This is a genomic window from Microvirga arabica, assembly GCF_016811235.1.
In the GTDB taxonomy this organism is placed as follows: domain Bacteria; phylum Pseudomonadota; class Alphaproteobacteria; order Rhizobiales; family Beijerinckiaceae; genus Microvirga; species Microvirga arabica.
This window is the reverse complement of record NZ_JAFBID010000042.1, coordinates 1-50,355: the sequence shown is the minus strand read 5'-3', so window position 1 is coordinate 50,355 and position 50,355 is coordinate 1. Positions and strand designations below refer to the sequence as shown.

39 protein-coding genes and 2 pseudogenes are annotated in these 50,355 nt (G+C 63.6%); 20 read left to right on the top strand and 21 right to left on the bottom strand.

What is annotated here, in order from left to right; genetic code table 11:
* Window positions 1–287 (bottom strand): annotated as a pseudogene (locus JQC81_RS19405) (outer membrane protein); the annotation flags it as partial.
* Window positions 288–597: 310 nt separating this feature from the next.
* Entirely contained in the window at window positions 598–1,296 is a 699-nt protein-coding gene (locus JQC81_RS19400; protein WP_203273424.1) for an alpha/beta fold hydrolase, read from the bottom strand.
* Between the two features lie 184 nt (window positions 1,297–1,480).
* Between JQC81_RS19400 and JQC81_RS19395 the strand changes: the two genes are divergently transcribed.
* On the top strand, window positions 1,481–2,977 hold the full coding sequence (locus JQC81_RS19395) for a DEAD/DEAH box helicase (RefSeq protein ID WP_203273423.1): 1,497 nt from the start codon (window positions 1,481–1,483) through the stop codon (window positions 2,975–2,977).
* On the opposite strand, the gene JQC81_RS19390 is transcribed toward JQC81_RS19395, so the two are convergent.
* Together JQC81_RS19390 and JQC81_RS19385 are read right to left on the bottom strand one after the other, a co-directional pair.
* Window positions 2,970–3,365 carry a TfoX/Sxy family protein gene (locus JQC81_RS19390; protein WP_203273422.1) on the bottom strand — a complete coding sequence of 132 codons (396 nt, stop codon included), beginning with the start codon at window positions 3,363–3,365 and terminating at the stop codon, window positions 2,970–2,972. The genes JQC81_RS19395 and JQC81_RS19390 overlap by 8 nt on opposite strands.
* A 3-nt stretch (window positions 3,366–3,368) precedes the next feature.
* A complete protein-coding gene (locus JQC81_RS19385) occupies window positions 3,369–3,749 on the bottom strand; it encodes a HesB/IscA family protein (RefSeq protein WP_203273421.1) in 381 nt (126 codons plus the stop codon).
* A 169-nt stretch (window positions 3,750–3,918) separates the two neighbouring features.
* On the opposite strand from JQC81_RS19385, the gene ybaL reads away from it, so the two are divergent.
* Window positions 3,919–5,814: a YbaL family putative K(+) efflux transporter gene (ybaL, locus tag JQC81_RS19380; protein WP_203273420.1), complete on the top strand. Its 1,896-nt coding sequence runs from the start codon at window positions 3,919–3,921 to the stop codon at window positions 5,812–5,814.
* On the opposite strand, the pseudogene JQC81_RS19375 reads toward ybaL, so the two are convergent.
* Window positions 5,713–6,931, bottom strand: a pseudogene (locus JQC81_RS19375) (FAD-dependent oxidoreductase). The gene ybaL and the pseudogene JQC81_RS19375 sit on opposite strands and share 102 nt — an antisense overlap.
* Before the next feature lie 201 nt (window positions 6,932–7,132).
* On the opposite strand from JQC81_RS19375, the gene JQC81_RS19370 reads away from it, so the two are divergent.
* Window positions 7,133–7,897, top strand: a complete 765-nt coding sequence (locus JQC81_RS19370; RefSeq protein ID WP_203273419.1) for an SDR family oxidoreductase — start codon at window positions 7,133–7,135, stop codon at window positions 7,895–7,897.
* Between the two features lie 143 nt (window positions 7,898–8,040).
* Here JQC81_RS19370 and JQC81_RS19365 read toward each other — a convergent pair whose 3' ends face one another.
* The 6 genes from JQC81_RS19365 to JQC81_RS19340 form a co-directional block, all read right to left on the bottom strand.
* Entirely contained in the window at window positions 8,041–8,337 is a 297-nt protein-coding gene (locus JQC81_RS19365) for an SUF system Fe-S cluster assembly protein (RefSeq protein ID WP_246718876.1), read from the bottom strand.
* Between the two features lie 85 nt (window positions 8,338–8,422).
* Window positions 8,423–9,658, bottom strand: coding sequence for a cysteine desulfurase (locus tag JQC81_RS19360; protein ID WP_203273418.1), 1,236 nt, complete (start codon window positions 9,656–9,658; stop codon window positions 8,423–8,425).
* A gap of 121 nt (window positions 9,659–9,779) precedes the next feature.
* Complete coding sequence (sufD, locus tag JQC81_RS19355; RefSeq protein ID WP_203273417.1) at window positions 9,780–11,093, bottom strand: Fe-S cluster assembly protein SufD; 1,314 nt, start codon at window positions 11,091–11,093, stop codon at window positions 9,780–9,782.
* 1 nt (window position 11,094) lies between these two features.
* Window positions 11,095–11,847, bottom strand: a complete 753-nt coding sequence (gene sufC, locus JQC81_RS19350) for a Fe-S cluster assembly ATPase SufC (protein ID WP_203273416.1) — start codon at window positions 11,845–11,847, stop codon at window positions 11,095–11,097.
* Window positions 11,848–11,961: 114 nt separating this feature from the next.
* Entirely contained in the window at window positions 11,962–13,434 is a 1,473-nt protein-coding gene (gene sufB, locus JQC81_RS19345; RefSeq protein ID WP_203273415.1) for a Fe-S cluster assembly protein SufB, read from the bottom strand.
* 72 nt (window positions 13,435–13,506) lie between these two features.
* Window positions 13,507–14,679 carry a cysteine desulfurase family protein gene (locus JQC81_RS19340; protein ID WP_203273427.1) on the bottom strand — a complete coding sequence of 391 codons (1,173 nt, stop codon included), beginning with the start codon at window positions 14,677–14,679 and terminating at the stop codon, window positions 13,507–13,509.
* A gap of 234 nt (window positions 14,680–14,913) precedes the next feature.
* Here JQC81_RS19340 and JQC81_RS19335 point away from each other — a divergent pair, with 234 nt between their 5' ends.
* Window positions 14,914–15,570 carry an alpha/beta hydrolase gene (locus JQC81_RS19335; protein ID WP_203273414.1) on the top strand — a complete coding sequence of 219 codons (657 nt, stop codon included), beginning with the start codon at window positions 14,914–14,916 and terminating at the stop codon, window positions 15,568–15,570.
* Window positions 15,571–15,667: 97 nt separating this feature from the next.
* Here JQC81_RS19335 and JQC81_RS33920 read toward each other — a convergent pair whose 3' ends face one another.
* Window positions 15,668–18,328 (bottom strand): M10 family metallopeptidase C-terminal domain-containing protein, encoded by a 2,661-nt coding sequence (locus JQC81_RS33920; RefSeq protein ID WP_203273413.1) that lies wholly within the window; start codon window positions 18,326–18,328, stop codon window positions 15,668–15,670.
* A 233-nt stretch (window positions 18,329–18,561) separates the two neighbouring features.
* On the opposite strand from JQC81_RS33920, the gene tyrS reads away from it, so the two are divergent.
* Entirely contained in the window at window positions 18,562–19,824 is a 1,263-nt protein-coding gene (gene tyrS / locus JQC81_RS19325) for a tyrosine--tRNA ligase (protein ID WP_203273412.1), read from the top strand.
* 3 nt (window positions 19,825–19,827) lie between these two features.
* On the opposite strand, the gene JQC81_RS19320 is transcribed toward tyrS, so the two are convergent.
* Window positions 19,828–23,223, bottom strand: a complete 3,396-nt coding sequence (locus JQC81_RS19320) for a YhdP family protein (RefSeq protein ID WP_203273411.1) — start codon at window positions 23,221–23,223, stop codon at window positions 19,828–19,830.
* Window positions 23,224–23,450: 227 nt separating this feature from the next.
* Here JQC81_RS19320 and JQC81_RS19315 point away from each other — a divergent pair, with 227 nt between their 5' ends.
* On the top strand, window positions 23,451–23,918 hold the full coding sequence (locus JQC81_RS19315; RefSeq protein WP_203273410.1) for a peroxiredoxin: 468 nt from the start codon (window positions 23,451–23,453) through the stop codon (window positions 23,916–23,918).
* A gap of 83 nt (window positions 23,919–24,001) precedes the next feature.
* The gene (locus JQC81_RS19310; protein ID WP_203273409.1) at window positions 24,002–25,510 is read left to right on the top strand and encodes a matrixin family metalloprotease; all 1,509 of its coding nucleotides are present in this window, start codon (window positions 24,002–24,004) and stop codon (window positions 25,508–25,510) included.
* Between the two features lie 51 nt (window positions 25,511–25,561).
* On the opposite strand, the gene prfB is transcribed toward JQC81_RS19310, so the two are convergent.
* The 3 genes from prfB to JQC81_RS19295 form a co-directional block, all read right to left on the bottom strand.
* A protein-coding gene (gene prfB, locus JQC81_RS19305; protein WP_203273408.1) for a peptide chain release factor 2 occupies window positions 25,562–26,690 on the bottom strand; the annotation gives its coding sequence in 2 pieces (ribosomal slippage) (window positions 25,562–26,620 and window positions 26,622–26,690; 1,128 coding nt in all).
* Between the two features lie 165 nt (window positions 26,691–26,855).
* Window positions 26,856–29,303 (bottom strand): penicillin-binding protein 1A, encoded by a 2,448-nt coding sequence (locus JQC81_RS19300; protein WP_203273426.1) that lies wholly within the window; start codon window positions 29,301–29,303, stop codon window positions 26,856–26,858.
* A gap of 110 nt (window positions 29,304–29,413) precedes the next feature.
* Window positions 29,414–30,616, bottom strand: coding sequence for an N-acetylmuramoyl-L-alanine amidase (locus JQC81_RS19295; protein WP_312887557.1), 1,203 nt, complete (start codon window positions 30,614–30,616; stop codon window positions 29,414–29,416).
* Between the two features lie 649 nt (window positions 30,617–31,265).
* Here JQC81_RS19295 and JQC81_RS19290 point away from each other — a divergent pair.
* Entirely contained in the window at window positions 31,266–33,944 is a 2,679-nt protein-coding gene (locus JQC81_RS19290; protein ID WP_203273406.1) for an Rne/Rng family ribonuclease, read from the top strand.
* A 158-nt stretch (window positions 33,945–34,102) separates the two neighbouring features.
* Here the strand turns inward: JQC81_RS19290 and JQC81_RS19285 are convergent, their stop codons facing one another.
* Window positions 34,103–35,284 (bottom strand): pyridoxal phosphate-dependent aminotransferase, encoded by a 1,182-nt coding sequence (locus JQC81_RS19285; RefSeq protein ID WP_203273405.1) that lies wholly within the window; start codon window positions 35,282–35,284, stop codon window positions 34,103–34,105.
* Window positions 35,285–35,617: 333 nt separating this feature from the next.
* Here JQC81_RS19285 and JQC81_RS19280 point away from each other — a divergent pair, with 333 nt between their 5' ends.
* From JQC81_RS19280 to aat, 6 genes are all read left to right on the top strand, one after another.
* On the top strand, window positions 35,618–36,397 hold the full coding sequence (locus JQC81_RS19280) for a DsbA family protein (RefSeq protein ID WP_203273404.1): 780 nt from the start codon (window positions 35,618–35,620) through the stop codon (window positions 36,395–36,397).
* 310 nt (window positions 36,398–36,707) lie between these two features.
* Window positions 36,708–37,175, top strand: a complete 468-nt coding sequence (gene aroQ, locus JQC81_RS19275; RefSeq protein ID WP_203273403.1) for a type II 3-dehydroquinate dehydratase — start codon at window positions 36,708–36,710, stop codon at window positions 37,173–37,175.
* 27 nt (window positions 37,176–37,202) lie between these two features.
* Complete coding sequence (accB, locus tag JQC81_RS19270; RefSeq protein ID WP_203273402.1) at window positions 37,203–37,685, top strand: acetyl-CoA carboxylase biotin carboxyl carrier protein; 483 nt, start codon at window positions 37,203–37,205, stop codon at window positions 37,683–37,685.
* A gap of 8 nt (window positions 37,686–37,693) precedes the next feature.
* Complete coding sequence (gene accC / locus JQC81_RS19265; protein WP_203273401.1) at window positions 37,694–39,055, top strand: acetyl-CoA carboxylase biotin carboxylase subunit; 1,362 nt, start codon at window positions 37,694–37,696, stop codon at window positions 39,053–39,055.
* 75 nt (window positions 39,056–39,130) lie between these two features.
* Window positions 39,131–39,877: a CatB-related O-acetyltransferase gene (locus JQC81_RS33915; protein WP_203273400.1), complete on the top strand. Its 747-nt coding sequence runs from the start codon at window positions 39,131–39,133 to the stop codon at window positions 39,875–39,877.
* A gap of 79 nt (window positions 39,878–39,956) precedes the next feature.
* Window positions 39,957–40,631, top strand: coding sequence for a leucyl/phenylalanyl-tRNA--protein transferase (aat, locus tag JQC81_RS19255; protein ID WP_203273399.1), 675 nt, complete (start codon window positions 39,957–39,959; stop codon window positions 40,629–40,631).
* Here the strand turns inward: aat and JQC81_RS19250 are convergent.
* Together JQC81_RS19250 and JQC81_RS19245 are read right to left on the bottom strand one after the other, a co-directional pair.
* On the bottom strand, window positions 40,628–41,239 hold the full coding sequence (locus JQC81_RS19250) for a DUF2155 domain-containing protein (RefSeq protein WP_203273398.1): 612 nt from the start codon (window positions 41,237–41,239) through the stop codon (window positions 40,628–40,630). The two genes, aat and JQC81_RS19250, sit on opposite strands and share 4 nt — an antisense overlap.
* Before the next feature lie 151 nt (window positions 41,240–41,390).
* Window positions 41,391–41,846 carry a MarR family winged helix-turn-helix transcriptional regulator gene (locus JQC81_RS19245; protein WP_203273397.1) on the bottom strand — a complete coding sequence of 152 codons (456 nt, stop codon included), beginning with the start codon at window positions 41,844–41,846 and terminating at the stop codon, window positions 41,391–41,393.
* Between the two features lie 108 nt (window positions 41,847–41,954).
* Here JQC81_RS19245 and JQC81_RS19240 point away from each other — a divergent pair, with 108 nt between their 5' ends.
* The 5 genes from JQC81_RS19240 to JQC81_RS19220 all read left to right on the top strand — a co-directional run bounded on the left by JQC81_RS19240 (window position 41,955) and on the right by JQC81_RS19220 (window position 45,108).
* Window positions 41,955–42,308, top strand: a complete 354-nt coding sequence (locus JQC81_RS19240) for a DUF1428 domain-containing protein (protein ID WP_203273396.1) — start codon at window positions 41,955–41,957, stop codon at window positions 42,306–42,308.
* A gap of 8 nt (window positions 42,309–42,316) precedes the next feature.
* The gene (locus JQC81_RS19235; RefSeq protein ID WP_203273395.1) at window positions 42,317–43,087 is read left to right on the top strand and encodes a VOC family protein; all 771 of its coding nucleotides are present in this window, start codon (window positions 42,317–42,319) and stop codon (window positions 43,085–43,087) included.
* A 23-nt stretch (window positions 43,088–43,110) separates the two neighbouring features.
* On the top strand, window positions 43,111–43,815 hold the full coding sequence (locus tag JQC81_RS19230; RefSeq protein WP_203273394.1) for a DUF899 family protein: 705 nt from the start codon (window positions 43,111–43,113) through the stop codon (window positions 43,813–43,815).
* 109 nt (window positions 43,816–43,924) lie between these two features.
* A complete protein-coding gene (locus tag JQC81_RS19225; RefSeq protein WP_203273393.1) occupies window positions 43,925–44,542 on the top strand; it encodes a hypothetical protein in 618 nt (205 codons plus the stop codon).
* 5 nt (window positions 44,543–44,547) lie between these two features.
* Complete coding sequence (locus JQC81_RS19220) at window positions 44,548–45,108, top strand: dienelactone hydrolase family protein (RefSeq protein WP_203273392.1); 561 nt, start codon at window positions 44,548–44,550, stop codon at window positions 45,106–45,108.
* 22 nt (window positions 45,109–45,130) lie between these two features.
* Here JQC81_RS19220 and JQC81_RS19215 read toward each other — a convergent pair whose 3' ends face one another.
* Both JQC81_RS19215 and JQC81_RS19210 read right to left on the bottom strand, forming a co-directional pair.
* A complete protein-coding gene (locus JQC81_RS19215) occupies window positions 45,131–45,358 on the bottom strand; it encodes a hypothetical protein (protein WP_203273391.1) in 228 nt (75 codons plus the stop codon).
* Between the two features lie 26 nt (window positions 45,359–45,384).
* Window positions 45,385–45,798 carry an NADH:ubiquinone oxidoreductase subunit NDUFA12 gene (locus tag JQC81_RS19210; RefSeq protein ID WP_203273390.1) on the bottom strand — a complete coding sequence of 138 codons (414 nt, stop codon included), beginning with the start codon at window positions 45,796–45,798 and terminating at the stop codon, window positions 45,385–45,387.
* 678 nt (window positions 45,799–46,476) lie between these two features.
* On the opposite strand from JQC81_RS19210, the gene JQC81_RS19205 reads away from it, so the two are divergent.
* Window positions 46,477–50,181 carry a vitamin B12-dependent ribonucleotide reductase gene (locus JQC81_RS19205; RefSeq protein WP_203273389.1) on the top strand — a complete coding sequence of 1,235 codons (3,705 nt, stop codon included), beginning with the start codon at window positions 46,477–46,479 and terminating at the stop codon, window positions 50,179–50,181.
* Window positions 50,182–50,355 lie beyond the last annotated feature (174 nt).

Below are 50,355 nucleotides of genomic sequence, written 5' to 3'. Positions count from 1 at the left end.
TCGCCTTCGAGACCGACCACGAACGAGCCGATCTGGTAGTTGTAGCCAACCTGGGCGCCGCCGACGAAGCCGCCGTCGTCATCCTCATCAGCGAGGTCAACCGAGTCGAAGTCGTCGTTCGACCAGCCGTAGCCGGCGTTCACACCGACGTAGAAGCCGGTCCAGGTGAAGACCGGAACGGCAGCGATCATCGGAGCCGGAGCAGCGCGGCGGGAGGGAAGGTCAGCAGCGACAGCGCCGGTGGCGAGGCCGAGCAGAGCGACCGAAGAGAGGAGGATCTTTTTCATTGGTTTGGTCCGTCTGTTAGAAGGATGTGGCCCAGCTTGTAGCCCAGGCCTGACGTTTCGTCTGTCACTTTCCTGCCACAGTCGATACCCGAACAGCGCGTTCACCCAATTCACAGGTGTTCCGCCTGTGCATTTCGCCCGATCCGGGCGGATCCAGACGCGTTGCCCCATTACGCGGGAAGCACAGATAACTCTTTTAAATCAATAACTTGACCTGGAGTGGAGCTTCGCTCCTGTCAGCTCAAGCAGGCAGTAACCAATCATTGACCATGATTGCGAAGAGCCCCGCAAGCGATCTGCGAAATTGTGGTTAATCCTTGTTCAGCCACAAACCGAGAGCCTGTGTCACGCGCTCGGGCTGCTCCAGAGTCGACAGGTGACCCGAGTCGGGCACGACGACGAGAGATGCCCACTCGATCATCTCGGCCATCTCCCGCGCGATCTCCGGCGGGGTGATGGCGTCTCCCTCCCCGACAAGGACAAGTGTGGGAACCTCGATACCAGGCAGATTTGGCCGTGAGTCGGCGCGGGCCATGATCGCCCGCTGCTGACGGATATAGGCCTCGGCTCCTGTTTCCCGCATCATGCCGAGCACGACTTCCTGAAGGTCGCGATCCCCCTGACGGTCGGGATGCACGAGACGCGGCCAGAGCTTGGAATGGATGTCTTCGAAGCGTCCGGCCTCTGCCAGGGCAATCAACCGCTCGCGATCCTGGCTTGCCTCCACCGAATCCGGACGGGCGCTCGTGTCGAGGAGGGCCAGCCGCGCCACCCGGTCCGGCGCCTGCCGCATCACCTCCAGGGCGATGTACCCACCCATCGAGAGCCCGGCGAGGGCAAAGCGCTTAGGCGCTTCCTGTAGGAGGCGGGCCGCCATGGCCGGGATCGAATCATTGCGGGTGTGATCCGCGACCAGGATTGCGCGCTCGGATCCGAGCGCGGCCATCTGCGGCTCGAAGAGACGGGAGGTGCAGGCCAGACCGGGAATCAAAAGGAGCGTTTCGGCCATCAAATCTTCCTCAAGTGTTCCCCGGCAAGTTCGCCTGATTGACAAGCGCATAGCTTCTCTTATGGTCCGGCCACTCCTCGACTTGAGCAAGAGCCTCAGGTGAAACCAGTTTCGCGCCTGTTTGTTGCCGTAGAGCGCGGCCGGCACTTCAAGAGCGCGCCCAGCCCAACGGTAATGAGAATTCATGTCCTTCGCCGAACTCGGACTTAGCGAGAAAGTTCAACAGGCCGTATCCAGCGCAGGCTATACGGAGCCGACGCCGATCCAGGCTCAGGCCATTCCCCATGTGCTCGCCCGTAAGGACGTGCTGGGCATCGCCCAGACCGGCACGGGCAAGACGGCAGCCTTCACCCTGCCGATGCTGACGCTCCTGGAGACCGGCCGCGCCCGGGCGCGCATGCCGCGCACGCTCATTCTCGAGCCGACCCGCGAGCTCGCTGCCCAGGTCGAGGACAACTTCGACAAGTACGGCATCAATCACAAGCTTTCCGTTGCCCTGCTGATCGGCGGCGTGTCCTTCGGCGACCAGGACGCCAAGATCACCCGCGGCGTCGATGTGCTGATCGCAACCCCCGGCCGCCTGCTCGATCATTTCGAGCGCGGCAAGCTTCTGCTCACCGGCGTCGAGCTCCTCGTCATCGACGAGGCCGACCGCATGCTCGACATGGGCTTCATCCCGGATATCGAGCGCATCGTGAAGCTGGTGCCCTTCACCCGGCAGACCCTGTTCTTCTCCGCCACCATGCCGCCGGAGATCCAGCGCCTGGCCGACGCCTTCCTGCACAACCCGGTGAAGGTGGAGGTGGCCCGCGCCGCCTCGACCGCCTCGACGATCACCCAGCGCCTCGTGGCGACGGGCCGCGAGGATTTCGAGAAGCGCGAGACCCTGCGCGAGCTGATCCGCAACGCCACGGACCTGCAGAACGCCATCGTCTTCTGCAACCGCAAACGCGACGTGGCCGTGCTCCACCGCTCCCTGCAGAAGCACGGCTTCGCCGCAGCGGCGCTCCATGGCGATATGGACCAGCACGCCCGCATGGCGGCTCTCGACAGCTTCCGCACCGGCGAGATGCCGATCCTGGTCGCCAGCGACGTTGCGGCCCGCGGCCTGGACATTCCGGCCGTGAGTCATGTGTTCAACTACGACATCCCTCACCATGCCGAGGATTACGTGCACCGCATCGGCCGCACGGGCCGGGCCGGACGTGCCGGCCAGTCCTTTACGCTGGTGGGTCCAGGCGATGAGAAATCCCTCGCGGCGATCGAGAAGCTGATCGGCCAGCCGGTCGAATGGCAGGGCCCGACACTCGCGGAGCGTCCGCAATCGGAAGGCTCCTCACGCCGCCGCGGTGGGCGTGGCGAGCGTGGCGAGCGTGGTGAACGCGGCGAAGAGCGCTCACGCGGCCGCAAGGTCAAGGTCCGGTCTTCAGGACGTTCCCAGGAGCCTGCCGAAGCGGCACGGGCGGAAGACCCGGCGCCACGTCCTGCTGCTGCTCCCCGTGAGGAGCAGCCGAGTCGCGCGCCCCGCCGCGAACGGGATCGGCCTGAGCGCGGCAGGAGCCCGGATCAGGGCTATCAGGGCCGCTCCCGGCGCGAGGATGACGACGAGCGCGTCATCGGCCTCGGCGATCACGTCCCAGCCTTCCTTATGCGGCCGGTGACCGTCAAGAAAGCTAAGTAGCGGGCTCGGAGGTTTTCTTCCGGGACCTCCCAGGAGCCTTCTTGGTTGAAGGCGCCTTGTTGCCTTTGCGGACCTTGGCACGCCGGGCGGCGCCGAGGGCCATGGCGGCAAAATCCCGCGCTTCATCGGGGTCGTCCAGGGCCGATTCCGGCATGAGCCAATAGCTCGTGAGCGTCGCTTGGCCATTCTTCATCTCAACGGTGAATGGCCGGGAGCCCAGTTCCTGGAATGCTCTGACGCTCTCCTCATCCACCTTGAGGTACAGCTCGCCACCGGCTTCTAGGGCAAACATCAGCTCGCCCTGGTAGATCCCCTTCCCGCCGAACATCCGGCGGATATGGACAGGTCCGAAGCTGCGAAAGACGTCGCGAATAGCCTCGGCGTCCATGAATCACTCCGCTGATTGGAGAGCGTTGGGCGTTGCCGGCGTGATGGCGACGGATTCGCCGCAGCCGCAGGCCGAGGTCTGGTTCGGGTTGTTGAAGACGAACTGGGACGACATCTTGCTCGTCTGGAAGTCCATCTCGGTGCCGAGCAGGAACAGCACCGCCTTTGGATCGATGAGCACGGTCACGCCCTTGTCCTCGACCACCTCGTCGAGCGGGTTGACGCTTTCCGCATATTCCATGGTGTAGGACATGCCAGCGCAGCCGCCGTTCTTCACGCCGACTCGCACGCCGACGATGGGACGGTCAGCCCTTGAGATGATATCTTTGACGCGGTTTGCCGCCGCGTCGGTCAAAGTGACGACCTTGAAGCCGGGTAGAGCCATAAGCCTTCTCTCCTGACAGCCGGGTTCAAGGCCCGGGCAGAACGAGTTCGTTGGCCTATAGATAAGGGGTCCGCGGGCAAACGTCGAGACCGTTCAGGGTTGCCTCAATGGCCGAGGTCGACCATATCGGGAGGATCCCCGGAAAACCGCCGCCGTTGAAGGAGAGCAGATGCCGCATCACACGCCGCTGATTTCAACCATCGTTGTCGGCCTGGTTCTGGCATTTGCTTTTGGCGCCCTCGCGCATCGCTTCCGTCTGTCTCCTTTGATCGGCTACCTGCTCGCAGGCGTCCTGGTCGGCCCCTTCACACCCGGCTACGTGGCCGATCAGGGCTTGGCCAACCAGCTCGCCGAAATCGGCGTCATTCTGCTGATGTTCGGCGTCGGCCTTCATTTTTCGTTGAAGGACCTCCTGTCCGTGCGCGCCATCGCCATTCCCGGCGCCGTCGTGCAGATCACCAGCGCAACCGTCCTAGGCATGGGTCTCGCCTGGCTCCTGGGCTGGACCGTGGGCGGCGGCATCGTGTTCGGCCTGGCGCTCTCGGTTGCCAGTACGGTCGTTCTGCTACGGGCCCTGCAGGAGCGCCGCCTCGTCGAGACTGAGCGGGGGCACATCGCCGTCGGCTGGCTGATTGTCGAAGATCTGGCCATGGTTCTCACCCTGGTGCTGCTGCCGGCCTTCGCCAATGCCACCTCCGATGGGTCGGCGGATCTTGAATCCATCGTGATTTCCCTCGGCCTGACTCTCGGCAAAGTCATCGCCTTCGTGGCCGTCATGCTGATCGTCGGCCGCCGCGTGATCCCGTGGATCCTCCACTATGTGGCCCATACCGGCTCACGGGAACTCTTCCGCCTGGCCGTCCTCGCCATTGCACTGGGCGCCGCCTTTGGCGCCGCGGAGCTGTTCGGTGTCTCCTTCGCCCTAGGCGCCTTCTTTGCCGGTATGGTCTTGAGCGAGTCGGAGCTCAGCCATCAGGCCGCGTCCGAGACCCTGCCCCTGCGGGACGCCTTCGCGGTTCTGTTCTTCGTCTCGGTCGGCATGCTGTTCGACCCGATGATCCTCATCAGCGATTTCGGCCCGGTCGTCGCAACGTTCCTGATCATCGTCGTGGGCAAGTCGCTGGCGGCCTTCGCCATCGTGCGGCTCTTCGGCCACCCGAACTCGACTGCGTTCACCATTGCCGCAAGCCTGGCACAGATCGGCGAGTTTTCCTTCATTCTCGCGGGCTTGGGCGTTGGTCTTCAGATTCTGCCTGAGAAGGGACGCGATCTGATCCTGGCCGGGGCCATCCTGTCGATCCTGATGAACCCGTTCCTCTTCACCCTGCTGGACCGGTGGTTCGCAAAGCGCGACACGGCTCGAGCCCAGGCCAAGGCAGAGGCTGTCGCGGCTGAGAAGGAAGCACGTGCAGCCGAGAAAGCCGCCGCGGATGCCGCGCGCGAACCGCTCCCCGTCACGACTCTCACCGATCACGTGGTGCTCGTCGGCCATGGCCGGGTCGGCAAGTACATCAGCCGCAAGATGGCGTCGATCGGTGCTCCGTTGCTCGTCATCGAGACCAACAAGGAGCAGGTTGCCGATCTGCAGAAGGACGGCCGTGAGGTCATTGTCGGCAATGCGGCCGATCCCGAAGTGGCTGCGGCCGCCAATATCGGGCAGGCCCGCTGTCTCCTGGTGGCAATCCCCGATGCGTTCGAGAGCGGTCAGGTCGTCGAGCAGGCCCGCATGATCAATCCCGACCTGCCGATCATCGTGCGCACTCACTCCTTCGCCCAGGAGGAGCACGTCATGAAATACGGCGCGACAAGAATCGTCATGGGGGAGCAGGAGATCGCCCGCGCCATGTTCGCCGCCGTGCCCGACGCTCCCCGCGCGCCGGTGCTGTCCTCGGTCGAGGAAGCAGACGACATTCTGGACGAGGATCAGAACGAGACCGGGCCGGACCGCGATACGGCGAACCCGTCAGCGCACGTGCTCCGGCCGGAAGCCGATGCCGACAAGACGGGCGGGGATGCGCCGGAACAGGGGCTGCTGCGCCAGCCACCGGAGGAGCCGGGGCGGTGAAACGGGCTGCGTGCTGTTGAGGACCGGCGTGATGAGCCGATTCTGGAGCAGCACCTGAAGCCTCTGGGTCATCCTGGTCGGCCACTCGCGCCGCTTCTGCACGAGGGCGAGTTGCTCAGGCCCCACAGGCCCGCGCTTGAGCCCCGGCCCCAGGATGTTGGCTGTCGCAATTGCATCCTGGATCGCGAGATTGATGCCGACTCCGCCGGCCGGCGACATGGCATGCGCCGCATCACCGATGCAGAGCAGCCCCGGCCTGTACCATTGCTTGAGCCGATCGACGGCGACCGTCAGAAGCTTGATGTCATCCCAGGACTGCAGCTCCTCAAGGCGATCTCCCAGAAAGGGAGCAACCCGCGCGAGCTTTGCGCGGAAAGCCTGCAACCCCTCTTGCTTGAGCCGTTCCAGCGACCCTTTGGGGATGAGGTAGGCGCATTGCCAGTAATCACCCCGGTCTATCATCACCAGCATCTGCCCGGCTTCAATGCGCCCGAGCAGCTGGCTCGGATCGCTAGGGTGCTTTGACACCCGCATCCAGAGCACATCCATCGGCGCGCCGATATCCAGCACTTCAAGGCCGGCTTTTTCGCGGATCACGGAGCGGCGGCCATCGGCAGCCACCAGGAGATCGGCCCTTACCTCGAGCCCCCTCCGGGGTCGAGACTCGCACCCCAGCCATCCTGCCCTGCTCCTCGATCAGATCCGTTACCTCCGCCTGCATCCGAAGCTTGAAGTGCGGGTACTCGCGAGCGTGATCGGCCAGGAAGTCGAGGAACTCCCATTGCGGCATGAAGGCGATGAACTTGCAGCGGGTCGGCAGATGCGAGAAGTCGCCGAGCGTCAGCGGCACGCCGCCGACCACGAGGCTGACCGTCTGCGTCCGCTGATGCGGACGGGCGAGAAACTCATCCAGCAGCCCGAGTTCGTGCATAACCTCCAGGGTCGACGGGTGGATGGTGTCGCCGCGAAAATCCCGCAGAAAATCCGCATGCTTTTCGAGGACCAGTACCTCCACGCCCTGCCGGGCCAGCAGAAGCCCCAACATCATCCCGGCCGGCCCGCCGCCGACAATGCAGCAGCGGGTGTGGAGGATTTCGGAGACATGAGGCGTGTTCATCGGCTCCCTCGGGAAGGCCCGCAACTGCTCGGATGCAAGCTGAGCCTACCGTCATTTCGCACCAAGCCAAAGTCGGCCAAGCGATTGACGTGAAATCATGCCCGATCACAGGAATCGGGCGCAGAAAGCGGGTCGGAAGCCAAGGGGGAATTTGAGATCTCCAGTCCCGAGCCATGAGCTCGATGAGGAAAGATCTCAGTTATGACAATACTTAGGAACAAGACTGCCATTGTAACAGGAGCCAGCTCAGGCATTGGCTATGCGACGGCTCGGCTCTTTGCGCGCGAAGGTGCCAACGTCATCGTGACCGCACGGCGTCTGGATGCCTTGAACAGCCTGGTCTCGGAGATCGAGGCAGCGGGCGGGCGCGCCATTGCCCTGGCAGGCGACATCAAGAGCGAGGAGTTGGCTCATGCATTGGTCGACACGGCCATCAACCACTTTGGAGGCCTCGACATCGCCTTCAATAATGCGGGCATGAGTGGCGAGATGGGGCCAACGCCTGGCGTATCGCTTGCGGGCTGGAACGAGGCTCTCGCGGTCAATCTCACAGCAGCCTTTCTGGGCGCCAAGTACCAGATTCCTGCCATGCTCGACCGCGGAGGCGGCTCCGTGATCTTTACCTCGACCTTCGTCGGCTACACGGCAGGAATGCCCGGTGTGGCCTCTTACGCTGCCAGCAAGTCAGGCCTCATTGGGCTCACCCAGTCTCTCGCCAGTGAATTCGGCCCGAGAGGCATCCGGGTTAACGCCTTGCTGCCGGGCGGCACGGATACACCTCTAGCCGAAGCCTGGGTCAGTACACCGGAAGCTCTCGCTTTCGTCGAAGGCCTTCATGCTCTGAAGCGGCGTGCCCGACCCGAGGAGATCGCCCGGTCGGCACTCTATCTCGCCTCGGATGCATCGAGCTTCACGACGGGCACCGCGCTACTCGTCGACGGCGGTGTATCCATCAACCGGACGTGACCCATCACTATTGTGCAAACCCAAGATCACCGTCATCCCCGGATTTGTTCCGGGGATCCACGCCTTGAACCGCTTAAGACGTCATGGCCGGGACAGGCCCGGCCATGACGTCTCAGAATTCGTAAGCTATTGAGCCGAAGGTCTCACCACATATCCAGTGCAACCCGCGCCTCGTCGGACATGCGGCTTTGATCCCACGGCGGGTCGAAGACCATGTTGACTTTGACGCTCTGGACACCCTGCACCGTCGAGACGGCGTTCTCGACCCAGCCCGGCATCTCGCCGGCCACGGGACAGCCCGGGGCCGTCAAAGTCATGTCGATGGCGACGTTCCGGTCGTCGTCGATGTCGACGCGGTAGATCAGGCCGAGTTCGTAGATGTCGGACGGGATCTCCGGGTCGTAGACGGTCTTCAGGGCCGCGATGATGTCGTCCGTCATGCGGTCTAGTTCTTCCGGCGGGATCGCGGAGCCAGGGGACACCTGCGGCGCGTTGGATGGGGATTGGTCGTTCACAGGTTCATCCTCAAGCAAACAGGGCTTCCGCCTTCTGCAGGGCGTCCGCCAGCTTATCGACTTCTTGCATGGTGTTGTAGAGGCCAAACGAGGCCCGGCAGGTGGAGGTCGCGCCGAAGCGGTTCAGCAGCGGCATGGCGCAGTGGGTGCCTGCCCGGACGGCCACGCCCTGCCGGTCGATGACCGTTGCCACGTCATGGGCATGAGCGCCCTTCATCTCGAAGGCGATGATGGCGCCCTTGCCCTTGGCCTGCCCGATGATCCGCACAGAGTTCATGGCCCGCAGGCGCTCGTGCGCGTATTGCGACAGGGCTTCCTCATGAGCCTGGATGTTCTCGCGCCCGAGGCTCATCATGAACCGGAGCGCCGCGTCGAGGCCGATGGCCTCGATGATGGCAGGTGTTCCGGCCTCAAACCGATGCGGCGGGTCATTGTAGGTGATCCCCTCGCACAGCACCTCCCGGATCATCTCGCCGCCACCCTGGTAAGGCGGCATCTTCTCCAGCCACTCACGCTTGCCGTAGAGAAGGCCGATGCCGGTTGGCCCGTAGACCTTGTGGCCGGTGAAGACATAGAAATCGGCGTCGAGGTCGCGCACATCGACCTGGAGATGGACTGCGCCCTGGGCCCCGTCCACCAGCACCGGGACGCCATGAGCGTGGGCGATGCGGATGATCTCCTTGATCGGCGTCACGGTGCCCAGCACGTTCGACATGTGGGTGATGGCGACGATCCTGGTGCGCGGCGAGAACAGCTTCTCGAACTCCTCGACAAGGAAGTTGCCTTCGTCGTCCACCGGCGCCCACTTGATCACCGCACCGTTGCGCTCGCGCAGCAAGTGCCAAGGCACGATGTTGGAATGGTGCTCCATGATGGAGAGGATGATCTCGTCCCCCTCCCCGATATTCATGCGGCCAAACGAGTCCGCAACCAGGTTGTAGGCTTCCGTAGCGGACTTCGTGAAGACGATCTCGTCGATGGACCCGGCATTGAGGAATTCCCGCACGGTCTCGCGGGCGCGCTCGAAGCCTTCCGTCGCCACGTTGGCCATGTGATGCAGTCCACGATGCACGTTGGCGTAGCCCGTCTGCATGGTGTTCACCATGGCGTCGATCACCGCCCGCGGTTTCTGGGCCGAGGCGGCGCTGTCGAGATAGACGAGGGGCTTGCCATAGACCTGCTGGCTCAGGATCGGAAACTCCGCCCGAACGGCTTCGATGTCGTATGGCTTCACAGGAGCGTTCATTGCCTTACCTGTCTTCCTCTTTGGTCATCACCGGCCTTGTACCGGTGATCCCGATGAGGAAAAGCGCCGTGCCCTTCCAGTCGAGATGGCCGGGACAAGCCCGGCCATGACGTGTTGAGTATTACGAGCGAGCCTTCAGCCAGGCTTCGACCGTGCCGATGAGCGCCTCGCGGGCGGCCTCATTCTCCACGAACTCAAGCGCCTCGCCCAGGAATGCCTGGACCAGGAGGCTTTCGGCCTCCTTCTTCGGCAGGCCGCGGGCCATGAGATAGAACAGGAGGTCCTCGTCGAGCTGGCCGCAGGTGGCGCCGTGGGCGCACTGCACGTCGTCGGCGAAGATCTCAAGTTCCGGCTTGTTGTTCATCGAGCCGCCCTCCTCTAGGAGGAGCGCTGCCGACATCATGCGCCCGTCGGTCTTCTGGGCGTGATGTGGAACAATGATCTTGCCCTGGAAAACGCCGGTCGCCTCATTGTCGATCACCGTCTTGAACAGCTCCCGGCTCTCGCAATGGGGCGCCGCATGCTCGACCACAAGCGTCGAGTCGGCATGCTGCGTACCCTTCAGCATCGTGGCGCCGTTGACGCGCAGGTTTGTATTCTCGCCGTCGAGAACGGCGAAGACCTGGTGCCGTGAGGTGGCGGAACCGGCCACCACGTTGATGCTGTTGAACACCGCCTCACCACCGATCTTGGCGGCGAGGGTGGAGAGGGCCAGCGCCCTGTCGCCCTCGGCATTGACGCGGACGTGCTGCACGTTGGTGCGGTCGCCTGCGATCAGCTCCACCACGTCGTTCGGCTGGTGGTTGGCGCCGTTCGTGCTCTCGTGTGTCTCAAGCAGGGTCACCGAGGCGCCCTCCTCCACGACCACGAGGATGCGCGTCGCCGTGGCAACAGCCGAAGCCGCAGAGGTGACGAAGCGCAGGTGAATCGGCGTCTCGACAGGTCCAGCGATCCGGATCATGACGCCGTCGGCCATGAAGGACGTGTTGAGCTGATAGACCGGGTTCTCGCTCGCCCATTTCACGGGGCTCAGCTTGGCGAGCCAATCATGATTGTCGGCGAGTGCCTCGGTCAGAGGCACGATCTCGACGTTCTCAGGGAGATTATGGAAATCCACCGCCTCGCGCACGAGATGCCCGTTCACGAACGGCACCTGCAGCGCCTCGATGCCGGCAAGCGCCTTTGCGTCCGCCAGAGCGGCCTTGGCCTCGTCAACTGAGGGAGCCGAGGCGAACGGCGCGATCTCGCGCAAGAAAGCGCGCAGATCGGTGTACTTGAACTCCTCCACCCGGCGGTGCGGCAAGCCCCGCTGGGTGAAAAGCTCGAAGGCCTGAGCGCGCGATTCCACGTTGCCCGGCAACAGGGTCTTGGCGCTCTCGAACGCCTGCGCCAGCGCGGTTTCCGCCGGCGTCTTCATGAGCGTGACGTCAGCCATATCAAGCAGCCTCAGTTTCCCGGTAATCGGCGTAGCCGTTGGCCTCGAGTTCCAGCGCCAGTTCCTTGCCGCCCGTCTTCACGATGCGGCCCGCATGCATCACGTGCACGGTATCGGGCACGATGTGGTTGAGCAGGCGCTGGTAGTGGGTGATGACCAGGAAGGCGCGGTCGGCCGAGCGCAGCGCATTCACGCCCTCGGACACGATGCGCAGCGCATCGATGTCGAGGCCGGAATCCGTCTCGTCCAGGATGCAGAAAGAGGGCTGGAGCAGCGCCATCTGCAGGATCTCCATGCGCTTCTTCTCACCGCCGGAGAAGCCGACGTTCAGGGCGCGCTTGAGCATGTCCTTGGGGATCTCGAGCTGGGTGGCAGCGGCGTTCACGCGCTTGATGAAGTCCGGCGTGGTAAGCTCGTCCTCGCCGCGCGCCTTGCGCTGGGCGTTGAGGGTGGCCTTCAGGAAGGTCATTGAGGCGACACCAGGGATCTCCAGCGGATACTGGAAGGCCAGGAATACGCCGGCGGCGGCGCGCTGATCCGGCTCCATCTCCAGCACGTTCTCGCCGTTGAGCAGGATCTCGCCATCGAGGACCTCGTAGTCCTCCTTGCCGGCGATCACGTAGGACAGGGTCGACTTGCCGGATCCGTTCGGGCCCATGATGGCGGCGACCTCCCCCTTGTTCACGGTGAGGTTGAGGCCATTGAGAATGCGCTTGTCCTCGATCTGGACAACCAGGTTCTTGATTTCGAGCATCTGAGTATTCCGTTGTTTTAGTCGTGGATGGCCGGATCAAGTCCGGCCATGACGGCCTTGAGGGTCTCGCGTCATGCCCGGGCTTGTCCCGGGCATCCACGTCTTTGCCTTTGATTAACCGACCGAGCCTTCGAGCGAGATCGAGATCAGCTTCTGCGCTTCCACGGCGAACTCCATGGGGAGCTGCTGCAGCACGTCCTTCACGAAGCCGTTGACGATGAGCGCCGTCGCCTCCTCTTCCGAGAGGCCGCGCTGCTGGCAGTAGAACATCTGATCTTCGGAGATCTTCGATGTGGTCGCCTCGTGCTCGAACACGGCGGTGGCGTTTTTCGACTCGATGTAGGGCACCGTGTGCGCGCCGCACTGGTTGCCGATGAGCAGCGAGTCGCAGTTCGTGAAGTTGCGCGCGCCGGTGGCCTTGCGGTGGGCCGAAACCAGGCCGCGATAGGTGTTCTCGGAGCGGCCTGCCGCGATGCCCTTCGAGATGATCCGGCTCGTGGTGTTCTTGCCGAGATGGATCATCTTGGTGCCGGAATCGACCTGCTGCATGCCGTTCGACACCGCGATCGAGTAGAACTCGCCGCGGGAATTGTCGCCGCGCAGGATGCAGGACGGGTACTTCCACGTGATGGCGGAGCCCGTCTCCACCTGGGTCCAGGTGATGACCGAGTTCTTGCCCCGGCAATCGCCGCGCTTGGTCACGAAGTTGTAGATGCCACCCCGGCCCTCGGCATCGCCCGGGTACCAGTTCTGGACCGTGGAATACTTGATCTCGGCATCATCGAGGGCCACGAGCTCGACCACGGCGGCATGAAGCTGGTTCTCGTCGCGCTTCGGGGCGGTGCAGCCCTCGAGATACGACACATAGGAGCCCTTGTCGGCGATGATCAGGGTGCGCTCGAACTGGCCTGTGTTCTTCTCGTTGATGCGGAAATAGGTGGACAGCTCCATCGGGCAGCGCACGCCCGGCGGCACGTAGACGAACGACCCGTCGGTGAAGACCGCCGAGTTCAGGGTGGCGAAGAAGTTGTCCGTCACCGGCACGACCGAGCCGAGATACTGCTTCACGAGATCCGGGTATTCCCGAATGGCCTCGGAAATCGGCATGAAGATCACGCCAGCCTTGGCGAGTTCTTCCTTGAAGGTTGTCGCCACCGACACGGAATCGAACACCGCGTCCACGGCGACGCGGCGCTGCGGCTCGACGCCGGCCAGGATCTCCTGCTCGCGGAGCGGAATGCCGAGCTTCTCGTATGTCCTGAGAATCTCCGGATCGACCTCATCGAGGGACTTCGGCGCCGGGTTCTTCTTAGGCGCGGCGTAGTAATAGATGTCGTTGTAATCGATCTTGTCGTACGACACCCGCGCCCAGGCCGGCTCCTTCATGGTGAGCCAGCGCTTATAAGCGTCGAGGCGCCATTGGAGCATCCACTCGGGCTCGCCCTTCTTGGCCGAGATGAAGCGGATCACGTCCTCGGAGAGGCCCCTTGGGGACTTCTCCATCTCGACTTCGGTCTCGAAGCCGTACTTGTATTGGTCGACGTCGATCAGACGGACCTGATCGATTGTTTCCTGCACTGCAGGCATCGTGTCTCTCCCACCGCTCACGGCTTCAAGGGCCGCGGGTTGATGACATGGAACTTGAAGCGAGGCCTTGGTTTAGGCCGCACTCGCCTTCCGCTTATATAAGGTGCCGACCACCCTTTCGCACGCCTCCGCAAAGCGGATTACGTCCTCTTTCGTGGTCGACCACCCCAAACTCACGCGCAAAACGCCCTCAGAAAGGGCTGGCTCCACGCCCATGGCGTCGAGCACATGCGACCGCTTGACCTTCCCGGACGAGCAGGCCGAACCGGAGGACAGGGCCACCCCTGCCAGATCGAAGGCGATCAGTGCCGTCTCGGCCTTGAGGCCGGGTATGGCAAAGGCGAAGGTATTAGGCAACCGCTCAGCTTGCGCACCCACAACAACCGCATCGGGCGCAATCCGGCGAAGCTTAGCCTCTGCCTCGTCCCGCAGAGCCCGAAGCCGCCCGGCCTCCTGCTCGAGGACATCAAAGGCGATCGCGGCCGCAGCGCCGAAACCGGCGATGGCCGCCACGTTCTCGGTGCCGGCCCGGTAGCCCTTCTCCTGCCCGCCGCCCCGGATGAGGCGATCGGCGATCTCGAACTGATCGGAGGCGAGAACCACAGCTCCGATTCCCTTCGGCCCGCCGATCTTGTGAGCCGAACATGTGAGCACATTGACCCCGAGCGCGGCCATATCGATCGAAATCTTGCCGGCGGCCTGAACCGCATCGGTGTGGATCAGCCCGCCATGCTCATGAACGAGACGGGCCGCCTCAGCTACAGGCTGGAGCACGCCGGTCTCGTTGTTGGCCAGCTGGATGGAAACCAGCACGCGCTCATCGGCGACGTTCCGGAGGCGGGCCTGAAGCCAAGCCAGATTAACCGTTCCATTGGAATCAACGGGCATGATCTCGACGGCGTCTGAGGGGAACCGATGCCCGTTGAGCACGCAGGGGTGCTCGGCAGCGCCCAGGAGCAGTCGGGTCGCACCCGTCTGCCCAAGACGGCGGAAGCCCGGCGTCAGAACGAGATTGGCAGCCTCGGTGCCGCCGCTCGTGAAGATGACGTTTTTGGTCCGCGCACCGACGAGGCGGGCCACCGGCTCGCGGGCTCGCTCGATCTCGGCCCTGGCGGCACGGCCCTCGGCATGAACGGAGGAGGCATTTCCGGGAAGCTGGAGAGCGCGCAGCATCACCTCGGCAACCTCCGGCCGCAGGGGCGAAGTCGCGTTGTGGTCGAGATAGGTGCGCTGGCCTGCCGCCATAGCTGCCGTGAGCCTCACGAAATTCTTGCAATCGACCTGGGTTGCCGTGCTAAAGCACCGCAACCACATCTGTCCGATGCCTCATCCGCTGGACAACGCCGCCCGGGTGATATGAAACATTGGAACATTTTAGAATAGTTCTAAGGGTTCTTTTATGAGAACCCGCGGCCTGGAGTCAAGGCTGTCACGGTTTTTCCCTCTCCCAATGGAGGGGTGAGCAAGAGGTTCGCGTTCATGCCTGAAGTCATCTTTACGGGTCCTGCCGGTCGCATCGAGGGGCGCTATCAGCCTGCCAAGGAAAAAGGCGCTCCTATCGCCATCATCCTGCATCCGCACCCGCAGTTCGGCGGGACGATGAACAACCAGATCGTCTACAACCTGTACTACGACTTCGCGAAGCGCGGCTTCTCGGTGCTGCGGTTCAACTTCCGCGGCGTCGGCCGCAGCCAGGGCGCCTTCGACCATGGCCAGGGCGAACTCTCCGATGCGGCTGCCGCCCTCGATTGGGCGCAAGCCATGAACCCGGACGCCCGCGCCTGCTGGATCGCCGGCGTTTCCTTCGGCGCCTGGATCGGCATGCAGCTCCTCATGCGCCGCCCGGAGATCGAGGGCTTCATCTCGATTGCCGCCATGGCGAACCGCTACGACTTCTCGTTCCTCGCCCCCTGCCCGTCCTCCGGCCTCTTCGTGCACGGCTCGGAAGATCGTGTCGCCCCGGTCAAGGATGTGGTCAGCGTCATCGAGAAGGTGAAGACCCAGAAGGGCGTGAAGCTCGAACACGCGGTCATCGACGGCGCCAACCACTTCTTCGACGGCCGTGTCGACGAACTGATGGTGTCCGTCGACGAATACCTCGACAAGCGTCTCGGCACGGCTGAGGAAGCCGCCTAAAGGCAGCCCCGTCTACCAAGACAGCATACTGGGCAAATAAAGAAAAGGCCGGTGGGGTCGCCCACCGGGCTTTTGTATGAGATCGAGCAAAAACGGCTTACATCAGCACGAACTGATAAGAAGTCAGTGCCGTGCCGGCCTTCAGCTGTGCGAATTGCACCTGCACCGCTCCGCCGATGCCATCGTCATCGTAGGACACCGCGCCTGTGCCTTTGTCATAGACGATGCGATGCAACGAGGTCGTCGCAGTCGAGCCGACGGCAAATGCCGAGCTGTCCAGATTAAACCCGCTGATCGCTCCGAAAATGCTGCGGCTGAGCTGAATCTGATCGCCTTCCGTGGCGCTGAAATCGATGATCTGGTCGATATTGCTTGATGCGTTCAGCGCCACGTCGAAGCGGAACACATCCCGTCCTGCACGCCCCTCCAGCCAGTCCGAACCCTCACCACCAGTGAGCGTATCGTTGCCGCCGCCGCCCGACAGATAGTCGTTCCCGCCGGCACCGTACAGCTGGTCATTACCCTCATGGCCGTACAGGTCATTGCCGAAGTTGCTGCCCGTCAACAGGTCGTTGAACTGCGACCCGTGCACACCTTCAATTGAGATGTAGCTGTCGCCTGCCGCCTCGCCGGTATTGATGGAAGCGTTCAACAGATTTGCCACGACCGCAGAGCCGGCGTCGAAGTAGCTTGCGAAGTCATAGCCGTCACCGCCATGCAGCAGATCGCCACCGCCTCGACCCTGCAATGTGTCGTTGCCGCTGTCGCCGTAGAGTTCGTTGGCTTCGTGCGAGCCGCGCAGGTCATCGCTATAGACCGAACCCCCGATCCCCTCGATACCCGCATAGCTGTCACCAGCGGCCTCGCCGCTGTTGCGCCAGCTCTCGAGCAGGTCGGCGGTCACGCCGGCTGTGGCGGTGAAGTAGCCAGCATAGTCGAATCGTGCCCCGCCATCGATCCTGTCTGCCCCGAGCCAACCGACCAGATTGTCGCCGCCATCGCCGCCATACAGCGTGTCGTTACCGCCCTGGCCGAAGAGGGTGTCGCTGCCCTCGCGTCCGCTGAGGACGTTAATGTCATGATTGCCGGTGAGGGTGTCGGCAAAGCTTGAGCCCTCCAGCGCCTCGATGGAGGTATAGCTGTCGCCGGCAGCATCACCGGTGTTGGCGGCAGGATTAAGGAGGCTCGCCACGATACCGGAAGCGGCAGTGCGATAGCTGGCGGTGTCAAAGCCGTTCCAGCCGCCGTCGAGCGCATCGCCACCGAGCCCGCCGATCAGCGTATCATCGCCGCCACCGCCATTGAGGTAGTCCGCCCCACCCAGACCTGAGAGGTTGTCGAAGCCCTCGTGACCATAGAGGTTGTTGCCGATGTCATTACCGCTGATCGTGTCGTTCAGTTGCGATCCATGCACGCCCTCGATGCCACTATATGTGTCACCCGCGGCCTCGCCCGTGTTGCGCCAGGACTCCAAAAGACTGACGGTGACGGCATAGGTGGCGCGGTAATAGCTGACGAAGTCGAAGCCGGCACCGCCCTGCAGATTGTCTGCGCCAAGACCGCCCTGCAGATCGTCGTCGCCAACGCCTCCGTTCAACGTGTCATTACCGCTGAAGCCCTGGAGTTCATCGTTGCCGCTTCTTCCCTCCAGGGAGTTGTTGGCTTGGTTAGCGATGATCTTGTCACTGCCGCTGCCGCCGATGGCATTCTCGATGAGAGACCGCGGATTGCCCTGGTACTGGAAGGCATTATAGACGTTTCCGTTGACGAAGCTGTCGCTGGTCTTTCTAGCGAGCTTGCCCTGCGAAAACTTCGAGAAGCCGCCTGGGGTCAGATCAATCAGTGCACTGTCGGTGAAGTTCGATAGGTCATAGGTATCGACGCCGCCGCCGTCCCAGATCGTCAGGAAGATCTTTTTGTCCTCCCTGGCTGCCTGGCCAATGCCGTTGACGAACATCTCACCCGTTTCAGAATTCCAGCGGTAGACCGTGTTTGTGTCGTTCGTAACGAAATCGGCGCCGTACATCGCCTGAAGAGCAGCGATGTCGTACTGCATGAAGGTAGCGGGGCGCTCCTTCGTCTTATTGTAAGACATCACGGTGTATTCTGTTGAATCACGCGCAGCAGACACGCCCGGCAATCCAGGCACCGAGTCATGGGTATGTTTCAGACCTAGCGCATGACCCAACTCATGCAGAACCAAATAGTAGCTGGTTTCCCCTTTTGGGATATTCGTCGTTGCACCGTATTCGAGCCACGTCTCACCGCCATAGACAGGCATGCCAGGATAGTATCCCGTGCTTGTATCGATGACCGATCCGGACTGGAAGCCTGCTACTTTGATCATCGCATCATTGCGGCCCACGTAAGAGACGCCAACCTGGATGAAGCTGGCCAAAGCAGCCATGGCTTCATGTACGGCAGCCTCTGATTGTGCCGACAGGCGCTCGAATCCGGACGCACTGGGGTTGAACAGCGCGTAATCGCCTCGGGCGTCGGGAAGCGCATAAGTGATCGTATCACCCTTCCACTTGGAACCAGACAGCAATCCCGCGACGTCGCTGTCTGCGTGAGATGGGGTAAAGTACTGCGCGTCGCCGATGGTCATTCCCGGAAAATACTTGGCCATCAGAACATTGTAGCACAGAAGGAGGGACAGGATCCCGTCCACAACCCACTCGCCGATGTTCTTGAAGAAATCGACCGTGTCTTCTGCCGCGCCTTCGATCCAGTCCCAGGCGTCATTCAGCCAAGACATATCCCACCTCTTGCAATGATACTTTATTTCAATGTAGGACCGGGTTTTTGCCGCGTCAAGCTGACGCAGCGGAATAGAATGGTGCCCGAGTTTGGCCGACAAGGCGCTTGTTGCCTAAGTCTATTTTCCTATTGAGATCCTCCTAAGTGGATCTGAGGAAACCGGATGAAATCCTGCCGCGAAGCTGGTAGAGGGTCCTCTCACCTGCGACTAAGACCCCTGAGAGAGACGCGATGAACGCGCCGAAATCCGACTTCCTGAAGGTGCTCACCGAGCGAGGCTTCATTCACCAGACCTCGGATTTCGAGGGCGTAGATGCGGCGGCTCTGGAGAACCGGCTGACCACCTATGTCGGCTACGACTGCACCGGCCCGTCGCTCCATGTGGGGCACCTGCTCTCGATCATGATGCTGCACTGGCTGCAGAAGACCGGGGCCGGCAAGCCGATCACCCTCATGGGCGGCGGCACGACCCGGGTGGGCGACCCTTCCGGCAAGGACGAAAGTCGCAAACTCCTGACTGTCGAGCAGATCGAGGGCAACAAGGACAGCATCAAGACGGTCTTCTCCCGCTTCATCTCGTTCGGCGAGGGCAAGACCGATGCCATCATGGTCGACAATGCCGAGTGGCTGACGAAGCTCAACTATATCGAGTTCCTGCGCGACGTGGGCCGACACTTCTCGGTCAACCGCATGCTGTCCTTCGACAGCGTGAAGCTGCGTCTCGATCGGGAGCACGAGCTGTCATTCCTGGAATTCAACTACATGATCCTCCAGGCCTACGACTTCGCGGAGCTCAACAAGCGCTACGGCTGCATCCTGCAGATGGGCGGCTCGGACCAGTGGGGCAACATCGTCAACGGCATCGATCTCGGCCGCCGTCTCGGAACGCCGCAGCTCTATGCCGTCACCTGCCCCCTGCTCACCACGGCCTCCGGCGCCAAAATGGGCAAGACGGCCTCCGGCGCGGTGTGGCTCAATGCCGACAGCTTAAGCCCCTACGATTACTGGCAGTTCTGGCGCAACACCGAGGATGCGGATGTCGCCCGCTTCCTGAAGCTCTTCACGATATTGCCAATGGATGAGATCGCACGCCTTGAGGCGCTCCAGGGCGCCGACATCAACGAGGCCAAGAAGGTTCTCGCAACGGAAGCGACCGCCCTCCTCCACGGCCGCGAGGCAGCGGAACTGGCGGCTGAGACGGCTCGCAAGACGTTCGAACAGGGAGCGTTGGCCGAAAGCCTGCCTACCATCGAAATCGCATCCGATGTGCTCGAAGGCGGACTCGGCGTGCTGGTAGCCTTCGGGCCGGACTACGCCAAGCTCGTGCCCTCATCGAGCGAGGCGCGCCGGCAGATCAAGAGTGGCGGCCTCAAGGTCAACGACCAGACCGTCTCGGACGAGCGCGGCACGTTGAGCCTGTCGGATGTCACGGCCGAGGGCGTGATCAAGCTGTCCTTCGGCAAGAAGAAGCACGTGCTGCTGCGCGCGGTTTAGCCCTTATCGATCGGGCGCCGCCGGCAGAGAACCTGTCTGCGGCGCCTGCTCGCCTCCCACGCCAAAAAGCTTGCGCAGGAAGCCAGGCGCCACCGCCGAGAGCGGATTGACCGACAGGGACGGCGCGCTCGCCTGCCCGTTTAGGCGAAAATTGACGGCGAACAGTCCCTCGTTCTGCCCACCGCCGAGCAGCGGCCCGAACAGCGGCACCTGGGCGAACACGTTGTTGAGCCCGTAGGCCGGCACGAAGGTTCCCGACACGTCGAGGCGGTCGCGGGCATAGTCGATGAACCCGCCCAGGGTGAACCCGATCTGGTTGCCCCAGATAGCCGCATCTTTGAAATCGAGGCGCCCGGCGCTGCGGGAGAACTCAAGCCGCGCCTTGGTGAACTGGACCTCGTTCACGTCCACACGAACCAGCTGCGGTCTGCCGGCCCGATCGCGTCCGGCAACAACCTGGGTTTGAGTCGGAATGATGCGACGCAGGGCCGGCTCGTTGACGAGCGCAAAGGAGTGCATGATCACATGCCCGGCCTGCGGCTCGTCTCCCGTGGAGAGCTGCAGGATGAGATTGCCCCGCGACATGCGCTTGTAGATGTCGGTGAAGCGCAGGAGCGCGCCCGCATCCTCGGCCTGGATGATCACCACCGGGTTGCCCCCAGCTTGGGGAATGGTGCGGCCCAGGATATCGGTCGCGCCGAGGCGTCCCTTCAGATCGAGCTGTCGCAGGCTGTCCTTGCGCATGGATGCCTTGACGGAGGCATTGGTGATCGCCTCCTCGTTGAAGCCGGTCAGGATATTGAGGTTCAGGTCGAGGTCGAAATCCTTGCCGTCCTTGTTCGCCCCTCCACTGCGCCCGCCGGAGGTCGCTCCCCCACCTTTCACGAAGGGCCGCGCATCGCCCACATTGCCCCTGATCGTGACCCTGTAGACTCCGTTAGAACGCTCGATCTGGGCGCGCATGTCGTCACCGGGCGAGAGCTTGAAGGTCGAGAGCTCCGCCTTGTCGAGGCCGCCCTCGTTGTTGAGGGTGGCGTGGCCGCGCAGCTGAACATTGCCGCTGTCGAGCTGAAGGTCCCGGATCTCGCTCGTCAGCCCGTCCACTACGGTGAAGGTGAGCTTGCCCGGCCGACCGACCGGCTTCACCCAGCCCGGCACGAGTTGGTCGATCCCGGCCTTTGCCAAGTCCGCCTCGACATTGATAACCGAGGGCGCACTCTCGCCCAACGGCAGGCTCGCCTTGAGGCCGATGGTGCCGGTGAGCTGCGAGCCGAAGGACAGTCCGCGCCGGCTGCGGGCGGCCTCGTCGAGGGAGAAGGCAACGCTGGCCTGCCCGCCCTGCCGGTTCTTGTGGAGGTCGATGACGGCCGCGCTGCCGGCGAGCTTGCCGTTGCCTTTTACCGAAAGATCGCCCCGGCCATAGGCGATGGTCAGGTCTGCCCCCTCTAGGCGGTCCTTTCCGAAGAAGCCGTCGACGCCGAAATCGCTGATCGTTCCACCCACCTTCAGCGGCAGGTCCTTGAACTCGGGAATGTCATGGACCGGCATGCCGATGCCGACGCGCAGATCCGTCCTGCCCTTCATGGTGGCGGGATCGATGTTGAAGCCCGCGATCTCCTTGATCCGCGGTTCCAGCAGGAGTGCCCCCAAACCGTCGGCGCCTCCCGCGAGGCGGAAGTCGATGCGCGCTACCCCGTTGTCGTCCCAGTAATTGTCCAGGACAAAGGCGCCCTCGGAGGCCGACAGGGAACGGTCGTTCGCCATCTGGACCAGCCCGGCCGGGGCGCGAACGAGCACCTTCCTGCCGGTGACCTGGCCGGTGACGTTCAGGCCGGCGATTGGCGGGATGCCTTCGTCGACCTGCAGGGTGCCGTTGGAGACGGCGAAGTCGATCTTCAGGGACTCGTCGGGCGTCGGACCGCCGGTCAGCGCCTTCTCGATGTCAGCCCCGGTCATCGCCACCTTGAGATCGATGGACTCGAGCGTCCCGGCCTTCAGATGGGACACCAGATACCGCCGCACCGGCGGAGCCGCGGCCTCCGGCCAGAGCCGCAGGGCCGAGCGGATGTCGGTCTTCTCGGCCCGGACATCGAGCCTCAGTCCCTTCGGGTCGTCGGTGGCGGCCAGGAGACCGTTGATGCTGGCGGACAGCTCCGGACCTTTGAGCGTTATGCCGTTGATCCTGACACCGTCGTGCCCGGAGAGATCGGCCGTGAACTCGCTAACCTGCAGGGGCCGGTCCCCTGAAGCGGCTCCGGACCAGCTGATGTCCCGCCCACCCAGGTTGAGTCGCCAGGGATTGCTTCCGTTGGCAATCTGCAACCGGCCCTGCAAATTCAGGTTCGTGTCCCCGCCCTTCGCTTCGACGCGTTGGAGCTCAAGAGCCTTGGCGGCTTCGTTCCAGTGAGCCTCGATGACGGCCTTGTCGACCGGAAACGGAGAGGTGTCCGGATCCTGGATCTCGATCGTGCCGGGGCTGCTCTCGAGCCGCGTCTTCAGCTCCGTGACCCGTCCGTCCGCAAAGGCTAGGTCGAACCGGCCGGAGAACTCAAGGTCCGTGGTTGCCGGCACCTCGGAGGCTCCCGAGAGCAGGAGAATGTCGGTGATCGGCGCCCTCTCCGCCACGATGCTGGCCCGGTAGGCATCCTGGCCTTCGACCCTGGCGTCACCGTTCAGCTGCCAAGGCCCTTGTGGCCCCTCGACGGTTGCGGCGAACCGGCGGCCGCCCTCCTCGGTCCAGTCGAAGGCCGCGTTGACGCGCTGGAAGCGCGCCCGCTCGCGCCCGTCGGCATCAATGAAGACGAGGCGTGCATTGGTCAACTGGGCCTGGTTGAGCGAGTTCAGGACGCTTCTGGGACCGACGATGAGTTCGAGCAGCGATCCAACGGCGCCCGATACGGGAGAAGGCCCATTCACGTCGCGAGCCATCGAAGCAGCCGCTTCCTTGGAGGGCTCCTGCACGGCAGGGCCGGGCTGGGCGCCCTCTCCGTCAGCCCCCTGCACCGGCGAGAAGGAGAGCGAGCCGTCCCGGTTTACCCGGACCCGCAGTTGCAGATCGCGGACCTCGATGGCTTTGGGTTGGAGATTGGCCGTCAGGAGCGAGCTCAGATCCGCGCTCAGGATGGCATAGGGGGCCCGAAGCACGAGGTCGCCCCCGGGGGCGCGGATGTCGAGGCCGTTCGCCCGCAGGGCCGGTGAGCCGTCATGCAGCTCGATGGCTGTGTTGCGCAGCGTTACGGTCCAGCCGGGTCCAATGCGGGATGCCAGCGCCTCCGCAACCCGCTCGGGCAGACGGCCGAAGCTCATGGGAGCAGCCGACAGGCGCAGGTAGAGGAGCCCGAAGGCGGCCGCCAGGAAGACGATGAGCCCAAGCTTCACATAGAGAGTGCCACGCAACACGCGCCGGAGGAGGCTTCGTTTGGCCGGTTCTCGCCGGGACAACGTGTTACGCAAGGGCAGCTTCATTCTTGTGACGTTTGGCAATCCGGTTCTTGCGCAGGGGCGCCATTCAGGGAATCAAGGTACGTGACCTTAACCGCCTTGGAAGCGTCCCGCGACTGTTTCCCCTTCAGTCCTGCACATCAGAGGTTTCCAAACAGTACATTTCGCCAAAAGGAAGGCGTTTCATGACCCTTAGCATCGGAACCAGAGCTCCGGACTTCACTCTGCCTGCGACAGATGGTCGGGAGATCAGCCTCGACGGTCTCAAGGGCCGCAAGGTTGTGCTCTACTTCTACCCGAAGGACGATACCAGCGGCTGCACCCTTGAGGCACAGAACTTCCAGGCTTTGAAAGCCGAGTTCACGTCCGCCGATACCGAGATCGTGGGGGTCTCGCCTGACGGCTTGAAGAGCCACAACAAGTTCCGCGCCAAGTACGGCTTGGATTTCACCCTGGCCTCAGACGAGGCTACCGCGATGCTCCAGGCCTATGGGGTCTGGATCGAGAAGAGCATGTATGGCCGCAAGTACATGGGCGTCGAGCGCACCACGGTGCTGATCGACCGGAACGGCCTCATTGCTCAGCTCTGGTCCAAGGTGAAGGTGCCGGGCCATGCGGAGGAGGTGCTGAAGGCAGCCCAGGCGCTGGGTTAGCGACAGGGTAGCTCATTGCTGTCACGCATCAAATATTCCTAAGTTACATTATACATACAGTCCTTCTGAGCAGCGATCCTACGATGTCGAACTACACAGCCATTCTTTCTGGCCAAAGCTGGAATGCTTTTTCCGGTTTAAACACTGCCAAGAGACCCATCTTCCTCACTTATTCCTTCAATGCTGTGTCCGAGGGGACGTCTAAGTTCGGCAGCGCTGAGAAAGCCATGGCGAAAAAGGCCCTGAAGATGTGGGAGGACGCCTGCGGCATCCGCTTCCTTGAGGTCAAAAAGGGAGATGCCGAGCTGAAGTTTAAATGGGATTGGAACTGGTACACGGTCACCGCCTGGGCGGAATTCCCGGAACTCACTCGGGACAGACTCGATGGCTGGCAGGACCAAGTGCGGGATGAGAGCGGCGGAAATGTCTACCTGAACACCCAGAACCGCTCGGAGATCACCCGAAACCCGAATTTCATGCTTTACATCCTGCTTCACGAGATCGGGCACGCCTTGGGTCTCAAGCATCCTTTCCATAAGATGCCTCACAACAAGAAGCTGCTGAGCTCGGACCTCGACAACGTCAAGCACACGGTCATGAGCTACACGGGTGGCGACGCCGATATGGGACCGATAGAGCTCGGAGCCTTCGACATCGAGGCCATTCGCGCACTCTACGGCAGTCCTTCGCAGGATGGGCGTCAGGTGGCGAAATGGTACTGGAGCAAGACCAAGGAGACGCTGTCCCAGACCGGCAAGAGCAAGGCTGACATCATCTATGGCGTCAACGCCAAAGACATCATCAAGAGCGTCAGCGGCAATGACAAGCTCTACGGCTTTGCCGGCGATGACAGTCTCTACGGGGGAGCCGGCAACGATGTGCTGAGCGGCGGGGATGACGACGACAAGCTGTTCGGCAACTCCGGCAACGATGTCCTGAGAGGCGGTTACGGCGACGACGTCCTGCAGGGCTCCACAGGCGATGACAATATCGGCGGCGGGTACGGCGATGACATTCTCTACGGCGACTCCGGCAATGATGTCCTGAAGGGCGATGACGGCAATGATGCTCTGCAGGGCGGCTCAGGCAGCGATAATCTGGACGGCGGGGATGATGATGACACTCTGAACGGAGACATCGACAATGACATCCTGAGCGGTGGAGATGGCAACGACATCCTCCAGGGAGGCGACGGCAGCGACAACCTGGATGGTGGCTTCGAGAACGACATGCTCCATGGAGGCGCAGGCAGCGATACCCTGAATGGTGGCGCAGGCAGCGACCAGTTCGTTTTCGACACTTGGTTCAACGGTATCGACGATGTTGACTCGATCGTAGGGTTCAGCAACTGGGAGGGAGACAAAATCGTTCTGTCATCGACTGTCTTCTCCACCCTCACCAAAGGCGTATTGCGCTTTGAGGTGTTCGTGGAAGGATCGGTCGCGAAGGATGCGGATGACAGGATCCTCTTCGACTACACTGGGCGATCCCTATCCTACGACTCGGATGGCTCCGGCGCCAATGCTGCCCTGCGCTTTGCGCAATTCACGCAAACGGTGGCGATCAAGTCCTACGACTTTTTCATCGTGTAGATGTGACCGCTGATGGAAAAAGGCCCACTCTATCAAGTGGGCCTTCTTTTCTTAGTCGATGTCCTCGACCTCGGCGTCGCCGCCATAGACGCGCTGGGCCAGCGAGGCTTCCATAAAGGGATCAAGGTCGCCGTCGAGCACATCCTGCGGGCTCGTGGACTGGGCGCCGGTGCGCAGGTCCTTCACCATCTGGTAGGGCTGCAACACGTAGGAGCGGATCTGGTGGCCCCAGCCGATGTCGGTCTTGGCGGCCGCCTCGGCATTGGCCTTCTCCTCGCGCTTCTTCAACTCGGCCTCGTAGAGGCGCGCGCGCAGCATGTTCCAGGCCGTGGCCCGGTTCTTGTGCTGGGATCGCTCCTGCTGGCAGGCCACCACGATGCCGCTCGGAATATGCGTGATGCGCACCGCCGAGTCGGTGGTGTTCACGTGCTGGCCGCCCGCGCCCGACGAGCGGAACGTGTCGATCCGGCAGTCGGATTCCTTGATCTCGATGTTGATGCGGTCGTCCACCACCGGGTAGACCCACACCGACGCAAAGCTCGTATGCCGGCGGGCGTTGGAATCGTAGGGCGAGATGCGCACGAGACGGTGCACGCCGGACTCGGTCTTCAGCCAGCCATAGGCGTTGTGGCCCTTGATCAGGAGCGTGGCGCTCTTGATGCCGGCCTCTTCGCCGTCGGTGATTTCCAGAAGCTCGACCTTGTACTTCCGGCGCTCGGCCCAGCGGGCATACATGCGCTGGAGCATGTTGGCCCAGTCCTGGCTTTCCGTGCCGCCGGCGCCCGAGTGCACTTCCACATAGGTGTCGTTGGCATCGGCCTCGCCGGAGAGCAGGGTCTCGACTTGGCGGCGGGCGGCCTCTGCCTGCAGGCCGCGAATGGTCTCTTCGCCTTCCTTGATCGTGCTCTCGTCTTCCTCGGCCTCGCCGAGCTCGATCAGGGTGATGGCGTCCTCAAGGTCCTGCTCCATCCGCTTGATGGCGGTGATCTGGTCCTCCAGGGAGGTGCGCTCGCGCATGATCTTCTGCGCGGCGTCCGCGTCGTTCCAGAGGTCGGGACCTTCGGCCTGGGCGTTCAGTTCTGCGAGGCGTCGCTGGGCATTGTCCCAGTCAAAGATGCCTCCTCAGCAGCCCGACTGACTGCTTGGTCTCTTCTACGAGGTGTTGGATTTCGGCGCGCATCGTTCCGTTCGTTCTGTCCGTGCCTGTGATGACGGCGTCTTAGAGCATCAGGCCCCAAAGGGAAATGCACTTTGAGCCTATCGGCGCAAACCCTCCCGCCTGACTTGGCGGGAGGGCCTACGGTTGTCCTGATGTGGATGGTGTCGATATGGCGACGAGAGCCCGTCAGTACAATCCGCCGGGTCCGACACCGCCAGCCTGCCGGGGCGCTCCGGGAGGAGCTGGCGCGTATTCCGCCTGCGGGATTTCCTCAGGCTCCGGCGGGACGAATTCCGGCGGGGACTGGCCGGGCTTGAAGGCTTCCAGGATCGTGCCGCCGCCCTCGCCGCCCGCGCGGGTTCCGGTGGAAGCATTGACGCGGATGAGCTTGATGCCGGCCGGCACGCGGAACGGCGTCGCAGGCTTGTCCTTCAACGCCATCTGCATGAAGTCGCGGAAGACCGGTGCCGCATACTGGCCGGCGGTGGCCGCATTGCCCAGGGACTTCGGCTGGTCGTAGCCCAGGAACACGCCCACGGCGAGATCCGGCGAGAAGCCGACGAACCACACGTCCTTGGCGTCGTTGGTGGTGCCGGTCTTGCCCGCGAGCGGCTTGCCGACGGCCTTGACCGTCTGAGCGGTGCCGCGCTGGACCACGCCTTCCAGGATCGAGGTCATCTGGTAAGCCGTGAGCGGGTCGATCACCTGCTCTCGGTTCTCGGTGAGCTTGGGCGCAGCGCCGCCGTCCCACTTCTCAGCATTGCAGTTCGCGCATTTGCGGTCGTCGTGACGGTAGATCGTGCGGCCGTTGCGGTCCTGGATCTGGTCGATCAGGGTCGGCTTGATGCGGCGGCCGCCATTGGCGAACATCGAGTAGGCTGCCGTCATGCGCATGACCGTGGTCTCGCCGGCACCCAGCGACATGGAGAGCAGCGGCAGCATGTCGTCATAGACGCCGAAACGCCGGGAATATTCCGCGATCACCGGCATGCCGACCTCGTTGGAGAGGCGCACCGTCATCAGGTTCTTGGAATGCTCGATGCCATAGCGCAGGGTGCGCAGGCCGCCCGCCTTGCCGTCGTAGTTCTTCGGCGCCCAGGCCTCCTGGCCCGGCCCCATGTCGAGCACGAACGGCGCGTCCATGATCTGGGATGAGGGCGTATAGCCGTTGTCGAGCGCCGTCGCGTAGACGAGCGGCTTGAACGACGAGCCCGGCTGACGCATGGCCTGGATGGCCCGGTTGAACTCGCTCTGGTCGTAGGAGAAGCCGCCCACCATGGCGTGGACGCGGCCCGTATTCGGATCCATGGCCACGATGGCGCCGGAGATCTCGGGAATCTGGCGCAGGCGGAACTGTCCCTCCTTGTCGGCCAACGGCTCCACATAGACCACGTCGCCCACGGAAACGGCACGCTCGACGGGTCGGCGCGTCCATCTCACACCGTCGGCACCGACAGTGCCGGTTTCGCGCTCCTTCACCACCTGGCCGGAGGCCTCCCGCCTGGGCTGCAAGCCGACCTTGGCCTGTCCGCGCGCAACCTCCAGCACGACAGCGAGGCGCCAAGGCTGGACGTCGCCGAGGATCGGCACCTCGGACAGGGCCAGGCCCCATTCGCGGCCCGCCAGATCGATCTTCTGCTGAGCGCCGCGCCAGCCGCGCGCCTCGTCGAAGCGCACGAGGCCGTCGACGAGCGACTTGCGGGCCATGGCCTGCATCTTGGGATCGAGGGTCGAGCGGATCAGCAGGCCGCCTTCATAGAGGGTTTCCTCACCGTAGCGCTCGGCGATGTCGCGGCGCACGCCCTCGGCGAAATAGCCGGACGCAATGCTGTTCGGGGACACGTTGCGAGGCTTGACGTTGAGCGGCTCCTTCTGGGCGGCCTCCGCCGCCTCCTTGGAGATATAGCCGTTGACGGCCATACGCTCGATCACCCAGTTCCGGCGCTCGACGGCGGCCTTGCGCTGGCGGAACGGGTGGTAGTTGTTCGGCCCCTTCGGCAGGGCCGCGATATAGGCGGCTTCGGCGATGGTCAGCTCGTGGATCGACTTGCCGAAATAATCGAGGGCCGCGGCCGCGATGCCGTGCAGGTTGCGCCCCGGGGTCAGGGTCCCGAGGAAGATCTCGTTGAGGTAAAGCTCGAGGATCTTGTCCTTCGAGAAGGTCGATTCCATGCGCAGCGCGATCAGCGCCTCGCGGATCTTGCGCTCATAGCTCTTCTCGTTGCCGACCAGGAAGTTCTTGGCAACCTGCTGGGTGATCGTGGAGGCGCCCTGCTCCCGCGCCCCGCCCGAGCGCAGGTTGACCACGACAGCGCGGATAAGGCCCTCAGGGTCGATGCCCGGGTGCTTGTAGAAATTCTTGTCCTCGGCCGACAGGAAGGCTCCGATCACAAGCTTGGGCACGGAATCGATCGGCACGTAGAGCCGGCGCTCGCGGGCGTATTCGGCAATGAGGCTGCCGTCCGACGCGTGGATGCGGGTCATCACCGGCGGTTCGTAATCGGCCAGCTGGGCGTGCTCCGGCAGGTCCTTCGAATAGAACCAGAAGCCGTATGCGAGCCCGACAGCGCCGATCAGGAAGAAGATCGCTCCAACGCTGAAGAGAAAGCCGAAGAATCGTAGGACGAAGCGCATCCGAAGGTGTTCCATGACGGCGCCTTCAGGCGCCCGTTTATGTAGATCTTGAAAAGCGGACCCTCGTTATCCGATGAATCGCGCCCCCGCTACGGGTATCCACACCTACTCTATGGTAAAACTGCGGCAGCGCCCCTCCGGGCGAGCCGGGTCGCGAAAAAGCGGTCCACGGCATTCGACATGGCCGAGACCATCTTGGCCCGCCATTCCTCCGACATCAACAAATCTAAGTCTTTTTGGCTGGACAGATAGCCAAGTTCGACAAGAACGGACGGCACATCGTGCGCCCGCAGCACCTGGAAGCGGGCCTGCCGGTGGGGGTTCTTGTTGAGGCGGGCCACAGAATCGAACTCGCCCACGAGGCGGGTGGCGAAGCCGTGGGAGAAGCCGCGGGTCTCCCGAAGGGTGAGGTCCATCAGGATGTCGGACACATCGTCCGGCATCTCGCCCGATTCGACACCGGCCACCGCATCGGCCTTGTTTTCGCGGTCCGCCAGCCGGGCGGAATCGGCGTCGGACGCGCGCTCGGACCCGGTATAGACCGTCAGTCCGCGCACATCCTGCCCGCCAGAGATCGAGTCGGCATGGATCGAGATGAAGAGGTCGGCCTGGGCCGCGCGGGCGGCACGTACCCGGTCGCCCAGGGAGACGAACACGTCCTGGTCGCGGGTCATGAGCACCTTGTAGCGCCCGCCGTCCTCAAGCTTCTTCTTCAGCCTCTGGGCGAAGGAGAGCACCAGATCCTTCTCGGCCACGTTTCCGGAACCGGCCGCCGCACCCGGATCGATGCCGCCATGCCCGGGATCGATCATGATCACCGGACGGGCATCCTTGGCAGCCTGTACGACAGGCGCGGGGCCTTCCTTCGCTGGAGCGGCGCTTCCCGATGCGGCCTTGCGGAACTCCTCCCGATCGGCGCGGGAGAGTTCGATGGTCAGGATCGTGGCGGCGCCTGTCGCGTCCGGTGTGGTCGTCAGGCCGGAGACGATTGCCGGCTGCGCGAGCTCCATCACCACGCGGGAGCGGCCCGGCGCGAAAAGACCGTAACGGTAGGAGGCAATGAGCCCTTCCTTGCTGCGCCCGGCTTCGGCCGGCAGATGGAAGGCAACTTCCGGCAGGTCGATAATCAGCCTGTCCGGGCGCTCCATAAGGGAGACCTGCGCCGTGACGGGCTTCGAAAGGGTGACCTTGAACCGGGTCTTCGCCCCGTCCTGCTCAACGGCCGCGGCCGCGGCGATGATCGGGGTCGCGGGCTTAGCACTAGCTCCCAGTGCCCAGGCACGCCCCGTCCCGGCGGCGAGGATGATCGCCACGAGACACGCGCCAATAAGGCGTATGAAGGGGAAAAGAGGCATCGCTGATCGCTATGTTTCGAGCGTCCTTTCCTATACTCATAGTGGGCGTTTGGTTAACGGAACCTCACGCTCATCGGCCGTTTACTGAGACTCTGTTGCATTCATGGCACAGTGAGACAGCATCTTGCCAAATGCCCCATTCGATCTGTAATGATCTTGATCCCGTCCGGCATGGCCGAATCTGACGGCGGCTCCAGGGGAGACGGTTGTGTTGACCGATCCTTCAGGGACCGCCTCACCCTCGACAGGCTACGGACAGGATCACAGGGCGACGCCTGTCGCCACTCGCCGATGGCCGGTTCACCCGGCCCATCGATATCTACGAAAGGGCCGTCTCGAATGGTTGCAAACACGAAGTCAGCTATGACCTTCGTTTCTGCATCGTTCGAATCGCGCGTATCCCTTCGCGCACGCCCCAGCACCACCCTTTCCGGCCCAGTGCCGGCCCAATTCAACCCAGAATGCGCCCCCTCGCGGCGCAGGATGGCGATCGACAGCACTCCGAACGCAATTTCAGCCCGTCGCCTTCGCTTGCGGCGTGCCTTACCGCCCACAATGCGGCCCCTGCCTCAGGTCCTGCCCTCGATCGCCATGTCGAGAGTTCAACATGGCAAACAAGATGCTCATCGATGCCTCCCACCCGGAAGAAACCCGGGTCGTGGTGGTACGCGGTCAGAAGGTCGAAGAATTCGACTTCGAATCCGCTAACCGGAAGCAGCTGCGCGGGAATATCTATCTCGCCAAGGTCACCCGGGTCGAGCCGTCTCTCCAGGCGGCCTTTGTGGAATACGGCGGAAACCGCCACGGGTTCCTGGCTTTCAGCGAAATCCACCCCGATTACTACCAGATCCCGGTCGCCGACCGGCAAGCCCTGCTCGAAGCTGAAGCCGAGGCTCAGCGCGAGGAGGAGCACGAGGAGGAGCGCCGCAGCAGTCGTGGCGGCCGTCGTCGCCGTTCCTCGCCGCGGCGAGCCCAGAACGACGAGACCGTCGTCTCGACCGAAGCCGAGGCCGGCGCCGAGGAAGGCGTAGAGGCTGCTTCTCAGGGCGCTGAACCCAACGGCGAGGCAGCTCCTTCGGAGACCTCGGAAGCTGCGGCTCCGGCCGAGATCGAGGGTGCCACGCCCACCGAGGGCGCCAATGAAGAGGCTCTCGAAGCCGTCGAGGGATCAGCCCATATCGAGGCTCCGCAAGGTGACGAAACCACGGAAGAGGCCAAGTCGCCTTCGACGGACGACGACGCGGAATCCGACGACGAGGATGAATCCGACGAAGACGAGGACGACGTCGAGGAGCACGAGATCGTCGAGCAGCTCGGCGGCGACGACGCCATCGAGGATCTGCCCCAGCGCCGGCGCACGCCCCGCAAGCAGTACAAGATCCAGGAAGTCATCAAGCGCCGCCAGATCCTGCTGGTCCAGGTCGTCAAGGAAGAGCGCGGCAACAAGGGGGCGGCGCTCACCACCTACCTGTCGCTTGCCGGCCGCTATTCGGTGCTCATGCCCAACACGGGCCGGGGCGGTGGCATCTCGCGCAAGATCACCAACGCAGCCGACCGCAAGCGCCTGAAGGAAATCGCCCAGGAGCTGGAGGTGCCCGAGGGAATGGGCATCATCCTGCGCACGGCCGGCGCCTCGCGCACCAAGCCCGAGATCAAGCGCGACTACGAATACCTCATGCGCCTGTGGGAGAGCGTGCGCGAGCTGACCCTCAAGTCTGCCGCCCCTGCCCTCGTGTACGAGGAAGGCTCGCTGATCAAGCGCGCCATCCGCGACCTCTACAACAAGGACATCGACGACGTGATGGTCGCCGGTGAGGACGGCTATCGCGAGGCCAAGGACTTCATGCGGATGCTCATGCCGAGCCATTCGAAGCTGGTCCAGCCCTACCGCGATCCGCAGCCTCTCTTCGCCAAGTTCGGAGTCGAGGCCCAGCTCGATGCCATGTTCTCGAACGTGGTGACGCTGAAATCCGGCGGCTATCTCGTCATCAACCCGACGGAGGCACTCGTCTCCATCGACGTGAACTCGGGACGGTCCACCCGCGAGCACAACATCGAGGACACTGCGCTCCGCACGAACCTCGAAGCCTCCGAGGAGATCGCCCGCCAGCTGCGCCTGCGCGATCTTGCCGGCCTCATCGTCATCGACTTCATCGACATGGAGGAGAAGCGGAACAACCGCGCCGTCGAGAAGAAGCTGAACGAGTGCCTGAAGAACGACCGCGCCCGCATCCAGGTGGGCCGCATCTCGCCCTTCGGCCTGCTCGAGATGTCGCGCCAGCGCATCCGCACAGGCGTGCTCGAATCCTCCTCGATCCCCTGCCCGCACTGCGCCGGCACCGGCTTCGTGCGCTCGACGCCGTCCGTGGCCCTGCAGGTGCTGCGCTCGATCGAGGAAACCCTCATCAAGAATTCGGGCTACAACCTCGTGGTCCGCACCAGGATGGAAGCAGCCTTCTACATCCTGAACCAGAAGCGCATTCACCTGCGCGAGCTGGAGAGCCGCTTCGGCGTCGCGATCTCCATCGTGGCCGACGACACCCTGCAGGGCCACACCACCTACGCCATCGACCGCGGCGACCCTGCTCTCAAGCTGGAGCACAAGTCGGCCGCGACCGGCATCCAGATCGACGCCATCGTGCCCATGGACGAGCCTGAGGAGGATGAGGTCGAGACGGAAGAGGCCGCCGCCGAGGACACCGAGGCAGCCAGCGAGGAGCGCGGCGAGCCGGGCGAAAGCGAAGGTGATCGTCGCCGTCGCCGTCGCCGTCGTCGCCGTCGGGGCCGTGACCGCGAGGCTTCTGCCGGAACGGATCAGGGTGACGAGAGCGCCGAGGGCGACGAATCCGAAGGCGAGTCCGGTGAGGACGAGGCAGAAGTCCAGACATCCGAGGCGGCATCGGCGGAGGCTGGCGAATCCGAGGATGATCGCGGGGGACGCCGCCGCCGTCGCGGTCGCCGCGGGGGTCGTGGACGCGGCCGTGACGAGGCTGGCGAGTCCGCCCAGGAGGAAGGCTTCGTCGCCCCCGATCAGGCGGAAGCCGCACCGGTCTCCGACGCGTCTTCTCCCGCAGACTCGCAGCCCGTGGCCGAGATGCCTAAGCCTGCTGCCCAGGAAGAGCGCATCGTGGCTCCGCAACAGCCCGTGGCCGAGGAGCCTGCCGCTCCCGCAGCGGTCATCCCGGAGCCCGAGCCGGTCGCCGTCGTGCTGACCCCGCCCGACCCGGAGCGCCCCAAGCGCGCCGGCTGGTGGTCCAAGGCCAAGTCGGTCCTGAGCGGATCTTAAGGTTCAAAAAGAAATGCCCGGCTCGAAGCCGGGCATTTTTCGTTGAGGCTGTGCCTCCCACGTCATGGTCGGGCTTGTCCCGGCCATCCACGTCTTTGCCGCCTTAAAACGTGGATGCCCGCAACAAGTGCGGGCATGACGGCAAAGGGTCTGCGTCCTTACGTTAGCCACCCCTTCAGCCGCGCAACCGTCTCGCGGCAATCGTTCTCGGAGCCGGCGAAGGACAGGCGCAGGTAGTGCGAGCCCTCCAGCGGATCGAAGTCGAGACCAGGCGTTGCGGCGACGCCCGCCTCCTCCAGCATGCGCTTCGAGAAACCGATGGAGTCGTTCGTGAAGCGGGCGATGTCGGCATAGATGTAGAAGGCGCCGTCCACCGGGTGCATCTCGGTGATGCCGATCTTGGGCAGTTCCTCCAGCAGATAGGCGCGGTTGCGGGCGTAAGCGGCCTTGACGGCCTCGAGTTCCTCCATCGCATCGAAGGCGGCGAGCGCCGCCACCTGCGACAGGTAGGGCGGCGAGATGTAGAGGTTCTGGGCCAGGCGCTCGATGGGGCGCACGAGTCGCTCCGGCACCACGATCCACCCGATGCGCCAGCCGGTCATGCAGTAATATTTAGAGAACGAGTTGATCACGACTGCATCGTCGTCGGAGGCAAGCGCGGTCGAGGCCGGTTCGCCATAGGTGAGGCCGTGGTAGATCTCGTCGGACACGAACCACAGCCCCAGGCGGCGGCATATCTCGCCCAGGTCGGCGAGCGCCTTGCGGCCAATCATGGTGCCGGATGGGTTGGCCGGGCTCATAGCCAGGATGCCGTGCAGGGGCTTCTCCGCGTGAGCCTTCGCGACGGACTCGGCGGTCATGATCCAGCCGTCCGCCTTGGTGAGCGGGATCGTCACCGGCTCGATGCCGAGCGCCTCCAGGATGTTGCGATAGGCCGGATAGCCCGGCGCCGTGATCGCCACCCGCTGGCCCGGATCGAAAAGGCTCAAGAAAGCCAGCACGAACCCGGCCGAGGAGCCGGTGGTCACCACCACCCGCTCCGGTGCGATGCTCACCCCATAAGTGCCCTTATAATGCCGGGCGATCCGCTCGCGCAGGGCGGACATGCCAAGCGCCTCCGTATAGCCGACACGGCCAAGGTCGAGGGCCGCCTTTGCGGCCTCCCGCGCGGCTCGCGGCGCAGGCGCCGAGGGCTGACCCACCTCCATGTGGATCACGCTGTCTCCCCGCCGCTCCTTGGCGGCGGCCGCGCTCAGCACGTCCATGGCCAGGAACGAGGCGACGCGGTCCATGCGGCGCGCAATGAGGGGCTGGTGCAGATCGGCGGATGATTTGGTCATGGAGAGGGTCGTAGCCCGATGCGGAGATGGCCTCAAGATCGTTCACAAGTATGCACTGTCATTCCGGGGCCGCGCAGCGGAGCCCGGAATCCATAAACACGACGTCTCCATGGAGGTAGGCAGAGTCCCGCATCATTCTGAATCGTTAGCGGTTATGGATTCCGGGCTCGCTTTCGGCGCCCCGGAATGACAGTGAGGTCTGCGATACAAACCCGTGATTTGACGCCGCACGCCTTAAGCCGCTAACTCGCGATAGAATAGACGAGTCTCAAGTCCGCCTTGAACCATCCTTAAAGGACAGACTTGTCTCACGAACTCCACAAAGGACCCGAAATGCGCTCTTCGCTTCTCAGAATCGGTCAGGCCATCGCCCTTGTCGGCACCTTGGGCCTTGCCCAAGCCGCCATGGCGCAGAGCCCGGTTTTCACCGACCAGCAGAAGCAGGCCATCGGCGAGATCGTGAAGGACTACCTCATCAAGAACCCCGAGGTTCTGACCGAGGTGATCGCCGAGCTGGAGAAGCGGCAGGCGGAAGCGCAGCAGGTGGCCCAGGCCGGCGCCGTGAAGGAAACCCGGCAGTCGCTTTTGAACGCCTCGCATTCCTACGTGGTTGGCAACCCGTCGGGAGACGTCACCCTGGTCGAGTTCTTCGACTACAATTGCGGCTACTGCAAGAAGGCCCTGGCGGACGTCCAGGCCCTGATGAAGAGCGATCCCAAGCTCCGCGTCGTCCTGAAGGATTTCCCCGTCCTCGGCCCAGATTCCGTCGAGGCTAGCCGGGTGGCGCTCGCGGTCAAGAACCAGCTCCAGGGCCAGAAGCTCCTGGACTACCACGTGAAGGTCATGGACACCCGCGGTCGGGTGAACGGCGAGCGCGCCATGACGGTCGCCAAGGAGATGGGCATCGACATGGCCCGCCTGCAGAAGGACGTGGAGAGCGCCGAGATCCGCAACGCCCTCCAGGAGAACATGGCGCTCGGCGACAAGCTGAACCTCTCCGGGACCCCCGCCTTCATTGTCGGCGAGACGGTGATCCCCGGCGCAGTCGGCTTGGAGCCCCTGAAGCAGCTCGTGGACAATGTCCGCCAGTGCGGCAAGGCGAATTGCGGGTAGTCCAACTCGCTCTGGCATTCCGGGGCCGCGCAGCGGAGCCCGGATTCCATAAACACGACACCTCAAGAACGGGCTAGCAGCGTTACGCTTCTTTCTGTGTGGTTAGCGGTTATGGATTCCGGGCTCGCCTGCGGCGCCCCGGAATGACAGTGGGATCCGCAATAAAGGCTCGAAACGCCACTCTGCCCTATCGGATCCCCCCGCCAAGCTTGGGAAAGCCCCGGTTTTCCCCTTCCCCCCTGCCCGCCTTTTGGCTAAGAGGGCGTTTCGGCTCCGCCTGGCGGGGCTTCAAGGAACGCTCCTTAACCCCATGACCACCGTCTTCGTCCTCAATGGACCCAACCTCAACCTGCTCGGCCGCAGGGAGCCTCAGATCTATGGCAGCACCACGCTGGCCGACGTCGAGAAGCTCGTGCGCGAGAAGGCCGAGGCCCTTGGGGCGGCAGTCACCTTCCGCCAGTCGAACCATGAGGGACATCTGGTCGACTGGATCCACGAGGCGGGAGCTCAGGGAGCCGGCATCGTCATCAATGCCGGTGCCTACACCCACACCTCGATCGCGCTCCGCGATGCCATCTCCGGCAGCGGCGCTCCGACGGTCGAGATCCATCTTTCGAATGTTCATGCTCGCGAGGGCTTTCGCCATCGCTCGCTCATAGCGCCCGTCTCCGTCGGCGTGATCTGTGGTTTCGGGCCCATGAGCTACCTGCTCGGCCTGGAAGCGGTTCACCGGGTGATGGCCGAGCGGGTCCGCCAGGCGAAACCCTCCCAGCACTAATTCCTCAAAAAAGCAGAGGTAAGCCCCATGGCCAAGGAAAACCCTTTCGATCCTGATCTCGTCCGCGAGCTGGCGAATCTGATCGCCGACACGGATCTCAGCGAGATCGAAGTGGAGAAGGGCGACCTTCGCATCCGCGTGGCGCGCATGGTCACGGCCGCCGTGACCGTTCCGGTGGCGGCTCCCGCAGCTCAACATGCTCCTGCTCCGGTCGTGGCACCGCCGCCATCCGTGGCCGCTGCGGCCGAGGCTGCCACGAAGGCGGGCGCACCCAACCCGGGCGCCGTGCTCTCGCCGATGGTCGGCACTGCCTACCGCAAGCCGTCGCCGGATGCGAAGAACTTCGTCGAGATCGGCTCCAAGGTGCAGGCCGGCGACAAGGTGCTGCTCGTCGAGGCCATGAAGACCTTCAACGAGATCGTGGCGCCCCGCGCCGGCACCGTGACGGCCATCTTTGTCGAAGACGGAACCCCTGTTGAATACGGCGAACCCCTCCTCGTCATCGAGTAAGGCGCGATATGTTCGATAAGATCCTGATTGCCAATCGAGGCGAGATCGCCCTGCGCATCCTGCGCGCCGCGAAGGAGCTCGGCATTGCCACCGTGGCGGTGCATTCCACCGCCGACGCGGATGCCATGCATGTGCGCCTTGCCGACGAGAGCGTGTGCATCGGCCCGCCGGCCGCCCGCGACAGCTATCTCAACATCCCGGCCCTGATCGCCGCCTGCGAGATCACCGGCGCCGATGCGATCCATCCCGGCTACGGCTTCCTGTCCGAGAACGCGCGCTTCGCGGAGGTGCTGGAGCATCACCGCATCGCCTTCATCGGCCCGAAGGCGGAACACATCCGCATCATGGGCGACAAGATCGAGGCCAAGCGCACGGCCAAGCGCCTGGGCATCCCTTGCGTGCCCGGCTCGGAAGGCGGCATCACCGACGACGACGAGGCCAAGCGCGTCGCCAAGGAGATCGGCTATCCGGTGATCATCAAGGCGGCGGCCGGCGGCGGCGGGCGCGGCATGAAGGTGGCGCGGACGGAAGAGGACCTCGTCCACGCGCTTCAGACCGCGAAGACGGAGGCCAAGGCCGCCTTCGGCGATGATGCGGTCTACATCGAGAAATATCTCGAGAAGCCGCGCCACATCGAGATCCAGATTCTCGGCGACGGCAAGGGCGGCGCCATTCATCTGGGCGAGCGCGACTGCTCGCTCCAGCGCCGTCACCAGAAGGTCTGGGAGGAAGGCCCCTCGCCGGCCCTCAACGTCGAGATGCGTGAGCGCATCGGCGGCGTCGTGGCCAAGGCCATGCAGGAGCTCCAATATGCAGGCGCAGGCACCATCGAGTTCCTCTACGAGGACGGCGAGTTCTACTTCATCGAGATGAACACCCGCATCCAGGTGGAGCACCCCGTCACAGAGATGATCACCGGCATCGACCTGGTGAACGAGCAGATCCGCGTGGCGGCAGGCCATCCGCTCTCGGTGAGGCAGGAAGACATCAGGATCGAGGGCCATGCCATCGAGTGCCGCGTGAATGCCGAGCATCCATCGACCTTCCGCCCCTCGCCCGGCACGATCAGCTACTTCCATCCGCCCGGCGGCCTCGGCGTGCGCGTCGATTCGGCGGCTTATCAGGGCTACCGCATCCCGCCGCACTACGACTCCCTTGTGGGCAAGCTCATCGTCCATGGCCGCACCCGCAACGAGTGCCTCATGCGCCTGCGCCGGGCTCTCGACGAGTTTGTGGTCGACGGCATCGACACCACGCTCCCGCTCTTCCGCACCCTGGTGCGCAATCCGGAGATCCAGAACGGCCAGTACGACATCCACTGGCTGGAGAATTTCCTGAAGACGGGCGGGCTCGGCGACGAGCAGCCGTGAGGCGCTGAAAAAATTAGGCTTGCTCCGGAAAGTTATGTAACATCATACGAACTTACCCGAGCAAGCCGACCGACCATGACCACCGCCCAGCCAGCTTCCTCTAAGGAAGGCGTGAAAGCCTTCCTTCTCAAGCATGGTCTCGATCTCGGTGGAACGATTGGTGACGGCCTGATCTGGGAAGCTCCTGTGAAGATCTTCCACTCAGCCCATGTGGCGGGAGCAGAGATCGGGGCTTACTCCTACATTTCTCCCCGAACCGAGATTCAGCACGCCATCATCGGGCGGTACTGCTCTATCGGCGACAACGTGAACATGCGCGGGAGCGCCCATCCCAAGGAATGGCTTTCATCCCACCCCTTCCCGTATACGAATCTCTATTCTCATAGCCGCAAATACCGGCCGCCCTTCACCTTCGAGGGCTACGGCAAGAGAACGCAGATCGGGCACGATGTCTGGATCGGCTCCCGCGCCATCATTCTTCCTGGCGTGACGATTGGAGCCGGGGCGATCATCGGAACCGGCGCCGTGGTGGCGAAGGACGTGCCTCCCTATGCGGTCGCTGTTGGGAATCCCGTGCAGGTGGTGAAATACCTGTTCGAGCCTTCGCTTGTCAAACGACTTCAGCAGAGCGAGTGGTGGACCTACGATCTGCCCAAGTACCTCGAGCAGCGGCCAGACGTTCCGCTCGATGATCCGGAGCAAATGCTCGACTTCCTGGCTCGGCACGGCGCCGACATTCCCCGCATCGAGACGACCCGCAAGAGCTATTCACGGCAGAGCAACAAAATCGTTGTTCGAAGCCTCCAGGCGGCTGGGACCTGAACCCAGTCACGGGCGTTGTCGGATCAGGAGCGGTGACACAAGTTGGACGGAGTCATCATTCCTTGGTACAAAATCAAGCATGAGCCATGCGTCTGATCACGCACCCGAGATTACCGCCGATATCCTGCTGAAAGCCTACGCAGCCGGGATCTTTCCCATGGCGGAGGATGCGGATGATCCGTCCTTGTTCTGGGTTGAGCCGCGCGAGCGGGGAATCATTCCCCTCAATGATTTCCACATCTCTAAGCGCCTCGCCCGCACCGTTCGTTCCGATGTCTTCCAGGTTCGGGTCGACCAGGATTTCGATGCGGTGATCGCCGGTTGCGCCGCGCCCGCGGCCGACCGGGAGAAGACCTGGATCAGCCGGCGGATCCGGGAGCTCTACGGCGAGCTCTTCGATGCCGGCTACTGCCACACCGTAGAGGTCTATCAGGAGGGCCGTCTGGTCGGCGGGCTTTACGGGGTCAGGCTGAACGGCGCCTTCTTCGGCGAGAGCATGTTCCATACGGAGCGCGATGCCTCGAAGGTGGCCCTCGTGCATCTCGTGGCGCGCCTGCGCCGGGGCGGGTTCTCTCTGCTGGACACGCAGTTCGTGACCTCGCACCTGGCGCAGTTCGGCGCCACCGAGGTTCCGCGGCGGACCTATAAGCAGATGCTGCGAAATGCCATGGAGCATGGGGCCGACTGGAGCGTCTGGCCGCGAGACAGGATTGTGAGCGGGGAGGAAGCGCTCGCCGCCATCAGCTCCCCTTAATTCGGGCGATCCGAGTTGATGATCGGCGCGGCCGGGCGCCGGGCAGGCTGCTGGCGCTGAGGCGCCGGCTGGCGTAGGGGTGCAGTCTCGACGGCAGGCGGACGCGGGGCGGTGCCTCCGGCCGGGGTCATGATGTCGCCGGGCCGCGCCGGATCGTTCGGGCCGCGGGCTGCGTCCTGGATCGGCGGCAGTTCCTCGGGGGTTTCCTTTGGCTCCGCGATCACCTCGGTGCCGCCTTTGCAGTCCACGAGCCAGATGTCGTAGACCGGGTGCTCAAGGCCGTGCAGGCCGGGGCTCGCGGCAAAGAGCCAGCCGGAGAAGACCCGCTTGCCCTTTCCTTCAGATCCGGGCTCGTCCACCTCGATGAACGACGTGGTGTTCGGCGTTTCCGTGGGCGGCTTGGTGAAGCAGACCCGCGGCGTCACCTGGAGCGCGCCGAACTGAACCGTCTCATCGACCGCCACCTCGAACGACACGATTCGCCCGGTGATCTTGTCGAGGCCCGAGAACACGGCCGTGGGATTCTTGATCCTGTCCGCCTGTGCTGCGCCGAGGCCGCCGAGTAGCGATGCGAACACCAGGGCCGCCCGCGTCCATCCGAGTTTCATCATGCTGTCCAAGCCAAGTTCGATCTGGCGTTTCCCGTGCGGCCAAGCCTGGCCGCGCCCGCTGTCACTTCGGCAACGCGATAGCACGTGAACCATGATGGAAAAAGGGCAAGCCGGGAAGATAAGGCCCACGGTCGCCCTGCCCTGAAGCTCAGCCCGCCTGCGAGAGCGCCCGGAGCCCGCCGCGAAGAGCTTCAGGCTGCACCTCCGGCAAGCCTGCCTCGATGGCGGCGTGAAGGTCGCGCCAGATCGGAACGGCTGCGGCCAGCACCTCCCGCCCCCGGTCCGTGAGGCCGAGAAGGCGGTTGCGGCGGTCCTCCGGATCGCGGGCGATAGTCACGAGCCCATCCCGCTCGAGCGGCTTCAGGGCGGCAGTCAGCGTGGTCCGGTCCATGGCCAGCAGCTGCGCGACGGGGCCGATCGGCGGAGGCTTGGGCCGGTTGAGGGCATTGAGCAGGGAGAATTGGCCCGAGGTGATCCCAGTCGGCCGCAGCGCCTCGTCGAAGCGCCGCGACAGGGCGCGGGCTGCCCGCTGCGCATGCAGGCACAGGCAGGTGTCACGGACTAGGTGGGTTGTCTCGTAGGAAATCGCTTGCTCGTTTGACATGCTCTATTTAGGTTGATGTCAACGTAAATGTCAAGAGAAACATGCAACGAAGTGTCACGATGGGATGCTTCGCTGACCTACAGTTCAGAGAAACGAGGGAGAGACGCCATGGCCTATGTAGACGGGTTTGTGTTGGCCGTTCCGGCTGACAAGAAGGAAATTTACCGGAAGCATGCGGCCGAGGCGGCGCCCCTGTTCAAGGAGTTCGGCGCCACCCGCATGGTCGAATGCTGGGGCGATGATGTGCCCGACGGCAAGCTTACCGATTTCCGCCGCTCCGTGCAGGCGAAGGACGATGAGGTCGTAGTCTTCAGCTGGATTGAATACCCATCCAAGGAAGTTCGCGACGCTGCCCAAGAGAAGATCATGACCGACCCGCGGATGGAGGCCATGGGCCAGCAGATGCCCTTCGACGGCAAGCGCATGATCTTCGGCGGCTTCATGCCGATCCTCGACGTCTGAGGTGCACCATGACCAACAAGCATGGCGACTTCATCTGGTACGAACTCCTGACGACCGACGTCGACGCTGCCGCCCGATTCTACGGCACGGTGATCGGCTGGCAGAGCCGGGCGATGGAAGAAGCCGATAACGGCTACAGGCTCTTCGCGATGGGCAGCACCGACATTGCCGGCTTCATGCCAGTTCCGGCAAAGGCCGAAGGCATGCGCCCGGGATGGCTCGGCTATGTCGGCGTCGACAACGTCGATGAAGCGGCTGCCGACATCGTTCAAGCGGGTGGCGCGCAGCACATGCCGCCGACCGACATTCCGGGCGTCGGCCGCTTCGCCCTGCTGGCGGATCCGCAAGGCGTCCCGTTCTACGTAATGCGCGGCGCGTCGGAGGAAACGAGCACATCCTTCTCGCCGAACGGCATTGGGCATTGCCAGTGGAACGAACTCTCCACCAGCGATCCGGCAGCGGCGCTCGCCTTCTACAAGGCCCGTTTCGGCTGGGAGAAGGGCGACGCCATGCCCATGGGCGAGATGGGCGACTATCAGTTCATCAACCAGGGCGACCAGACGATCGGCGCCGTGATGCGGCACATGCCTGGAGGACCGCCCCCCATGTGGAACTTCTACTTCGGCATCGCCGACATCGATGCCGCTGCGCAGGCGGTGTCCGGCAATGGCGGCAGCATTCATTACGGACCCGCCGAAGTTCCTGGCAACATCTACATCATCGTCGCCAGCGATCCGCAGGGAGCCCTGTTCGGCCTCGTCGGCCCGCGCAAATCGTAAACTCGACCATCGAGGAGCATCCCATGCACGACACGCTCGTTCCCGCCGAAGAACTCGCGCGCCGCTCCCCGGTGCGCTTTCCGAACGAGAGCGCCGAGTACCGCGCGGCCCGCACCGCCCTGCTGGCAGAGGAGATCGAGCTGCGGCGACACCTAGAGCGCGTCGCGGCCCAGCGCCGGGCCCTGCCGCCCGGCGGCGAGGTGACAGGTGACTACCGCTTCGAGGGCGAGAACGGCCCGGTGAGCTTCGCCGACCTCTTCGGCGACAAGCAGTCGCTTGCCATCTACAGCTACATGTTTGGCCCGCAGCGCGAGCGCCCCTGCCCCATGTGCACCAACCTGCTCGGTGCGTTCGAAGGTAACGGCGCCGACATTCAGCAGCGCATGGCGCTTGCCGTCGTGGCGCGCTCCCCGATCGAGCGGCTGATTGCATGGAAAAAGGAACGTGGCTGGGCGAACCTGCGGCTCTACACCGATCTCACCGGCAACTATTCCCGCGATTACCACGGGGTGCTTGAGGACGGCTCGGAGATCCCGAGCTTCAACGTCTTCACCCGCCGCGACGGCACCATCCGGCATTTCTGGAGCGGAGAGATGACCGGCGATTCCGCCGATCCAGGCCAGGACCCGCGCGGCGCCCCTGATCTCGCCCCCCTGTGGAACGTGCTCGACATGACACCCGAGGGCCGCGGCACGGATTGGTATCCAAAGCTGAATTACGGAACGTAGTCTCGTACGGAAACACGAACGCCCTTCTGTTTCGTTGGGCTGTTCATGATCGGGACTGGTCGACTAAGCTCTCACGCCTGCGAGCGACCTTGGGAGCGAACATACCTGCATGAGCCAAGCCCAATTTCCAGGTGACGATGCCCGACGACAACTCGGCTTCCTGTCGCTGGCTGAAACCGCTGCCCTCGCCCATCGCGGCGTTCTGATCCCGGATCCCAGATCAGCTCTGGTATCTGCCGATGTGCAGCTGGAGGACGGCATCGTTCTTTGGCCAAACGTCGTTCTTCAGGCTTTGGATCTTGGACGGATCGTGATCGGACGAGGGACGTATCTCCTCCCTGGAACGCGCATCGTCGCCACCGGCGGAACGATCACTATCGGCGCGGGCGTCGAGATCGGCGAGGAAGGCGGCTTCACGATCAAGGCCGGCTCAAGCGAGGTCATCGAGATCGGCGACGGTGCCCGCCTCCTCGGCGGCGGGTCGCTGAGCCATTCGTGCCGCATCGGCCGCGGTGCTCAGATCCTGGGGCCGATCCGATGTCAGAACTGCACCCTGGGCGATGGCGGCACCTACCGCGATCCGGAGCCTGACGAGCGCGGCGGAGTTCTGAAGGGCTCGGGCGTCGCACGCAATGTGGAGGTGCCGCGAGGCCATGTCATTCAAGCCTTCGGCCTCTTTTCCGAGGCACCTGTGAGGCGCCAATCTTACTTCCATCCGAAGGGTTGAAGCTGATGACCCATATCGTTCTCTTCCATTCTGTCCTTGGCCTGAGGCCAGCCGAGCGGGAGATTGCCGCAGCCTTCGAGGCGGATGGCCATACGGTCATTCTGCCCGACCTCTACGGCGGTCGGCCAGTCGATTCTTATGACGAAGGCTTTCGTTTGAAAGAGGAAATCGGCCAAGAGGCGATCGAGGTGCGAGCCCGCGCGGCGCTGGCAGAGGCGCCCGAGGATGCGGTCCTTGCCGGCATTTCCGTCGGGGCGTTCCTGATTGGACGGTTCTGGGGCGGGCGGCCCCGCATGCCGGGCGCCCTGCTTCTGGCCGGACCAGCTCCTTGGATGCAGCCCCGGCGCGCCGGCTTGCCGGTCTCAGCGCACATTGCCCGTCCCGACCCCTTCGACGAGGAGCAGGTCTTCACCGATTGGGCCGGCGAAGCGGGAGATATCGCCCTGGACCTGCATCGCTATGACGGCGTGGGACATTATTTTCTCGACCGCAGCCTGCCCGATTACGATGCTGCGGCCGCCGCCCGATGCCTGGAGCGATGCCGCGCATTTCTGCGCCGGTTCTGAGGGCGCAGGCTTACACCTCAGCTCAGGGCCAATCCTGCTCGATTGGATTCGGCGCCGGCTCGGTCATCGGGTCGCCCGCCTCCACGCGCTTTTCGAAATGCGCCGTCGAGCAGGCATGAGAACACAGAAGCCCTCGCTCCGACCAATAGGCCGGACCGCTCTCAACCCGCCCGGCATGATAGGTGAAGTCGGCATGGCCATAGGGCAGCCCGCACTCGATGCAGGTGCGGGCTTGGGCTTTCTTCAGCATGAGGAGTCAGGAGGAGGCCTGGAGCCTCACTCCCCCGGGGTCCACGGCACGTAATCGCCCGTGGCGGCGGGGCGCTGGCCGGACCCGAGCTGGGACCCTTGCGGCCGGTAGGCCTGGGTCGTGCCCGTCATGTTCGGCACGTAGGGCTTTTCCCACGGGCGCGGCTGGTAGGCCTCCTCGCTCGGAGGCACGTCGCCGTTATGGCACAGCCAGGCGCGCCAGCCGGGCGGCACCTTCGAGGCATCGGCCTCGCCGTTATAGACGACCCAGCGGCGCTCGGCGCCCACATTCGAGTCGATCGCCTGCGCCTGCGTGTAGCGGTAGTACGTGTTGCCGAACTCGTCCGTGCCCACGAACACGCCCTTGCGCCAGGTGAAGAATCGCGTGCCGAGGGTCTGTCCGTTCCACCAGGTGAAGAACTGGGTGAAAAACTCTTTCATGCTGCTGCCGCCGGAGGGGTTCGTGAAGTTGCGCGGAATATGGCCGCAAGGGTCGGTGAAGTCCAGCCTTCTGAGTCGCGAAAACCCGGCTGATTCTCGGATCCACCCCTTCCCCAGGGGTGGGAGCGGAATTTCGCGCAATCAGGCCATTTCGGGTCCGGAACGGGCGCCTGACACCCGGACCACGAATTGATGCGCCGGCACAACATATACCCGCCGTTAAGCATGACTCCACGTGGGCCCCTGAGCCGGCGAAGCTTGGCCATTGCAAAAATCGGGAACGGATTCTCAGAGGAGTCTGAGAGGCTTAGCCGGAAGGGGAATTGTTATCCACAATTCTCACAGCTACACACAACATATAGTTCGGAACTGTGAGCCGCGACACAAGTTCTTGACGTGAGGCTCGCAACACGACTAGCTTGCCGGGGTACCGACCAGAGACCGGCGGCCGACCTGAAGAGGCCGGTTGAACACTCCCCAGAGCAGGCGTCAGAGCCCGTGGCAACACCGTTGCCGCGCCACCTGTGACGCCCGAACGGGGCCGTAACTCAGGCGTGTTGCGTGGGCGATCCGACAAAGAACGGATCGTTGGGGCGTCGAATAATTATTTGGGCTGATGAGCTGCGGGGCAAATCGCGGCCATGGGGACGTTTGTCCTCAATACTTAGGATGTGACCTATGCGGATCGAGCGGCGTTATACGAAGTCTGGCCAATCGCCTTATTCCTCCCTCGCCTTCCGGCTCGCCACGAGCGAGATCCGCAATCCGGACGGCTCGGTGGTCTTCAAGCTTGAGAACATCGAGGTTCCCGAGACCTGGAGCCAGGTGGCCTCGGACGTGCTGGCCCAGAAGTATTTCCGCAAGGCCGGCGTCCCGGCCCGCCTGAAGAAGGTGGAAGAGAACGACGTTCCGTCCTGGCTGTGGCGCTCCGTGCCGGATGAAGCCGCCCTCTCCTCTCTGCCTGAGGATCAGCGCCTCGGCTCCGAGATCTCCTCCAAGCAGGTCTTCGACCGTCTTGCCGGCTGCTGGACCTATTGGGGCTGGAAAGGCGGCTATTTCTCGTCCGAGGAAGACGCCCAGGCCTTCTATGACGAGCTGCGCTTCATGCTCGCCAACCAGATGGTGGCGCCGAACTCCCCGCAATGGTTCAACACCGGCCTGCACTGGGCCTACGGCATCGACGGTCCTGGCCAGGGCCACTATTACGTGGACTACAAGACCGGCAAGCTCACCAAGTCCAAGTCGTCCTACGAGCACCCGCAGCCGCATGCCTGCTTCATCCAGGGCGTCGAGGACGACCTGGTGAACGAGGGCGGCATCATGGACCTGTGGGTCCGTGAGGCACGCCTGTTCAAGTACGGCTCCGGCACCGGCTCCAACTTCTCGAAGCTGCGCGGCGAGGGCGAGAAGCTCTCCGGCGGCGGCCGCTCGTCCGGCCTCATGAGCTTCCTCAAGATCGGCGACCGGGCCGCCGGCGCGATCAAGTCGGGCGGCACCACGCGGCGCGCCGCCAAGATGGTGGTGGTCGACGTCGATCACCCGGATATCGAGAGCTACATCGACTGGAAGGTGAAGGAGGAGCAGAAGGTTGCGGCCCTCGTGACCGGCTCCAAGCTCGCCGCCAAGCACCTCAAGGCCATCATGAAGGCCTGCATTAACTGCGAGGCCGAGGGCGATGCCTGCTTCGATCCGGAGAAGAACCCGGCTCTGAAGAAGGAAATCAAGCTGGCCCGCCGCGTCCAGATTCCGGACAACTACATCAAGCGCGTCATCCAGTTCGCCAAGCAGGGCTACACGGACATCGACTTCCCCGTGTACGATACCGATTGGGACTCGGAGGCCTATCTCACGGTTTCGGGCCAGAACTCCAACAACTCCGTCTCCCTCACCGACGACTTTTTGCGCGCGGTCGAGAACGATGCCGACTGGCACCTCACCGCCCGCAAGGACGGCAAGGTGGTGAAGACCCTGAAGGCCCGCGACCTGTGGGAGCAGATCGGCCACGCCGCCTGGGCGTCCGCCGATCCCGGCCTGCACTTCAACACCACCATGAACGACTGGCACACCAGCCCTGCCGGTGGCCGCATCCGGGCGTCGAACCCGTGCTCGGAATACATGTTCCTGGATGACACGGCGTGCAATCTCGCCTCCGCCAACCTGCTGCAGTTCTTCGACCGCCAGAACCACAAGTTCGACGCGGAATCCTTCGAGCATGCCTGCCGCCTCTGGACGGTGGTGCTCGAAATCTCGGTCATGATGGCGCAGTTCCCCTCGAAGGAGATCGCGCAGCTGTCTTACGAGTACCGCACGCTGGGCCTCGGCTTCGCGAATATTGGCGGCCTGCTTATGACCATGGGCCTGCCCTATGACAGCGATGCCGGCCGTGCCCTCGGCGGCGCGATCACGGCGATCATGACCGGCGTGTCCTATGCCACCTCGGCCGAGATGGCCGGTGAGCTCGGGCCGTTCCCGAACTACAAGGCCAACGCGAAGCACATGCTGCGCGTGATCCGCAACCATCGCCGCGCAGCCCATGGCGAGGCGCAAGGGTACGAGGGCCTGGCCGTCAACCCGGTCCCGCTCGATCACGCCTCCTGCCCCGACCAGGACCTCGTCGCCCATGCCAAGTCCGCCTGGGACAAGGCCCTGGAGCTCGGCGAGAAGAACGGCTACCGCAACGCGCAATCCACCGTGATCGCCCCCACGGGCACGATCGGCCTCGTGATGGATTGCGACACCACCGGCATCGAGCCCGACTTCGCGCTCGTGAAGTTCAAGAAGCTCGCCGGCGGCGGCTACTTCAAGATCATCAACCGGGCCGTGCCCGACGCGCTCCGTGCGCTGGGCTACCGCGAGCATGAGATCGCCGAGATCGAGGCCTATGCGGTCGGCCACGGCTCCATGAAGCAGGCCCCGGCCATCAACCCCGGCTCGCTTCGCACCAAGGGCTTCACGGACGACAAGATCGACGCGGTGGAGAAGGGCCTGAAATCGGCCTTCGACATCAAGTTCGTGTTCAACCGCTGGACGCTCGGCGAGGACTTCCTCACCGGCACGCTGAAAGTACCTGCCGAGAAGCTCAACGATCCGTCCTTCGACCTGCTCTCTTTCCTGGGCTTCTCGAAGGCCGACATCGAGGCCGCGAACATCCACATCTGCGGAGCGATGACCCTGGAAGGCGCGCCGTTCCTCAAGGTGGAGCACTACCCGGTCTTCGACTGCGCCAATCCGTGCGGCAAGATCGGCAAGCGCTATCTCTCGGTGGAAAGCCACATCCGCATGATGGCGGCGTCGCAGCCCTTCATCTCGGGGGCGATCTCCAAGACCATCAACATGCCCAACGACGCCACCGTCGAGGATTGCAAGAACGCCTACATGCTCTCCTGGAAGCTGGCGCTGAAGGCCAACGCCCTCTACCGCGACGGCTCCAAGCTCTCGCAGCCGCTGAACGCCGCCCTCATTGCCGATGAGGACGAGGATGCGGACGACGCGGTGGAAGCGCTGGTCGCCATGCCGGCCGCGGCAAAAGCCGCCCACGTGTCGGAGAAGATCGTCGAGAAGGTGATCGAGCGCGTGGAGCGGGTCCGCGAGCGCGAGAAGATGCCGGACCGCCGCAAGAGCTACATCCAGAAGGCCGTGGTCGGCGGCCACAAGGTGTATCTCCACACCGGCGAATACGACGACGGACGCCTTGGCGAGATCTTCATCGACATGCACAAGGAAGGCGCCGCCTTCCGGGCCATGATGAACAACTTCGCCATCGCGATCTCCCTCGGCCTGCAATACGGCGTGCCGCTGGAGGAATACGTGGAGGCCTTCACCTTCACGCGCTTCGAGCCCGCCGGCTTCGTCCAAGGCAACGAGCGCATCAAGTCCGCCACCTCGATCCTCGACTACGTGTTCCGCGAGCTCGCCGTGTCCTATCTCGGCCGCAACGACCTCGCCCACGTGGATCCGTCGGAAGTGGGCCCCACCACCATCGGAAAGGGCGAGGACCAGTCGAAGGCGCCTGAGCCCGCCCCCGCCACGGCCATCGTGTCCCGCGGCTTCGTGCGCGGTAATTCCGACCGCCTCATGCTCATCCCCGGCGGCGGTGGCAGCGCCACGGGCGTGACTCAGCGAACGACTGGCATGACCGTCGGCGCGACTGCGTTGAAGGGTGAACTCGCTCAGCCTGCCGTGCAGGTGGAGGAGAAGCCGGTCGGCGAAGCCGAAATGTCCAAGCTCGCCTTCACGGCCCCGTCCGTCGCCGACCGGCGCGCCGAGGCCAAGATGAAGGGCTATGTCGGCGAAGCCTGCCCCGAATGCGCCAACTTCACGCTAGTGCGGAACGGGACGTGTCTCAAGTGCGATACCTGCGGTGGGACTACCGGGTGCTCTTAGTTATTCCGCGTTGGGACGTCTGAGGCTGACTTCACAATCGTGTAGCTGAGAAGAACCACCCCAGCCTTATTCACAGTTGATGAGGCTGGGGTAGTTGTAGTGCTTCTGTAATGGGCCGTTGGGTGTCAATCCCCTGAGTGACTGTCCTGTCGCCGAAGTCTTGCTTCTGTTCGG

Excerpts from the sequence above, each read along its gene's own strand:
- JQC81_RS19400 (WP_203273424.1), bottom strand. The coding sequence starts at position 1,296 with ATGGCCGAAACGCTCCTTTTGATTCCCGGTCTGGCCTGCACCTCCCGT.
- JQC81_RS19395 (WP_203273423.1), top strand. The coding sequence starts at position 1,481 with ATGTCCTTCGCCGAACTCGGACTTAGCGAGAAAGTTCAACAGGCCGTA.
- JQC81_RS19390 (WP_203273422.1), bottom strand. The coding sequence starts at position 3,365 with ATGGACGCCGAGGCTATTCGCGACGTCTTTCGCAGCTTCGGACCTGTC.
- JQC81_RS19385 (WP_203273421.1), bottom strand. The coding sequence starts at position 3,749 with ATGGCTCTACCCGGCTTCAAGGTCGTCACTTTGACCGACGCGGCGGCA.
- ybaL (WP_203273420.1), top strand. The coding sequence starts at position 3,919 with ATGCCGCATCACACGCCGCTGATTTCAACCATCGTTGTCGGCCTGGTT.
- JQC81_RS19370 (WP_203273419.1), top strand. The coding sequence starts at position 7,133 with ATGACAATACTTAGGAACAAGACTGCCATTGTAACAGGAGCCAGCTCA.
- JQC81_RS19365 (WP_246718876.1), bottom strand. The coding sequence starts at position 8,337 with ATGACGGACGACATCATCGCGGCCCTGAAGACCGTCTACGACCCGGAG.
- JQC81_RS19360 (WP_203273418.1), bottom strand. The coding sequence starts at position 9,658 with ATGAACGCTCCTGTGAAGCCATACGACATCGAAGCCGTTCGGGCGGAG.
- sufD (WP_203273417.1), bottom strand. The coding sequence starts at position 11,093 with ATGGCTGACGTCACGCTCATGAAGACGCCGGCGGAAACCGCGCTGGCG.
- sufC (WP_203273416.1), bottom strand. The coding sequence starts at position 11,847 with ATGCTCGAAATCAAGAACCTGGTTGTCCAGATCGAGGACAAGCGCATT.
- sufB (WP_203273415.1), bottom strand. The coding sequence starts at position 13,434 with ATGCCTGCAGTGCAGGAAACAATCGATCAGGTCCGTCTGATCGACGTC.
- JQC81_RS19340 (WP_203273427.1), bottom strand. The coding sequence starts at position 14,679 with ATGGCGGCAGGCCAGCGCACCTATCTCGACCACAACGCGACTTCGCCC.
- JQC81_RS19335 (WP_203273414.1), top strand. The coding sequence starts at position 14,914 with ATGCCTGAAGTCATCTTTACGGGTCCTGCCGGTCGCATCGAGGGGCGC.
- JQC81_RS33920 (WP_203273413.1), bottom strand. The coding sequence starts at position 18,328 with ATGTCTTGGCTGAATGACGCCTGGGACTGGATCGAAGGCGCGGCAGAA.
- tyrS (WP_203273412.1), top strand. The coding sequence starts at position 18,562 with ATGAACGCGCCGAAATCCGACTTCCTGAAGGTGCTCACCGAGCGAGGC.
- JQC81_RS19315 (WP_203273410.1), top strand. The coding sequence starts at position 23,451 with ATGACCCTTAGCATCGGAACCAGAGCTCCGGACTTCACTCTGCCTGCG.
- JQC81_RS19310 (WP_203273409.1), top strand. The coding sequence starts at position 24,002 with ATGTCGAACTACACAGCCATTCTTTCTGGCCAAAGCTGGAATGCTTTT.
- JQC81_RS19300 (WP_203273426.1), bottom strand. The coding sequence starts at position 29,303 with ATGCGCTTCGTCCTACGATTCTTCGGCTTTCTCTTCAGCGTTGGAGCG.
- JQC81_RS19290 (WP_203273406.1), top strand. The coding sequence starts at position 31,266 with ATGGCAAACAAGATGCTCATCGATGCCTCCCACCCGGAAGAAACCCGG.
- JQC81_RS19285 (WP_203273405.1), bottom strand. The coding sequence starts at position 35,284 with ATGACCAAATCATCCGCCGATCTGCACCAGCCCCTCATTGCGCGCCGC.
- JQC81_RS19280 (WP_203273404.1), top strand. The coding sequence starts at position 35,618 with ATGCGCTCTTCGCTTCTCAGAATCGGTCAGGCCATCGCCCTTGTCGGC.
- aroQ (WP_203273403.1), top strand. The coding sequence starts at position 36,708 with ATGACCACCGTCTTCGTCCTCAATGGACCCAACCTCAACCTGCTCGGC.
- accB (WP_203273402.1), top strand. The coding sequence starts at position 37,203 with ATGGCCAAGGAAAACCCTTTCGATCCTGATCTCGTCCGCGAGCTGGCG.
- accC (WP_203273401.1), top strand. The coding sequence starts at position 37,694 with ATGTTCGATAAGATCCTGATTGCCAATCGAGGCGAGATCGCCCTGCGC.
- JQC81_RS33915 (WP_203273400.1), top strand. The coding sequence starts at position 39,131 with ATGACCACCGCCCAGCCAGCTTCCTCTAAGGAAGGCGTGAAAGCCTTC.
- aat (WP_203273399.1), top strand. The coding sequence starts at position 39,957 with ATGAGCCATGCGTCTGATCACGCACCCGAGATTACCGCCGATATCCTG.
- JQC81_RS19250 (WP_203273398.1), bottom strand. The coding sequence starts at position 41,239 with ATGAAACTCGGATGGACGCGGGCGGCCCTGGTGTTCGCATCGCTACTC.
- JQC81_RS19245 (WP_203273397.1), bottom strand. The coding sequence starts at position 41,846 with ATGTCAAACGAGCAAGCGATTTCCTACGAGACAACCCACCTAGTCCGT.
- JQC81_RS19240 (WP_203273396.1), top strand. The coding sequence starts at position 41,955 with ATGGCCTATGTAGACGGGTTTGTGTTGGCCGTTCCGGCTGACAAGAAG.
- JQC81_RS19235 (WP_203273395.1), top strand. The coding sequence starts at position 42,317 with ATGACCAACAAGCATGGCGACTTCATCTGGTACGAACTCCTGACGACC.
- JQC81_RS19230 (WP_203273394.1), top strand. The coding sequence starts at position 43,111 with ATGCACGACACGCTCGTTCCCGCCGAAGAACTCGCGCGCCGCTCCCCG.
- JQC81_RS19225 (WP_203273393.1), top strand. The coding sequence starts at position 43,925 with ATGAGCCAAGCCCAATTTCCAGGTGACGATGCCCGACGACAACTCGGC.
- JQC81_RS19220 (WP_203273392.1), top strand. The coding sequence starts at position 44,548 with ATGACCCATATCGTTCTCTTCCATTCTGTCCTTGGCCTGAGGCCAGCC.
- JQC81_RS19215 (WP_203273391.1), bottom strand. The coding sequence starts at position 45,358 with ATGCTGAAGAAAGCCCAAGCCCGCACCTGCATCGAGTGCGGGCTGCCC.
- JQC81_RS19210 (WP_203273390.1), bottom strand. The coding sequence starts at position 45,798 with ATGAAAGAGTTTTTCACCCAGTTCTTCACCTGGTGGAACGGACAGACC.
- JQC81_RS19205 (WP_203273389.1), top strand. The coding sequence starts at position 46,477 with ATGCGGATCGAGCGGCGTTATACGAAGTCTGGCCAATCGCCTTATTCC.